The organism is Arthrobacter sp. TMN-49, assembly GCF_054511095.1.
In genome coordinates, this window is the sequence record NZ_JBTNDH010000022.1 from 1 (window position 1) to 57407 (window position 57407).

The window sequence follows — 57407 nt, forward strand, 5'->3', positions numbered from 1 at the left end:
CCTCCTCTTTTTCTTTGCTGTGGTTTTTTTGGTTTTTTGCCTGCCCCCCCCCCCCCCCCCCCCCCCCCCCCCCGGCCCCGCAGCCTTTTAATCCACGTCTTCGCTGTCTACGTCGTCCTGGTCCAGGTCGTTGCTCATGCCGCGAATGTTGCGGGCGGCTGAAAATGAGGCACCGTCAAGGAACGCTTTTGCTCGTTCCAGCTCACTAAAACCGGCCATCTCGGCCCAAAACGCCGAACTGTGGTTGGCGTGAATCAGGTGTGTCAGCTCGTGCAGGAGCACATAGTCCACCACCCATTCGGGCATGCCCTGCACGTGGTGAGAGATCCGGATGGTTTTCCGGGCCGGAGTTGCCGAACCCCACCTGCGATCTTGATTCGTCACCCACCGCACAGATTCGGGCACGGCCCGCGAGCCCAAATACGTCCCGGACAGGTACAAGCAGCGCTGCATCAGGGAGTCGTCGCTGGGTTGGACCCGGCGCCTGCCACCCTTGCTGCTGGCCTCAAGTTTCGCCACCATGTGCGGCACCCAATACTGTTCATCTTCAAGACTCAGCCGCGCCGGCACCGCTATGACGGCCTGGGGGCCTTCCCAAAATGCTGCCAAGCCGGTTTTTCGCCGGGCCGTCCGCCTGACGACGACGGCTTCGCCGTTGCTGCGTCGATGTGCCGAGTAGGAGTCGCCCAGCGGCCCGGGTGTTCCCTTGCCGATGGGCCGCCGTCGCGGATCCAATGCTGCTGCCATGCTTCGACGGTACAGCGATCTTGCCACTGTTCTAAAGTCGGCCTAGCCAGATTGTGGACAAGTCGCGGCTGTGGATAACTCTGCGCACGCTACGTGGCAAAGTGCCATGATCTTAAGATAGCGCTGTTGCCGCCAGCCAGCTCGAGGAAGACCCGTCAGGAGGCCATCATGACAACTATCAACCCGGGGCTTCGCATGGTGCGCCGCAGCAGTCACAGCATTCAGATCGGGCTGGGGCAAGGCGGGGTGATCCTGGACGGTTTAGCCGAAACCGATTTGGCTTTTGTTGCCGCCTTGGGGCAGGGCATAGCCGATGGTGAGGTGTTCTTGCGGGCCGCTGCGCTCGGTGTGGAGCAAGGGCGTGCCCGGGATATCTGTGCCAAGATTTCGGAGCTGCTGTTCAGTGACGCCGAACTGTCCACCCAAGGCTTTCGCGCCGAACGGCTCTTGCCCGAACGCTGCGCGCTCCTGAGTTTGTACAGGGGCCCCTGCCAGGACTACATGACCCGGCGCGAACACGCCGTGGTCCATGTTGTGGGTTTGGGGCGTACCGGCGCTGCCCTTGCGGCGGTACTGGTCAGCGCCGGGGTGGGGACGCTGCTGCTCGAGGACGACAGTGCCGTGATAGCCACTGATGTAAGCCCCGGCTCGTTCCTGCTGGCCGACATTGGTTTGGCCCGTTCGGTGGCTGTGCGCCGGCACCTGCTGCGGCTCGATCCCAGCAGCAACGCCCATATTGTGCACGACGGCGGGGCCGGCGGTCCCAGCCTAAGGTACCTTGATCTTGCCGTGGTGGTGGGTCATGACGTGGTGCACGCGCCAACGTCTGCCCGTTTCATGGGCGCCGAGCGGCCACACCTTTTTGTGTTGTTGCGTGAGCAGGACGGCGTGGTGGGCCCGCTGGTGGTGCCGGGCGAAACTGCGTGTGCCGAGTGTGTGGAGAGGCATCGGAGCATCCACGATCCGCAGTGGTTGGAGGTGTCTGGCCAACTTCTCGGTGGCCCCACAGACGCCACCGATCACCGGCACTGTGCGCGATTGTTGGAGAACGCGTCAATGGCCGTCACCTTGGCGGGGACTGCTGCGCAGCACGTCCTCGTGTTCCTTGATGCGGTGAACCAACCGGCCTCATGGTCATCGGTGCTGACATTCCATCCTGACAACGGACGGTGGACGCAGCAAGAATTCAGCACCCACCCCGAGTGCGGTTGCCAATGGCAGAATCAGTCGCTGGCCACAATCTCCAGCACCGCCTCACCATAGCGTTCCAGTTTGGCCGGGCCCACTCCGGGCAACGATGCCAGCGTGTGAAGATCTTGCGGCGCCGCCTCAGCGATAGCCATGAGCGTTGCATCGGTAAACACCACAAAAGCGGGGACGTCTGCGGCTGCGGATTCCTTCAAACGCCACTGGCGCAACTGCTCAAAAATTGCTTCGTCGTAGCCCGGCGGGCAGTCGGGGCAACGGCCAACTTTACGTTCGGCACCTGTGTTGAGGATTTTCCCGCATACCCGGCACACCGAGGGGCCGGCAACCTTGCGGGACTTTCGCACAGCAGGCTGGCGGGGGCCTGTCGGTGCACCACCCACCGAGCTGGGGCGCAACCCATCAAGGAACCTGGACGGCCGGCGGTTGGCCCGGCCACCGGGGGTTCGCGCAGTAGACCAGGAGAAGTTCAGAAACTCCCGGGCGCGGGTGATCCCCACATACAGCAGCCGGCGTTCCTCATCGACGGTTTCCGGGGTGTCCGCAAAGGAGATGGGCATGAGACCTTCACTCAAACCCACAAGGAACACAGCATCCCATTCAAGACCCTTGGCCGAGTGCAGGGATGCCAACGTGACGCCCTGAACGGTGGGCGCATGTTGTGCCGAGGCACGATCTTGCAGTTCGGCCACGAAGTCCATCAGGGTGAAAACGTGCTCGGGTGTGCTGCGTGAAAGGGCCAGTTCATCGGCCAGGGCCACCAGCGCCGACAGTGACTCCCAGCGTTCCCGCACAGCACCCCCGGTCTTCGGCGCCTCGGGCTGGTAGCCGAGGTTTTTGAGCACGTCGCGCACCAGCTGACCCAGCGGTTCATCCTCTGCGGCACGGGACGCTGCCCGCAATTGCAGCATGGCGTCGCGGACTTCCTTGCGAGCAAAGAAGCGCTCACCGCCACGCAATTGGTAGCCGACGCCTGCGCCGGTGAGTGCTTGTTCATAAGCTTCTGATTGGCCGTTGGTTCTAAACAGCACTGCGATTTCGCTGGCCGGGGTGCCGTGCTCTATCAAGATCTTGATTCGGGCGGCCACTGCAGCCGACTCTGCCTCGTCGTCGCTGCACTCCAGGAATTCAGGCGTTGGGCCGCCGGGGCGCTGCGCTATCAACTCCAACGGTGCCGACCACAGGGCGTCAGCACTTAATCCACCACTGCGGCGATTGCTCAGCAGCGAGTTGGCCAGCCCCACCACTTGCGGGGTGGAGCGGTAGTCGCGCACCAGTTTGACCACACTGGCGGCGGGGAAGCGCTTGGGAAAGTCCAACAAATGCCGCGGCGTTGCACCCGTGAAGGAGTAAATGGTCTGGCTGGCATCGCCCACCACGCACAGTTCCTCACGCCCGCCCAACCATAAGTCGAGCATGCGTTGCTGCAGCGGGGACACATCCTGGTACTCATCCACCACAAAATGCCTGTACTGGTCACGGACGGTGGCCGCCACCCGCGGGTCCTCCTGCAAGATGCCCACCGTTATGAGCAGCACATCCTCAAAGTCGATGAGGTTTCTATCCGCCTTGACGTCCTCGTAGCCCTGAAAAAGCCGTCCCACAGCCACTTTGTCCAAGCCGCCAGGCTCGCCGCGATCCTGTGCCTTCAAAAGGTACGTCTCGGGAGTGAGCATGGAGACTTTGGCCCACTCAATTTCGGCCGCCAGGTCACGGATGGCTGCCCTGTCGGCGGGCAGGCGCAAGCGCCGCGCGGCCTCACCGATGATGGTTGCCTTGTGTTCGAGCAGGCCCGGGAGTTGACCGCCGACGGCGTGCGGCCAGAAATACTGTAGCTGGCGTAACGCTGCTGCGTGGAAGGTGCGGGCCTGGACCGAGCCCACCCCCAAATCACGCAGCCGGGTACGCATCTCCGCGGCCGCCCGGGCGGTAAACGTCACAGCCAGGAGCCTGTTGGGGTTGTACACTCCCGTGTGCACACCATAGGCGATGCGGTGGGTGATGGCGCGGGTTTTGCCTGTACCGGCGCCTGCCAGCACGCACAAGGGTCCGCTCAGTGTTGTGGCCACCGTACGTTGTTCCTCATCCAGCCCGGCCAGGATGCGGTCTTCGGCTGTTCTCTCATCCATGACAGGTAGCCCGGTCTGGCGTGGATCAAAGCTCATGACTGCTCTCCGGCTTCCAGGATCGGCCCGCCGTACCAATGCTCAATCAGGGACCTGGCAATGGAGCGTTTGTGTGAAATTGCCGCCTCGCCGTTGAGCACGGCTGATTGAAGTTCGTCCCGGGTAAACCACCTGGCAGCCCTGACTTCAACGTTGTCGGGGGTTGGCACAACATCGTCGGTGTAGCCAATGAAACCCAGCATCAACGAGCGCGGGAAGGGCCAGGCCTGGGAGCCAAAGTACTGAAGAGAATGCAAGTGGACACCCACTTCCTCAGCAATTTCACGCACTGCAGCCTGTTCGGCGCTTTCCCCCGCCTCGGCGAAACCAGCGACCGTGGAATACCTGTGCGGCTCCCACGCATAGTTGTTGGCCAACAGGATTCGGCTGTCGGCACCAACGATGGCGACGATGACGGCGGGATCCGTTCGCGGAAAGTGTTCGGACTGATCAACCGTGCAGCGGCGCATCCAACCAGCGGAGGCAACCACTGTGGGGTTCCCGCAGCGAGGGCAGCAGGGGTGGGTGGTGTGCCAGTTGGCAACAGCTTGAGCCTGGATGAACACTTCCGCGTCGGCGGCACTGAGATACGCGGCGGCGTCACGGTAACCCATGTATGCCGCACCGGCAGGCACCCAGGCCGGGAGGACGGCGTCGTACGGGAGAATCTGGAGCACAAGGGACGTCTGGGCCGGCAGCTGGTGCCCATGACCGGCGTTGACGTTGCCGAGGAAAACTGTGATGGTCCCGGCCGGCAGAACCGTGGTGATGTGCGCGGGATCCAGGTAGCCCAGCGCCCGGTCTTCCACCAGCGCCTTGCCCCGGTGAAAGAGCACCACCCGGTGGGTAGGATCGGCCCGCACAGCATCCACGTATCCGGGCTCAAGTCGCTGCTCGCACTGCCTATCAAGAACTGTTTCGGCAGAGAGCTGGGATTTGATCATGCTTCTACCGTACGCAATCCACTGCAAGTTTTTACATTTAACCCCTGGTGTTTGTGGACAACATGAACAGCTTCACAACTAGTTCTCGCGACTCGCCGCCGCAACGGCGCGGCGTTGGCGCAATAGCGTTCTACGGTAGAGGTGTGAGAAGAATGACTGCAATCGAATTGGCCGCTATTGCCAGCGCTGCCGTGCCCGGACTCAATGTGACCGCTTTTGGTCCGGAACCAGATGACACTGCCGATTTCTGTTCAGCCTTGCTCGTTGATTCGGACAACCGGCGCTGGCGTGTGCGCTCACCGCGGCATGCCGAGGCAAGCACGCGCTTGGAGACAGAGCGCCAAGTATTGCGGGCTTTTCCCCCGGCCATCCGCGCCGAATTGCCGTTCCTGCTGCCCACTGTTGCCGGGACCGTGCGCCAGGGCGAGCTCATCACTTTTGTTTACTCCCACATTGCCGGCAGAGCCGCATCCGTGGAGGACTTGGCGCAGGGAAGTTCTGCGATGGCGTTGGAGATCGGCGCCGCCATTGCAGCCATCCATGACCTGCCGCAGCACCTTGTCACCACCTATGACCTGCCCAGCTACACGGCCAATGAGTTCCGCCAGCGCAAACTCAATGAGTTGGATCAGTCCGCCACCACCGGGAAGATCCCACCGGCCCTGCTCCGGCGTTGGGAACATGCCATGGAGGATGTTGCGCTCTGGCGTTTCAATGCCTGCGTTGTCCACGGGGACCTGCATGAAGACAACATACTGCTCGACGGCGATAAGGTCACGGCAGTCATTGGCTGGACTGATTTGCGCGTGGGCGACCCCGCCGACGACTTTGCCTGGCTGGTTGCCGTGAACGACCCCGGGTTCGTAGACACCGTGATGCAGGCATATGCAGCAGCCCGCAACGAGACGCCCGACCCGCACCTGCTGCGCCGTGCTGCTCTCAGTGCAGAATTTGCGTTGGCGCAGTGGCTTGTCAGGGGTTACGCGGCGGACAGTGCACGCATGGTGGAGGACGCCGAATCCATGCTGCGCACGCTCGAGGCCGATATTGCCGAACATGGCGGGCAGCCCATCAGCGTTGAAACGGCCACAGTGGCGGCCCCCCAAGCCACCGTGGCCACGGCGGCTCCCCTGCACGCCGCACCGGTCGAGGTGGCAAGCCCGGTCACCTCCGCTGTTCCCGTCGTTACCGTTGCCGCCACCCCCGCCGAAACGGCCGAGATCGCAGAGACGGCTGAGACTTCTGATGAGCCAGCCAGCGACGACGACGCGACCGCTGGCGAGACACCCACCAACGACGACACGAAGGCCTCCGTTGACCCGGGTCCCGGTGCCGCCACGGATCTGGACACCACCGCCTTGAAGGTCATCCCGCTCAAGAAGTAGCCGCCACCACCTAGCTCGAGTAGGCGTTGGTGACGATCGCTTCAAGTTCGTCCTGCCCGGCCAGATCCACCGGGCGAATGAGTTTGTCTTGGCCTACATAGTAAAACGCTGCGCGAACGTGCTCCAGCGGAACCTCCTTTAACCGTGCCCAGGCCAGCCTGTACACGGCCAATTGCACACCACGTACCGCCAGTTGAGCCTTCGAGGGCACCTTTCCGGTTTTCCAGTCGATCAGGTCCCAGCCGCCGTCGTCGTCACGGAAGATCGCGTCAATACGGCCGCGCACCACAACCCCGGCAACCCTCGTCTCAACGGGCACCTCCAGCTCAGCCGGGACGCGGGCGGCCCAGGCAGAGTTCTTGAACGTTTCTTGCATCTCTGCCAGCCCGTAGGCCTCATCAACGTAGGCGTCGGCACCGGGAACCTCGTCGAAGTCCAGTTGGCCGCTGGTGCCAAAGAAGTCTTCAATCCAGCCGTGGAAGGCGGTTCCCTTCCTTGCTGCCATGCCTGGTTTTGTGGGCACAGGTCGGCGCATGGCACGGGTAACTTTTTCCGGGTCTTCACCGAGCGCCACAAGTCGGGAGGCCGAAATATGTGGTGGCAGCTCCACCCGCAGCTGGTCGGATTCAAGCCGCTCCTGGGCCAGCAGCACAGCCAGTTCCCTGCCCCAGCGGGGATTCTCAGCGAAGAACTCCTCACCATCTGCGTCGGCGCCGCCCCCCTGCAGCCGCGCCGCCGTGACGGCTGCCGCTGAGCGTTCAGCGTTGATGCGCCGGCCAACCCGCTCCGCGACGCCGCTGCGGCCCACAATGACGGGCCCGTTGAGCGGATCGTAGGGCCATTGGGCGCTTTCAGCACCTGCACTCACGGGGTTTTGGGCATCCTCTTCGGGATCGTCAAACCACTGAAAAATCTCGGCGGTGTGCGCTGCACCCTCCGTCAATGGCAGCAGTTCGGCCAGGAACTTCGACGGCGCCAACGGTTTCTTCCCGCTCCCCCAAACGGTGCTTGAGCACATCAGAAAATCCCGGGCGCGGGTGAAGGCCACATAGGCCAGCCGCCGCTCCTCCTCTTCACCGTGCAACAAGACGTCATCGGCAAACAGCTTCTCGTTTTCCAGCAACGTCTTCAGATCCGGCACCTGAAGGTCCCATGCGGGCAAGTCCTCCTTGTCACCGCGCAGCGGCCAGGGCAGCGACTTGGCACCTGTGCTCCAGCGATCCGCCCGGGTACTGGGAAACGCACCTGCATTCATGCTTGGCACGAACACCACATCCCATTCAAGCCCCTTCGAGGCGTGCACTGTCAGCAGTGCCACGGCGTCCGGATTACTCTCGGTGGGTGTCATTTCCAAGCCGCCCTCCTCCGACTCGGCCGTTTCCAGCCAGCCCAGGAAGGCATCCAAGTCAACCCGTTGGGCCGCTTGCATGAACGCTGCCGCGGCATCGGCAAAGGCGTCCAGGTTTCGCCGGGCATGGTGGATGCTGGAACCGGGTTTGGCTGCCAGTTCAATGTCCAAAAGCATTGTCCGCTCCACCACGCCGAGCAAGTTACTCAGGTCCTCCCCCACGAAGGTTCGCAGCACCCGCAGCTCATCCCGCAGCGTCAGCAGGCGTGCCCTGGCAACGTCGCTGAGTGGACGCGCAGCCTCGGGCCAGTAGTCGGCGCTGAGGTAATCCAGGGCCTCAATCAAGGATGACGAATCCACCAGATCAGCTGCCACAACCGTTTCCTGGCCCGCGTCTGCGGGCGTAGGCGGTGTTGCTGTGGCTTCGGATGGGTCAGGGTTTTCGTTTGCCGGGGAATCTGCCCGCACAGCTGCATCAAAGTCCACCTGGTGCTTTGACGCCCATTGCCTGCGCCGGGCCAAATACCGTGCCCAGTCGGCAAAGGCCATCAAGTCTGCCGGCCCGATACGCCATCTGGCCCCCGTCAGCAACCGCATCAAGGCGTCGGAGCGGCCAGGATCGGCAATGACCCGCAAGGTGGCCACCAGATCCACAATTTCCGGCGTGCCCAGCAGCCCGCCCAAACCAACAATCTCGTAGGGAATGCCACGTGCCTCAAACACCGACTGCAACCGGGGAAATTGCGCACGACGGCGGCACAGCACTGCCACCGTCATGGCATCCTGGGCGCCCCCACGGTGACTAAAATCGCCTTTCCGGGCCAGGATCTGCTCAGCAATGGCCTCCGCCTGCAGCAACTCGGTTTCATAGCGCGCCAACACCACCTCCCCGGCCTGTGCGTGCGGCTTTTCCCGCAACGGCGAAACCACCACGTGGGGGCCGGCTGCGGCACGCTGCGCCGCGGTGAGCCCCGCCGCCACCTTGGCGTCGGCCTTCCGGGTTTGGGCCCGGGCCAGTTCAGCCGACATGACATTGGCGGCTGCCAAAACATGGGAGGAGTTGCGCCAGGCAATGGTGAGCTCGGCCGTCGGTGCGTAACCGCCGTCGAGCTTAAGGAAAATCTCCGGGAACCGGAACAGCTGCCCGGCGGAGGCGCCGCGAAATCCGTAAATGGACTGGTGCGGATCGCCCACGGCGGTGACCGGGTGGCCGCCACCAAAGAGCTGGGCAAAAAGCTGCAATTGTGCGTGCGAGGTGTCCTGGAATTCATCCAACAACACCACCTTGTAGCGTTGGCGTTCCATCTCCCCGGCGTGCGGAACGTCCTGGGCAATTCTGGCCGCCAGGGCCACCAGGTCGCCGTAGTCCAAGACGTTGCGGCGGCGTTTGGCTTCGGCGTAGCTTTGCACCAGAGCCGTCACCGAGGCGCGGGTGCGCAGCACATCCAGTTGCTTCTTGACGGCGGCCGTGGCCGGTTTGGCGGTCTCGGCAATATAGGGCAGGGACTCAAAGCTGCTGACATAGTGATCAATCACGTCCTTGACGTGGGCAGGATCTTGCAGGTGCTCGGCACATTCACCAGCCAAATCCATGACCGACTGAATCAAGGTCGATTTGGCGGCTGTGAAGTGCTCGTGGGCGCCATCATGGGCTTCCACCACCTCGCTGGCCAGCTGCCAGGCCTCGGCAGCGCCCATCACCACCGCGTCCCGTTCGATGCCAAGACGCAACCCGTAGTCGGTGACAATGCCGCTGGCGTACGAGTGGTAGGTGGATACCTTGGGTTCCAGGGCGTCCCGGGCGGCGGCCGCCGGCGCCAATTCCACCTCACCGGAGCGGGCCAAGGTGCCCAATTTAGCCAGCTGTCCACGGATCCTGGCCGCCAACTCCCCTGCCGCCTTGCGGGTGAAGGTGACACCGAGAATTTCTTCGGGCAGCACCAGCCCGTTGGCCACCAGCCACACCACACGGTCGGCCATGGTGGTGGTCTTGCCCGATCCGGCCCCGGCAATGACCAGCAGCGGTTCAAGGGGTGCACAAATAATGCCTGCCTGCTCGGCCGTGGGAGGGCGCTGCTCCAACAACTCGGCAAGTTCATAGGGGCTCAAAGGCTGTGAAAGGCTCATTCGGTGATTTGTTTCCCTTCCGGGCACAGCGGGCAAATAGTCGGCAGCGGACAGCCATTGCGTTCGGTCCAGTCGGCGCCGTGCCGGGCGGGAAACACAGCCTGGGCCATCAACATCGCAGCCTCCATGACGTTGCGGGTGGGGTCGTGCTCGCTGCCAGCCACCATGGGTGCCTGGTCCTGAGTTTTTACTGTCTTGGTGCCGTCCCCCAACGGCAACAACGCTGCCCCGCCAGAGGCTGCGTCAGCCAATCCGGCGGCCCGGGCTTGTTCGGCAAAGCCGCCGGCCGTCACAGCCACTTGGTAGGCGCCCAGTTGCGGGTGCGCCGCAACCTGGTCTTTGCTGGGTTTGCTGCGCCCTGTTTTGATGTCCACAACAATCAAGTTGCCGTTCGAATCGGCTTCCAGCCGATCCACCTGCCCACGCAAAACCACCGTCCGGGCCGGGCTTGGCGGCTCGGCGCCGGAGGCGTCCGTTGGCAGCACCCCCAGCTCAACACTGAAGTTTTGCTCAACCCCCAACAATGTGCGGCCATCCTGCCGGGCGCTGACAACATATTGGGCCAATTTGCCCATCATCTCCTGCGCCCGCCGGTAATCCACATCGCTTTCCCACGACTCGTCCAGCCCCAACGATGGCCACCGACTGTCCAACTCAGCCAGGTACTCGTGCCCGGCTCCGTTGGGAATGTCCTGGGCAATGGCATGGATCAAGGTGCCAAGGCTGCGGGCAAAGTCGGTGGTGGCTTCTCCGCCGGCGGCCTTGATGAACCAATTCAGCGGGGACTTCACCACCTCTTCAACCTTTGACGGCGAGACTGTCACCGGATCGCCGGGGGCAATGATGGGTGCCTGCGTGCTCAACGGCAGTAAACCCCACCACTGCTGCGGATCAGCACCGGCAATGTTCTTCTGTGCCAGGACTACCAGCATTCTGGCTGCTTCAGGATCCGCATGCATTTCCGATTCCTGCCGCAGCTCAGCCACCAGGGACCGCAAGGTCATGGGCCGCGGCACGTGTTCCACGGGGCGCACCGGGTACTGGGATTCACCGCCGGAATCTGTGACGGGGATGTACGGGGCAGCCAGGTCAATGAATTGTGAGGGCTGCAGGTCATGGCCGGCCGCCGCTGTGAGAATGAGTTTCTCACTGGCCCGTGACATGGCTGCGGCAAAGCTGCGCAGTTCGTCGTACCTGATGTCGCGCAGGCGGGCGGCCGGCTCAATTTGACGGGCAGCCTGGGCACCGCCTTCCAGCACATCCACCAACAACTGGCTGCCCAACAGCTCGCCACGCAAGCGGGTGTTGGGCCAGACGCCCTCCTGCAACCCGGCCACAATGACCACAGGCCATTCCCGGCCTGCCGCACTGGCAGGTGTCAGGATCTCCACCGCGTCGGTGCGCTGGGCGCGCGCCGCCAGGGTATCCATGGGCAGTTCTTGGCTCATCAAGTAGTCAAGAAACTGCCGTGGACTGGATCCGGGAAGCTGGTCCACATACCGTTCGGCCGTCTGAAAGAGGGCCATGACGGCGTCAAGGTCCCTGTCGGCGCGGATGCCCGTGGGCCCGCCACGCAGGGCCTGCGATTCCCAGGTCCCGGAGCTGTCGCAGGCATCCCACAGGGCCCAGAGCACCGTTTCTGCGTTGGCGCCCGGCTGGGCCACGGCCTCGTTCCCCGCGGCAAGCATGGCGGCAATTCTTGTGGCATTGGCCGCCTCCCACCCCAGACCGGCCAACTTGTCGGGATTGAGCAGCGCCTCCACCAACAGTTCGTCACTGGCGCGGCCCCCGCCGGCGTGCAATTCCTGCTGCCGCAGCGCCTGGCGCAAGCGCCGCAGCTGCAAGGCAGTGGAACGGCCCAGCCGGGAGGTTAACAGCGCAACTGCTGCCTCGGCGTCGAACGTCTCAGGCCCCAACGCAACGGCGAAAGCCTCAAGCAGTGGGCGCACCGCCGGCTCGTCCCGCACCGGATTCTCCGCCACCGGAACCTTCACGGCAATGCCCTGCCCACTCAGGTATCGTTGCAGGGCGGCGAGGGCTGACCCCGTGCGCACAATGACAGCAATTTCGTTCAGGCCGTGCCCGCCCAGGTGTTGCAGGTGCAGTATGCGTTCGGCCACCAGGCGCAGCTCATGGACCTCGGAGGCCACCACATGGGCGCTGACAGACGACTCCGGTTTCGCCGCAATTTCCTGCGGCCAGCTGAGCTCGCGCGCCTTGTGCCCGCCCCGAATCTGGAAGATGCGCTCAGCCACCCCCGACCAGGCGGCAGCGAGCTGTTTGCTCATCCGGTGCGAGGTGGACAGCACAAATTGCCGCAGGGGCAGCTCCTGCGTTGCCAGGGAGTCGCCCAGGGTGGCCACCAAATCGGGACGGGCGCCACGGAAACCCTGCACCACCGTGTCGGGGGACGCAGCCACCAGCACGTCCTTGCCGCGGCCCACCAGCTGCAGAAGCTCGTGCACTGCCTTGTTGGCTTCCTGGATGTCGTCAACCACGATCAGGCCAAGTCGGTGGCGTTCCTGGGCCAGAAATTCCGGGTCTATGCGCAGAAGAGTCGTTGCGGCGGTGATGATGCCGGCCGGGTCGAAGGAACCTGACTTGCCCCAGTCCACCACATCCCGGTACTCGCCATAGAGGGAGGCCGCGGCCACCCAATCCGGGCGCTGGCTTACAACACCCAACTCCGCCAAGTCCTCCGGGGCGAGGCCGTACTCAATGACCCTGTCAAAGAGTTGACGGATCTCTTGGCGGAACCCGCGGGTATCCAGCGCCTCGGCAAGTTCCTTGGGCCATTGCGGGTCCGCGCCCAGCCCCATCCGGTGACCGGCCAGCAGGTCCCTGATGATGAGGTCTTGTTCGGGCCCGCTCATGAGCCGTGGCGGGCCGTCCAGGTGCGGCATGCGCCCCTCCACCTTGGCCCGACGCAGCAGGTCGAAGGCATAGGAGGACCATGTCCTGGCCGGGGAAGTACTCAAACTTCGGCTCAGGCGGGCACTGAAACCGTTGCGTAGCTTCGCCGCTGCCAGGCGGGACGGAGCCAGCAGCAAGGCACCTGCTGGATCGACGCCGTCGTACTCGATCCGTTTCACAGCAGCCTCAATCAGCACGGTCGACTTGCCCGTGCCGGGGGCTCCCCAGATCAAAACTGGTCCGGACCCGGGTTTGAGGTCAACCACGCCCTGCTGATCGGGGCTCAGCGCCGGCGCACCGACCTCACTCTGGGCGGGGGCCACCAGGGTGAGTTTGGGCAGTGCCACCCGTGCCTGCTTTACTTGCGTGCTCATGCACTCAGTCCATCACGAGGCACTGACACTGGCGCGCTTTCAGCACCGGGCTCCTGATCGGCTGCGTGCAGTTGCACGGCGATGGCGTCGATAAGCACAAAATCCGCCTCACCCGGGTTCCACCGGGCGGCCTTCATGTCCACCCGCCAGCTGGGTGTGCGGCCCGGGGTTGATAGTTCGGTGGGGTCACCACGCAGCGCCGTCCCTTCGTTGAGGTAGCGCTCCAGCGCCCGCCCCTCATGGCCCTGCGGGGCGCTGCCACTGGCGCGAATCACCCGCCACCACGGCACAGCACTGCCTTCCCTGGCCATGGCGGCACCCACTTGCCGCGGGCCCCCGCTTTCCAGCAACGCCGCAATATCCCCGTAGGACACGACACTGCCCGCCGGGATCAACTCGGCCACGGCCAAAACTGCCTCAATATACTGCTCACGCATGCTTCCAGCCTAGTTCGCCGCACGTGCCCGACGCATTCGGATGTCCTCCCCAGCAGGTAGCGTTGGAGCATGACTAGCTGGAGCATGCACCCCCGGGCCGCGTTTGACTTGGAAACCACAGGCAAGGACCCCCGTACTGCAAGGATTGTGACTGCCTCCATTGTGGTGGTTGATGAGACTGGTGCCGTGGTTGACGTCCACGAATGGTTGGCAGACCCGGGCATGGACATCCCCGAAGAGGCGGCAGCCATTCACGGGATCAGCACCGAGCAGGCCCGCGAGAACGGGCGCCCGGCGGCTGTTGTTGCGGCCGAGGTGGGGGCTGTTCTGGCCACCCTCTTCGCCAACAACATCCCCGTCATCGCCTTCAACGCCAGCTACGACTTCACCGTCCTGGCCAATGAGGCCCGCCGGCACGGGCTCGAGCAGATCACCGCCGCACCCGTCATCGACCCGTTCATTTGCAACAAGCACTTGGACAAATTCCGCAAGGGCAGCCGGACGCTGGTGGCGCTCTGTGAGGAGTACGGGATTAAGCTCGACGCCGCCCACACCTCGGCTGCCGACGCTGAAGCGACGCTGCGACTGGCCGACTCCCTGGCTGCCAAATACAGCGCCCTGCGTGTTGACGTCATGGAACTACACAACGCCCAGATCACCTGGGCCCTGGCACAGGCGGCTGACTTTCAGGACTATCTGCGTCGGGTCAAAGATCCGGGCGCTGTCATTGAGGGTGACTGGCCGGTGCTTCCCTAGGCTGCGCACGGGGCCGGGCATTAATCACTAAACATGATCTAAATCACAACCCCAACCCCTACGCACCGGAGGCGCGACGGCGCGTCAGTCGTGCAGCGGCGCGCACTCAAGAATGCCCGCAGCATCCGCCGCAACGGCATTGATCGCACTATATTCTGCGCTTCAGCCGTCTGGGCATGCATAAATTCGTATCCGCCATATTTTGGGGCCGGATGACATAATTTAGTTTTGTGGCTCGAGTTCTGCTACGAAACTCCTGTGAGTTTCTTCCCCACTCCCCACACTACGCTTACCCGCCCGATGCGTCTTTCGGGCTGGGCACCTGCAATGAAAGTGAATGTTTGATGAAGAAATCAGCCCTCAAGTGGCTCACCACAGTCCCTGTTGCTGTTGCACTGGCATTTTCGCTGGCTGCCTGCGGCGGATCTGGCACTGACACCGGTTCGGCCAAACCCACCGATGCCCTGGCCGGCAGCGACAAGGTGTCGCTGGATAAGTACACAACAGCCGATGTTGTCCCCTTGGACAAGATCGACAAAGCTGCCCTGGGCTTGGCTACTCCGGGCACCATCTCTGTTGGCACGCTCTCCGATGCCCCGCCGAACATCTTCTTGAAGGATGGCAAGTTCACCGGTTACGACAACGAGCTGTTGCGCGCCATGGGCGAGAAGCTGGGCCTGAAGGTTGAATTCAAGTCCACCGATTTCTCCGCTCTGTTGGCTCAGGTGGAGAACAAGCAGTTCGACGTCGGCTCCTCCTCCATCTCCACCACCGACGCACGCCGCAAGAACGTTGGCTTTACCAACGGTTACGACTTCGGTTACATGGCTGTCGTTGCCAAGACAGATTCAGCCATCAAGGGCTTTGCCGATCTGAAGGAAGACACCCGCATTGCGGTTGTCACCGGCACCGTACAGGATGACTATGTCAGCAACACCTTGAAGATTGAGCCCGTACGCTTCGCCGACTACAACACGGCGTACGCCAATTTGAAGAACGGCCAGGTTGACGCCTGGGTTGCTCCTTCCCAGCAGGCCACCGGCCAGGTGAAGGACGGCGACGGCACTGTCATCGCCGAAGAAGTTGTCAACACCCAGAACTTCACCGCATACGCCGTGAACTCCCAGAACAAGGCCCTGACGGATGCCATGAACTCCGCATTGGATGCCGTTATCGCCGACGGCACCTGGTCCAAGCTGACCAAGGAATGGTACCCAACCCGTCCCATGCCCGCTGACTGGTCACCGGGCTCCAAGGCAGTAACGGTTCCCAAGGCCTAACCTATGGATGTTCTCGAGCAGCTCGCAAAAACGTTCCTTGACTGGGAGGCCATGGCGGAAGTCATTCCGTCCATGCTCACCGTTGGTTTGCCCAATACGTTGATTTTGGCCGTTTCTTCGGCTTTCTTCGGGTGTGTCCTGGGCATGGTCCTGGCAGTCATGGGTATTTCCCGGAATCCCATCCCCCGCTGGATCGCCAGGATCTATACGGATATCTTCCGTGGCCTGCCCGCCATTTTGACCATTCTGTTGATTGGCCTGGGGCTTGGCCCGGTGGTGCGCATCCTGACCGGAAGCACCAATCCCTATCCTCTGGGTATTCTGGCGCTCTCATTGATGGCTGCTGCCTACATTGGTGAAATTTTCCGTTCGGGCATTCAAAGCGTTGAAAAGGGCCAGCTTGAGGCGTCCCGCGCCCTGGGGTTTAGCTATAGCTCCGCCATGGTGCTGATTGTTATTCCCCAGGGCATCCGGCGCGTATTGCCGGCCCTGGTGAACCAGCTGATCTCCCTGATCAAGGACTCATCCTTGATCTACATGCTGGGCCTGCTGGCCAGCCAACGGGAGATCTTCCGCATAGGCAACGACCAGGCCGCCACCACCGGCAACCTCTCACCACTGGTTGCCGCCGGCTTGCTGTACCTGTGCCTGACCGTCCCACTGACCCACTTGGTGAACTTTATGGACAAGCGCATGCGTGAGGGCAAGACTCAAAAGGTTGAACCCGACGAGGCAGCAGCAGTTATTGGAAAGGGACTCTAAACCATGAGTGAATTTAGTTCAGGAACCCTGACCGCCAAGAACATCCACCTGTCGTTCGGCTCAAACCACGTCCTGCGTGGCATTGACCTGCACGTGCCCAAGGGCACCACGGCATCCGTGATTGGCCCTTCGGGTTCGGGCAAGTCAACGTTGCTGCGTGTCATGAACCGGCTGATCGAACCGGAGCAGGGCGACATCTTCCTTGACGGCCGCTCCGTCTTGAAGGACAACCCGGATGAGCTCCGCCGTCGTATCGGCATGGTCTTCCAGCAGTTCAACTTGTTCCCGCACAAGACAGTTGTTCAGAACGTTTCCCTGGCGCTGAGCAAGATCCGCAAGATGCCCAAGGACCAGGCTCACGCCAAGGCGATGGAGCAGCTGGACCTTGTTGGGCTCAAGCACAAGGCCGACGTCCGCCCCGGCAACCTCTCCGGTGGCCAGCAGCAACGCGTGGCCATTGCCCGGGCCCTGGCCATGGAGCCCGAGGTGATGTTCTTTGACGAGGCCACCAGTGCTCTTGACCCAGAACTGGTCAAGGGTGTGCTGGCGTTGATGACAGACCTGTCCAAGGGCGGCATGACAATGGTTGTGGTGACGCACGAGATGGGTTTCTCCCGCAATGTCTCCGACACTGTGACGTTCATGGACGGCGGTGTGGTGGTTGAAACTGGATCACCGGATGAACTGTTCACGGCCCCGAAGACGGACCGCCTGAAGGGTTTCCTCTCGGACGTCCTCTAGCTTTTTCCAACTGACCCGCAGAAAACGGCGAAAATGCTCCATTTTGGAGCGATTTTCGCCGTTTTCTGCGGGTCAGTTGTCTAAACGCGCACCGATTTTGGGTGTTTTGTCCAACAACTGCCACACAGATTCCCGGGGAGGGGTTAGCGAGTGGCGGCCGCGGCTGCCTTTGCCGCTGCCGGGAGGACTGCGAAGATGCGGTTCATGGCGGCGTCGTCGTGTGCGGCGGACAGGAACCACGCCTCAAAGACGCTCGGCGGCAGGTACACGCCGGCGTCCAGCATGGCGTGGAAGAACGGCGCGTAGCGGAACGCCTCCTGGGCCTGCGCGTCGGCGTAGTTGTGCACGCCCCCAGCGGAGGTGCCAAACGCCACCGAGAACAAGTTCCCGGCCCGCTGGATGGAGTGGTCCACGCCTTCGGCGGACAGGGCAGACGACAAGGCCTCAGACAATTCCAGGGAACGCGCATCAACCGTGGCGTAGACCGACGCGGTGGCGGCCGTCAGGGTGGCAACACCGGCGGCCATGGCCACGGGGTTGCCGGACAACGTGCCGGCCTGGTAGACCGGGCCCAAGGGAGCCAGGTAGTCCATGACGTCCGCGCGGCCGCCCAGTGCCGCCGTGGGAAGCCCGCCACCAATGACCTTGCCAAAGGTGAACAGGTCAGGGGTCCACCCTTCCGAAGCGCCGGTCAGGCCCCAGTACCCGGCAGCACCAACCCGGAATCCGGTCAGGACCTCGTCCAGGATCAGCAGGGCGCCGTTGGCCGCAGTGATGCGTGAGAGCCCTGCGTTGAACCCGACGCCCGGGGTCACCACGCCCATGTTGGCCGGCGCCGCCTCGGTGATGACGGCGGCAATCTTGTCCCCGTGAGCGGCAAATGCTGCTTCGACGGCGGCCAGGTCGTTGTACGGCAGCACCAACGTTTCGGCGGCGGTTGCGGCCGTGACGCCTGCCGAGCCGGGCAACGCGAGAGTGGCCAGGCCCGAACCTGCTGCGGCCAGCAGGGAGTCCAGGTGGCCGTGGTAGCAGCCGGCGAACTTGATGATCAGGTCACGGCCGGTGAAACCGCGGGCCAGACGCACGGCAGTCATGGTGGCCTCGGTGCCCGTGGAAACCATGCGCAAGCGTTCGACGCCGGACACGCGCCCCTGCACCAAAGCGGCCAGTTCGCTTTCGGCCGGGGTGGAGGCGCCGAAGCTCAGGCCGTGGTCGACGGCCGCGTGGACGGCCGCAAGCACGTCCGGGTGGGCGTGGCCCAGCAGGGCCGGACCCCAAGAACACACGAGGTCCACGTAGTCGCGGCCGTCTGCGTCGGTGAGGTAGGCACCCTTGGCGTTGACCATGAAGCGCGGTGTGCCACCCACCGAGCCAAAGGCGCGCACGGGCGAGTTCACCCCACCGGGCATCAGGGTCTTGGCGCGATCAAAGAGTTCTTGCGAGCTGGTCATGAGTTTTCCTTCGAGTCAATAAGTAGTGGCGAACAGGATGCTGGCGGGGCGTTAGTTCTTGCGCATCCAGCCGGCCAGCTCGGCCGCCCAGTACGTCAGGATCATGTTGGCGCCGGCCCGCTTGATGCTCAGCACTGATTCCTCAATGGCTGCGCGGCGATTGATCCAGCCGTTGGCGGCTGCGGCCTCAATCATGGCGTACTCGCCGGAGATTTGATAGGCGGCCACGGGGACTGGGGACATGGCTGCCACGTCGGCCAGAATGTCCAGGTAGCTCATGGCCGGCTTGACCATGACGATGTCGGCCCCCTCGGCCAAGTCCAGTTCAACCTCGTGCAGGGCCTCGCGGCGGTTGCCCGGGTCCATCTGGTAGCTGCGGCGGTCGCCGTCGAGCTGTGAATCCACGGCCTCCCGGAACGGACCGTAGAACGCCGAGGCGTATTTGGCGGCGTACGCCAGCACCGAAACATCTGCATAGCCTGCCGCGTCCAGCGATTCACGGATCACCGCCACCTGGCCATCCATCATCCCCGACGGCGCCACCACGTGCGCCCCCGCGGACGCCTGCGCCACAGCCATTTTGGCGTAAACGCCCAACGTGGCGTCATTGTCCACCTCACCGGCGGCGTTCAGGACCCCACAGTGCCCGTGGTCGGTAAACTCATCCAGGCACAGATCGCTCATCACCACCAGATCATCGCCCACCACGGCCCGCACATCCCGGATGGCCTTGTTCAGCACCCCGAACGGGTCCAGGCCGGCGGAGCCTGTCGCGTCGCGGGCGGCGGGAATACCGAAAAGCATGATGCCGCCGAGCCCCAACTCACGTGCCTCGCGGGCGGCCGCCACCAGGGAGGCCGTGGTGTGCTGGACGACGCCGGGCATGGAGCTGATGGGTTTGGGCTCGCTAAGGTCCTCGCGAATGAAGACGGGCAAAATCAAGTCCGCCGGCGCCAGCCGATATTCGCTCACCAGCGTGCGCATGGCTGGTGTGGTGCGCAGACGGCGCGGACGGTGCTGAGGGAAGCTCACTGTGGATTCTCCGTAAATTACGTGGTGTGAAAATTATTGTGGGCATCGCCCAATGCTGCAACGATTCCCGCGGGTGTGGGGTGCGTGGCCGTGGCCGCAACCCGCAGGCCCAGCCGCTGTGCCTGCGCCCGCGTTGGCTGTCCAATGGCTATCACCAAACAGTCATCCGGCAGCGGAGCCATGGTTGCGGCAACCCGTCGCGCTGCACTTCCGGAGGCCAGTACGACGGCGTGAATCAGTCCCGCCTGAGCCTCCCGTGCCGCTTGGGCCGGGGTGAGTAGCGGGTAGCTCGTGCCGGGACCACCAGGCGTTGCACCATTCAGCGCCGCCGTCAACCGCTTCCCCTCCCGGGCTGGGTAGTCCACCGTGCTGTAGGCCGTGACAACGTCCGCATCCCAGCCCTTGGCGTCCAGGCCGTCCACCAGGGTGGCTTCGGCCAGGTCCGACTGCGGCAGCAAAACCCTTCCACCGCCGTCGTGCAACAGCGGCCACAGCTCAACGAGCCCCGCCGCAGACTGAAGATCTACGGGGGCCAGCTGCGCCTGGATGCCCTCGGCGGCCAGCACGGCAGCGGAGGTGGGCCCAATGGTTGCCACCGACGTTGTCGCGGGAACAAGGTCAGCCAGCGACATACCAGCCACCTCACACCATTGTTTCAGCGCCCGCACAGTTGTTATGGAGCTGACCACCAGCCAGCTGTACTCCCCCGCCGCAAGCCGGGCCAGCGCGGCGCTCAGCACGGCTTGATCTGCCGTCTCAAAGTCGATGAGCGGCACCAAAACCGGCTCAGCCCCAGCAGCAGCCAGGGCATCGGCGAAGGCCCCGGCCCGGTCGGCGCTGCGCGTCACGGCAACGCGCAAACCTGTGAGCGGGCCCTGCGTCACTGCGCCGAGCCGGCCAGATCCGCCAAGTCCCCGGCACCGTCGGCGAGCAGTTCCTCGGCCAGTTCAATGCCAAGGAGGGTGGCGCCAACGCTGCTGAGACCGTCGGTGGCTTTCTTCACGCGCATGGTGCGTGTGCCGTCGAGGGAGGCGACAACAGCCTCCAGGTAGAGCATGGAGCCCTTGCGGTGGGCGAAGGCTCCCACGGGGGCGCTGCAGCCCGCCTCAAGGCGTGCCAGGAGCGCGCGTTCGGCCGTGATGGCCAGGCGCGTGTCCTGGTGGTCAACGGCAGCCAGGGACTGGCCCAGGGTGCCTGTGAGATCGGCGTCGGCGGTGCGGCATTCCAGGGCGAGTGCACCTTGGCCGGGGGCCGGGAGCATCACCTCGGAGGACAAAAATTCGGTGACGGTATCCAGGCGGCCAATGCGTGTCAGGCCGGCTGCGGCAAGGACGACTGCATCGAGGTCGCTGGTCTTGCCGGGAACCGTCTCGGCGGCCGGGTTACCGGGCAGGCCAGCAACCCGGGCCAGGCGGGTGTCCACATTGCCACGGATGTCCACGACCCTCAGGTCCGGGCGGGCAGCCAAGAGCTGGGCTGCTCGGCGGGGTGAACCGGTACCCACGCTGGCACCCTGAGGCAGCTGCGCCAGGGTGAGACCGCCCCGGGCGCACAGTGCGTCGCGGGCATCGGCCCGCTGCGGCACGGCGGCCAGGGTCAGGCCCGGCACGGCAGCTGTTGGCAGGTCCTTGAGCGAATGCACGGCAACGTCCACGCGTGAATCCAGAACTGCTGCCCGCAGCTCGGCGGCGAAGACGCCCGTGCCACCCATTTGCGACAACGGGCCCGTGAGGACGTCGCCGTCGGTCTTGATGGGGACGATCTCTGCCTCAAAGCCGCCAACGGCGCTGAGCTGATCGGTAATTTGTTGAGTCTGGCTCAGGGCCAGTTTGCTTCCGCGGGTTCCAATTTTCACAGTACTTATTATCCCTGCCATGGCGTTTAGCGGCTATTCCCGCCGCCGGAGGCCACCAGACCCACCGTGCTGCCCACCTCGGCAATGACAGGCTTCTCGCCACGGAAGTTCGCGCAGCAACCGGGGTTGCACACATCAAACCAGGGCCCCAGCTTCGTCATGGCCGGGCGTTCTTCGATGTGGTTTTCCACCGTGCGTTCGCAGATCAAGTCCACCAGGCCGCGGACAAACTTTTGGTGGCTTCCCGGAGTGGGGGCGCGGTCAAAAATCAAGCCCAGGTCGGCGCACGTTTCCGCTGCCTCGGTGTCGAGGTCCCACAGGACCTCCATGTGGTCGCTGACGAAGCCCAGCGGCACCACCACAACGCCCTGGGTGCCGGCGGCAGGCAGCTCGGCCAGGGCATCGTTGATGTCGGGTTCCAGCCACGGCACATGGGGCGCGCCGGACCGGGACTGGTACACCAGCGACCACTCCTGGGCGGGGTCAACCCGGGCCATGATGGCCTCCGCCGCGGCCAGGTGTTGGGCCACGTAGGCGGAGTTTTCAGCAAATTCGCGGGTTTCATTGACCGAGTTGCCTGCGGCCTCGGCATCCCGGGTGGGGATCGAGTGCGTGGCGAACATGACGTGCACTGAATCCTGGGCTTTTCCGGCGGCGGCGAGGGCTGCCTTCACGGTGGCCAAGGATGCGGCGGTTCCCTCGATGAAGGGCTCCACGAAACCGGGGTGGTCAAAGTATTGGCGCACCTTGTCCACGGCAAGCTTGCCGTCCAGGCCCGACTCCGTCAGGGCCATGCCGATGTCCTCGCGGTACTGGCGGCAGCTTGAATAACACGAGTAGGCGCTGGTGGTGACCATCAGGAGTCGGCGGTGACCGGCGTCGTACGCGTCCTGCAAAACTGCCGGAATGTACGGGTCCCAGTTCCGGTTGCCCCACAACACCGGCAAGTCGATGTTGCGGGCAGCCAGCTCGGCTTCCAGCGCAGCCTTCAGGGCCCGGTTCAGGGCGTTGATGGGGCTGATGCCGCCATTTGTGCGGTAGTGGTGGCTGACTTCTTCCAGCCGCTCGTCCGGGATGCCGCGCCCGCGCGTGACATTGCGCAGGAACGGGATGACGTCGTCCTGGCCCTCGGGACCACCAAAAGAGGCCAGTAGGACGGCGTCGTAGTGGGCCGGGGCTGCTACCGGAGCGGTCATCGCAGAACCTCGGCAACCTCGGCGCTGGCGATGCGGCGGCCCGTGTAGAACGGCACCTCTTCGCGGACGTGGAGGCGTGCGTCGGAGTAGCGCAGGTGGCGCATCATGTCCACCAGGTCGGTGAGCTCGTCGGCTTCCAGGGCCAGCAGCCATTCCCAGTCCCCGAGGGCGAAGGCGGATACGGTGTTGGCCAGAATCTGCGGGAATTCCCGGCCCAGCATGCCGTGCTCGCGCAACATGCGGCTGCGGTCCTCGGCGGGCAGGATGTACCAGTCGTAGGAGCGCACAAACGGGTAAACACAAACCCAGCCCTTGGGTTCGTTGGGCCCCATGTAGCTGGGCGCATGGCTCTTGGCGAACTCCGCCTCGCGGTGCACGCCCATGGCCGACCAGGCAATCTCGGTGTTGGCGAAAAGCTCCGTGCGGCGAATGGAACGCACAGCCTTTTGCAGGTCTTCGGGAACGGCGCCCACCAGCCAGACCATGATGTCGGCGTCGTTGCGCATGGCGGAGACGTCATAGGCGCCGCGCAGCGTGATGCTCTCCGCTGCTAGGGCGGCCACCAGTTCATCAAACTCGGCAACAGCGGCTTCCGCGCCGGCGAACGAACCTGTCCGCTTGAACACAGTCCACAGCGTGTACGGTGTCGCGTCAGGAGTTTTGGTGACAGATTCTGCGTTTGTGTGGCTCATGCGTTCAAGTCTGCACCCAACCACGCGGAAATCTAAAACCGAGGTTCTCTACATTACGTAGAACGTGGCGAAGATCACTGCTTGCTGGCCGCGTCAACGGCTGCCCGGATTTGCCGCCTGGTGCCGCTGACAACAGCCGCCAGGCCGTTGCCGCTCATCCAGGCGCCGGTCAAGACAAGGCCGGGAACGGCTTGTGCCAGGGCATGGACCTGCGCCATTTTTCCTTGATGCCCGACGGCGGCGAACGGCAAGGCGCCCCGCCAGCGGACAATATCGGCACCCAGCAGATCCGCCTCACCCACCGGCACGCCCAGCAGTGATGACGCGTCGGCCAGTGCCGTGGCGATGAGATCGGAGTCGTTCGGGGTGCGTGCTGTGAGCCTGACAGCGTCGGCGGCCTTGACCCCTGCCCGGCCATAGGAGAGCCGCACCACGTGCGTGCCCGGGCCCGTGGTCTCCGCCAACCAGTCCCATTTGGCTGTGGCGTGGGTCAGCGCCTTGGCCGCGATGCCATCCACACCGGGAGCCACCAGCACACCCGTGCCGCGCGGCGCCGAATCAAGCTCGGGGACATCCACCACAAGTGTCACCAGGCGAATATCCGGCCCCGGGGCGGGGGCGAAGGGCAGCAGCTCGGGGAGCTCCTGACCCAGAAGTTTCACGGCCATGGGGCCGTCGGTGGCCACCACCAGCACGTTGGCTGCGGCAAAACCGCGTTCCGTGCCACGCTCCCAGTCCACAATCCAGCGTTTGGGGGCGCCGCCGTCGTACCTTCTGGAGGACTCAGACGTGGCAGCCCCAGCAGCGGCAGGGTCTGTGTCGCCACGATAAATGGCCTTGACCTGGTGCCCCGCATGCATGGCGACGCCGCCCGCTCGCAGCGCCTCCACCAAGGCGCTCACCAGTGTGTGCATGCCGCCGGACAGACCTGCCACGGCGGATCCGGGCTTGCTGCCGGCCGCGCGCTGCGCCGCCACCGCGGCCGCCAACGAACCGTGCTCGCGGATCCCTGCCCGCAGGCCCGGTGCGACCATGTCCACGTCCAAAAGTTCCGCATCCGCCGAATGAACGCCGGCCACCACAGGCGCCACCAGCCGCTCCAGCACCCGCTTGCCCATGCGGGCCCGGACAAGATCGGCCACACTGGAAACGGGCTCGCTGGTGCCAACAGCAACAGGCATTTTGGCGTCCAGGGCTGCCCGTAGAACGCCGGAGGCGCCCAAGGCCGCACGCACCTCGGGGGCTGTTAGGTCCGCGGGAATACCCAAAATACCTGTCTTGGGCAGCGGCACCGGGCCGTCCGGCAGCCACACCCAGGCGCCCGCCGGATTGGGTGTCACAATCTTCTCCGCAAGCCCCAGTTCGGCAATCAAGTCAGCCACGGCCGTATTGCGGGTGGCGAACGATTCAGCACCACTGTCCAGCACCACACCGGCCACCTCATGGCTGCCCACGCAGCCACCCCAGGTCGCCGCCGCGTCAAAGATGCTCACCTGGAAGCCAGCTTTTTGAAGACCCCAGGCAGCCAGCAAACCCGAGATGCCACCGCCCACCACCACCGCGCTGTTAGGCGCAGGGTGCTGCTGCGGCCTGTAGGCTTTGGCGGCTAGTTTTCGGTTTTCCATGGTGTCCCCTCAATGGCTGGTGCTAAAACTGGCGCTAAATGGAGTGAATGAGCTCGACAAGTCGGGTCAGAATGGCCGGGTCAGTCTCCGGCGGCACCCCATGCCCCAAGTTCACCACATGTCCGGGCGCCGCCGCGCCAGCTGCTATCACCTGACGCACATGAGCCTCCAAAACCTCCCACGGAGCGTTCAGCAGGGCCGGATCAATGTTGCCCTGCAGCGGCACCACGCCACCAAGCCGGCGGTTGGCAACATCCAGCGGCAGCCTGTAGTCAACACCAATGACGTCCACACCCACCTCCAGCATGGCGCCAAGGAGTTCGCTGGTGCCCGTGCCGAAGTGGATCAGCGGAACGCCCAGATCGCGCACATGATCCAAGGCCCGGGCCGACGCCGGGGCCACGTGTTCTGTGTAGTCGGCAAGTCCCAGCGACCCCGCCCAGGAGTCGAAGAGTTGGCCGGCGCTGGCGCCGGCTTCGATTTGGGCGCGCAGGAATTTTCCGGACGCGTCCGCAGCCCAGTTCATGAGCGCCGCCCACACCTCGGGCTGTGCGTGCATCATGGTGCGCGGGCCCAGGTGGTCGCGGGACGGCTTGCCCTCCACCATGTAGGCGGCCACCGTGAACGGGGCCCCGGCGAAGCCGATGAGTGGGGTGCTGCCCAGTTCCGCAACGGCCAGGGCCACCGCTTCACGAATGGGGGCCAGGGCCTCCTCGGTGAGCTCGGGCAGATTGGCGACATCCTCGGCCGTGCGAATGGGCTTCTCCAGGACGGGCCCCACGCCGGGGACAATATCCACGCCCACCCCTGCCAGCTTGAGCGGGATCACAATGTCGGAGAAGAAGATGGCCGCGTCAACGTCGTGGCGGCGCACAGGCTGAAGCGTGATTTCAGCTGCCATGGCCGGCTTGAGGCACGAATCCAGCATGGTGGTGCCCACGCGCAGCTCACGGTACTCGGGCAAGGAACGGCCAGCCTGGCGCATGAACCAGACGGGCCGGCGGCTAGGCTTTCCACCACGGTAGGCGGTGATCAGCGGGGAATTGGCGGTGCGGCCATCCATCAACGGGTGGCTAGGGCTCAGTGTCATGGCACCACCCTACAGAGCCAATCTGGGCATCTTTTGTGCACAAACTGTCACCGTAGTAAAGCACACAGTCAGTGGCTCACGTAAGCATCGTCACAGTCTTTTGCTGACGGTTAAGGGCATCCTGTGTATAAACACTGCGTTTAAAGGTCTACGCTATTGCCATTGTGGTTCTTTTTTCTCTCGTTGCCTCGCACACCACCATTGACTTGGAAACCGTTGCCCGCCTTAGCGCCGGGGCCGCGGCGGTCAGTGCTGAGCTCACCCAACACGAAAACGCTGTTGCCGGCATGGTCACGCTGGCCACCTGCAATCGCTATGAACTCTATGTTCACGCCCAGAGCGCACAGGATCTGGAGTCTGCCCGCAGCTCAGTCATTGCTGCTGTGAGCAAACACTCGGGCCTGACCGAGACGCTGGTCTCACAGGCGCTCACCACCCAGGAAGGCGACGCCGTCCCCCGGCACCTGTTTGCCGTGAGCACGGGTTTGGAATCGGCGGTTGTGGGTGAGCGCGAGATTGCCGGCCAGGTGCGCCGGGCACTCAGCGAGGCCCAGACCCAAGGTGTCACAACACCGTCCCTGGTGCGGCTCTTTCAGGCAGCCACCAAAACGGCCAAGGACGTTGGCGCCCAAACAGCCCTGGGGCGCCGCGGCATGTCAATTGTCTCGGTGGCCTTGGACTTGGCCGCGGAACTGGCGGAAACGCCCACCGTAAACCGCTCCCTGACCGGTACGTCGGCCATCTTGTTTGGCACGGGCGCCTATGCTGGGGCGGCCATGGCTCAATTGACTCAGCGCGGTTGCTCAGACATTTCGGTGTACTCCGCTTCCGGGCGGGCCGAAACGTTTGTTGCCTCACGAGGCGGCACAGCACTCACCGAACAAACACTCCCGAAGGCCCTCGCCACGGCGTCGCTGCTGGTGGGTTGCAGCGGATCCGACCAGCAGGTCACGCGCCAGGACTTGGCACGCTTGCGCACGCCGGATTCCCAGCAGTTGACTGTCATCGACTTGGCCCTGACTCACGACTTTGCCCCCGACATTGCCACCCTGGACGGGGTGGACTTGTTGACCCTGGAAACCGTGCGGCAGGCAGCCCCCGCCGAACAGGAATCAACGTTGGCGCAGGCAGCGACCATGGTGTCAGCTGCCACGCAGAGCTTTGCCCAGGCCCAGAACTCCCGCTCCCTGGATCACGCCATTGTGGCCTTGCGGCGGCACACCATGGGCGTGCTGGAGGACGAGATCGCCAAGGTTCGCAAGCAGCACGGCTGTACGGCCGCCACCGAAGAGGTCGCGTTTGCCATGCGTCGCATGGTCAAGCAGCTCCTGCACCTGCCCACGGTTCGTGCCAAGGAACTGGCCGCTGCCGGGGATGCCGAAAGTTACCTGGCAGCACTTGATGCCCTCTATGGCCTCAAGATTGAGCCGGCCGCCCTGGGATTCACCCTTGCCGACGGTCTCGATGCCGAAGCCCCCGACGCCGCAACAGCCTAAACCGATCTGACCCGCAGAAAACGCCGAAAATCGCGCTAAAAGCGCGCATTTTCGGCGTTTTCTGCGGGTCAGATGTCGAAACAGCGCGGCGACGGTCACTCCAGCGCGTTCACACCTGTCAGCTTTGCTGAGAGCTCCCACAACCTAGCCGCACTACCCGGATCGATGGCATGGGCGTCCACCCCGGCAAAGCGGGCCAACGGTGATTCCGGGTCCGTGGGCCGGGCAATATCGCAGTCCTCGCAATACACTCCGCCCTTGCCGTCCAAAAGCGGGGAGGTGGCGGCCCACACCGTTGTTGCAGCGCCTTGTTCGGGCGTCTTGAAACCCTCCCGCACGACTCCTTCTCCGTTCATCCAGCCGGCGGCCACCATTTCCTCGTCGGTGAGGTGGCGTTGTAGCCCCGTCATGATCCCGCCCGGGTGCACGGCAAACGCCCGAACCCCATGATCCGCACCGCGCTTGTCAGTCTCCACGGCAAACAACGCATTGGCCGTTTTTGCTTGTCCGTACGCCTGCCACTTGTCGTAGCCAGCGGTGAAGTGCGGGTCATCAAAGTGGATTCCGGAAATCTTATGCCCGGTGGAGGTCAGCGACACCACCCGCGCACCGCCGTCGGCCAGCAGGGACCACAGCTCATTGGTCAGGGTGAAATGACCCAGATGGTTGGTAGCAAATTGCGCCTCCCAACCGGGTCCAACACGCGTTTCCGGGCAGGCCATGATGGCAGCATTGTTGATCAAGATATCCAGCCCAGCCCCGGATGCCAGATACTTCCGGGCGAATTTCTTGACGCTTTTCTGGTCCCCCAGATCCATGGCAATGACCTGCACACCGCCAAGATCAGCGGCGGCCAGCACCTCCCGTGCGTAACCCACTCGGCGTGCTGGCACAGTGACATCCACCCCTGCCCCTGCCAAGGCGCGTACAGTCTCCAACCCCAGACCCGAGTAGCCGCCCGTGACGATCGCCGTGCAGCCGGTTAGATCCATGTCCGCCAGCACCGCCCCGGCAGTACTGTCATGGCCGAAGCCCGAGCCGATGGGCTCCTGGGGTGTGTGCAGTTTTTCCACATGACTCATGTCGCGCCTCTTCTTCGAGTGCCGGCCCCCGTTCAATGACAAGGGCCTTATGTGTTGGAACTCCTTGTGCGCAATTTACTCCTGTGTACCGCGTTTGTCGCTAGCCAACCAGGCATCCATGCCGCCATCTAGATGAACGACGTCGGCATATCCGGCCGCGCGCAGGCTCGCCAATGCCTGGGCCGAGCGGCTGCCAGCCTTGCAATGCACTATCAGCGGCACCCCGCGCGGCACGTGCTCCAGGGCCGAACCATCCCGAATGCCCGCCAGCGGCATGAGTACGGAGCCGGGGATTCGCCCGATCTCAAATTCCACCGGTTCGCGCACATCTATCAAGACAAAGTCATCGCTTCCTGCCGTTCGCCGAGCCAGGCGGCCGGCGAGCTGGCTCGCCGAGATGAGATCGTCGCCGTTCTGCTCCGGGGCATGGATGCCGCAAAAGTAGTCATAGTCGATGAGGCCGGTGATGGATGCAGCTGCCGGGTCCTTGGCGATCCGGATTTCACGCCAACGTGCGGTGAGGGCATCGAAGATCAGGAGCCTGCCCAGCAACGTTTGTCCTATGCCGGTGATGAGTTTGACGGCCTCGGTGACCATCATGGCACCAATGGAGGCGCACAGCATCCCAAAGACGCCCCCTTCGGCACAGGAGGGCACAGTTCCGGGAGCCGGAGGTTCCGGGTAGAGGTCGCGGTAGTTGGGCCCGAACTTGTCCCAAAACACGCTGACCTGGCCGTCAAAGCGCAGAATTGACCCCCACACATAGGGCTTGCCCAGCAGGGCCGCAGCATCGTTCACAAGGTAGCGCGTGGCGAAGTTGTCGGCACCGTCCAGAATCACGTCATAGTCGGCAAAGATCTCCAGCGCATTGTCGGCATCAAGGCGGACCGGGTGGAGCACAACGCTCACGCCGGGGTTGATGGACTCGATGGAATCCTTGGCAGACTCCAGCTTGGTGCGCCCAATGTCCCCCACGCCGTGAATGACTTGGCGTTGGAGGTTGCTCAGCTCCACCGTGTCGTCGTCAACAATGCCCAAGGTGCCCACCCCCGCCGCAGCTAAATACAGCAGGGCCGGGGAACCCAGGCCACCGGCACCGATGACCAGAACACGGGCGTTTCGCAGCCGCCGCTGGCCCACCAAACCGATCTCCGGGATGAGGGCGTGGCGCGAATACCTCTGAAGTTCCTGTGCAGCCAGCGGCGGGCCCGGCTCCACCAGGGGGGCCAAGGCAACAGTTGGGGCGGAGGTGTTGCGTTGAATCAAGGAAACCATACCCCTTAATCTAGTCCTGCTTACTCCCTGGAGCGCACTACTGGCGAGTAGAATGAGTTCGACCGGGCCCCTGCGGATAACTAGGGGGTGACGGAGAGAAAGGCTGCCATCATGACTTTAGAATCCTCCGCCAAGGAAACACCCGCCGCGCGCACCACCCCTGCGCGCCTGCCCCGGGACGAACGCCGCGCACAGTTGTTGAGCTCTGCCTTGGAAGTATTCGTCAACCACGGCTATCACGGGGCGGCCATGGATGAAATCGCGGAGACAGCCAAGGTCAGCAAACCTGTGCTCTACCAACACTTCCCCAGCAAGCGGGAGCTGTATTTGGCGTTGCTGGACAGCCATCTGGAGTCGTTGACGAACATGCTGGTCGCCGCCCTGAACTCCACCACTGATAACAAGCTGCGCGTCCAAGCCACCATGAAGGCGTACTTCCACTTCATGGCTAATGACGACCAGGCCCACAGGCTTGTCTTTGAATCGGATCTTGTCAACGATCCCGAAGTGGCGGCCCGCCTGGAAAAATTCAATGCCAACTACGCCGACGCCATTGGCCAAGTCATCGCCGAGGACACCAGGCTTGCTCCGGTGGAGGCCACGCTGCTGGGCCGCGCCCTGGCCGGGATGGCCCAGGTGAGTGCCCGGTACTGGCTTGAAGCCAACGGCGACCTGGACATCGATGTGGCCAGCGATCTGGTCTACCGTTTAGCTTGGCGCGGAATTAGCCGCTTCCCGAAGGAAACCTAACCCCCTGCCCCTAGAGTGGTTTGTACATCTATTTAGCCTTTAGTTTGCACCAGGAGACATCTGTGGAAATCAAGATCGGCATCCAACACATCAGCCGCGAAATTGTCCTTGAATCAGAGCAAAGCGCGGACGACGTCGCTGCCCTGGTTTCCGAGGCCATGACCAAGGGCACCGAGCTGCGTCTTAAAGACGAAAAGGGCCGGCTGGTAATTGTTCCGGGCAACAGCCTGGGGTACGTTGAACTCGGTGGCGAGAAGGCTCGCAGCGTAGGATTTGGCGCTCTCTAAGCACCCCACAAGTCATCAGGTACAAACAGATAGAGACGGAACGTTCATGGTTGCTGTGGTCATTATTGCGTTAACTACCGGCGCTTTGGGTGCCATAGCATGGGCCGTGGATCGGCACCGCAACACTTTTGGCGCAGCACTTCCAGCCGGTGCCGCCATCGCCAGTTCCCTGCTTGTCTGGATCATCACCATGGCCCTTGGTTTGGGCAATGACGGCGCCACCGCCTGGATCCCGTGGATTCTCTCCATCGTTGTGGGCGGTGCCGCCGCCTGGGCCACGGCCGGTCTGGTGGGGCGCAGCCGTCACGCTGCGCGGCGCGCCAAGACCACAGCAATTTTGCAGATGCACTAGGCGCCGCGGATCAGCTCCGGTTTGGCCACTGCCGCTGCCGCCGTGGCCGCCAGCGAAATGCTCCGTGCCAAGGCGATGTCCCGCGCAGTCACCTGCCCCCCGGCGTCGTGCGAGCACGTGGAAATGAACAAGGTGTCATAGCGCCAGTCCACATCGGGGTGGTGATTGGCCTGCTGGGCCAGCTCCCCGATGGTGGCGAATAAGTCCAAGGCGATGGCCGACGTCGGACACTTCAGTACTGTGCGCAACTCACCTGTGAAGCGCCAGTGGGGCAGCGCGGAAAGCTCGCCGTCGATCTGGGTTCTGGTCAATACATCGTCGTGAGCAGCCATGGCACGATCCTTACAGTAGATGTCTACAGATCGGGGCGGCCGTCCATTGCCGAGGAAGCCAATGCGTGCGCCCGCTTGGGAATGCGGCCACCCTGTGCTGCCAGTCTGCCACCTATCACCGCGTGTTTGAAGGCCTGAGCCATCAGCACCGGATCCTGCGCGCGGGTCACGGCGGTTGCCAGCAGCACGGCGTCGCAACCGAGCTCCATGGCCAGGGCTGCGTCCGATGCTGTGCCGATTCCGGCGTCGAGCACCACGGGAATGCTGGCACGGGAAACTATCAGTTCAATGTTGTGCGGGTTCAAAATCCCCAGACCCGTCCCAATGGGCGCGCCCAGCGGCATCACGGCGGCGGCACCGAGCCGCTCCAGGCGCAGGGCCAGGACGGGATCGTCGTTGGTGTAGGCGAAGACCTTGAAACCACGGTTGACCAGTTGCTCGGTGGCGTCCACGAGTTCCAGCGCGTCGGGCAACAGCGTGTGCTCGTCGGCGATAACCTCAAGTTTGATCCAATCCGTTTCCAACGCCTCACGGGCCAGCTCGGCCGTCATGACAGCTTCCCGGGCCGTGAAACAGCCGGCAGTGTTGGGCAGGACGCGGATGTTGTGCTCGAGCAACAGGCCAAACAGGTTGGTGTTTGCCTCCCCCGCACCGCCCGCCGAGTACCTGCGCATGGCGACAGTTGTCAGCTCGGTGCCGGAGGCAAGGAGCGCAGCCCCCAGGCCCGACAGGCTCGGCGCGCCACCGGTTCCCATGATGAGCCGTGAATTCAAGGCCACACCGTCAATGATTAGCGCGTCGTTGCGGGTAAGGGTTTCAGTCATGACACTTCACTTTCGAACGGGGTGGAATGATGGGGCCGCGAACATGCTCTAGCCGCCTTGGACGGCTGTGACAATCTCCAGCTCATCATTGTTCGCCAGCGGGGTTGCCGACCATTGGCTGCGCGGCACAATGTCTGAGTTGCGGGCGACGGCGACGCCCAGCCGTCCGCCGTCGGCCGCCTGCCCCGAGGACAGCAGGACCCGTCCCGTCACGGCGGATACGAGCTCGGCAACAGTGGTGCCAGCAACGTAGGGGTGGGCGTTGCCGTTGAGTTGGATGGTGCTCATGCTGTCTCCTGATCGCTGCGAATAGTGGTCTTTTCACGGCTGGTGGCGGGTGAAAACCTGTCGGGGCGGAAGCGTGTCCACGCCAGATCCGTGATCCCACGCAGCAGCTGCCTCACGATGAGTGCCGCCATGGGTGTGAGCAGCACGCCGTGACGGAAGAACCCAGTGGCAATGATGAGCCCCTGGATGTCCCTCCCGTCGGGACCGGCCACACGTCCCAGCAGGGGTGCGTTGTCGGGGGTTCCCGGCCGGGCGCGGGCGGTTGTTTCGATCAGCTCCAGTTCGGCCACGGCGGGCACAAGAACTTGGGCGTCGCGCAAGAGTTGGTGCACGCCCCCGGCGCTGACCCCGGGCGAACCGTCTTCCCTGCTGCTGGCACCAATCACCACCGTGCCGTCCTCGCGCGGCACGATGTACACGGGCAAGCCGCGCACCAGCCCGCGAATGGTGGCTGTGGTCAGTGGTCTTAGATGCTGTGGAACCTTCAACCGAAGGATGTCGCCGTAGACTGCGCGGACGGGAAGCGCCAGCCCTTCCGGGAGCCCCTCAAGTTTCGGGGCGCCCAAGGCGTTGGCCACAATGACCTCCCGGGCTTGAACCTCCCTGCCGTCGGCCAGCGCCACCCCCGACACCGCTGAGAGTGTGTTGTTGGGGTCTTGGTGGATCAGGCGGACGGCTGCTTGAGCCACGAAGGTGTCGTCGTCACCGGTGCGGCCGTTCACGGCAGCAATATGCAGGAGCTGGCGGCGTAGGGCCTCAGCCAGCGCTCTGGGATCAACGCTGTGATCGGCCGCTACCGTGTAGGCGCAGGAAATGTGCGGGCCCACCATGGGCTCCCGGGCCCGGGCTTCACGGATGGTCAAGGCTGTGACGTTCAAACCGTGCCGCGTCTGGACGTCGCGCAGATCTGCCAGCGCCTTCCTGTCGGCGGGGTCGGCACCCACCACCAGCGTTGGGGCTGCGCTGAATCCGGTGTCACTGCCCGCTGGCAGAGTCGCCAGGAATTCCGGCCACCTGGCCGATGCGGCCAGTGTCAGCGCCAGCAGGTCATCCTCCTGGTAGTGCAGCTCACTCACCGGCGCCAGCATTCCGGCGGCGGCAAACGTGGCTCCGCTGGCGGGTGCCGGGTCAATAATAGTGACAGTATGGCCAGCGCGCTGGGCTTCGGCGGCAATGCCGAGGCCCACAATTCCGCCACCAATGATGGCAACATCTGTGGTGATATGTCGCGGCACGGTGTGCACCACTTTGGGCTCCTTCCCTACGCCGGTATGAGCCGGATCAGGTTCCACGCCCACAGGGGCGTCTTTCGGTCGGCGCAGTCGGCGCCCTCTCAGCCAGCGTTCCTGGCTCCCGCGGTACTGCATTAGTCTATGAGATATGAGCAGCTCTTGTGTCACCCTTGACACCACACCCGCATTTTCCGCACCCCGCATTGCCACGTCCCGGCTGTATTTGTGTACTGATGCGCGGATAGAACAAGGCGATTTTGCCGAGTTCTTGCGTGCTTCCTACGCAGGAGGCGTGGACATTATTCAGCTCCGCGACAAGTCCCTCGAGGCGGCTCAGGAGTTGGAGTTGTTAAGTGTGTTAAGTTCCGTGGCCGAGGAATGTGGCAAGTTGTGGGCAGTCAATGACAGGGCAGATCTGGCCATGGTGAGCGGAGCCCCGGTGTTCCATGTGGGCCAAAAGGACTTGCCACTGCCAGCCGCGCGGTCCCTGATCGGAGCCTCCGTTTCGATGGGTCTGTCCAGCCACGACCCCGCGCAGATTAGCGCCGCCGCTGCCAATGCCGACACCGACTACTTCTGCGTGGGTCCCCTCTGGGCCACCCCCACAAAGCCTGGCCGGGCCGCCGTGGGACTGTCCATGGTGGAACACGCAGCATCACTGGGCACGGCCAAACCGTGGTTCGCCATTGGCGGGGTGGATCTTTCCAACGTCGAGCAGGTGGTTGCGGCAGGCGCCACCCGCATTGTGGTGGTGCGGGCCATTACTGAGGCCACAGATCCGACGGCGGCCGCGCAAGAACTGCTGTCCCGGCTCCCCGAGCTGAGGTAGATTCCGCCGCGAGGAATTGCGGTTGCGCGTCCGGGGCTTGGCGCAGCCTGAACGCCGCCGCCCAAGCAACAGCTCAGTGGTGGCAGGATCGGCCCTAGCGCGGCGCTTCCAGAATCAGGGCCACCTTGGGCAACAGGGCCGCCAAGATGGCCCGCTCCCCGGACGTCAATCCTGACAGCAGCTCCTGATCTCGCAGCAGAAAATGCGGGAATGTCCTATCGACCAGGGCGTGGCCGGAAGCCATCAATTGCAGGAGCACCACACGCCCATCCCGCTCCGTAGGGTGCAAGGGTGTCCAGAGTCGGCATCCGCCCGCGGATCAGTGATGCTGAGGTGATGACGCTGGCGTGGATGCAGGCGATGCTGGGCTTCACCTCGGAAGCGCGGTGGTTGCGCCACGCGAAAGAACACTACCCGGGACAGGTTCTTCAAGGCCCTTGGGTAGATTGTCGAGTCCATCAACGACACCCTCAAAGGCCAACACGACCTTGAGCAGCACGGTGGACGTAACACCCGGCAGTCGTTGCCGAAAGCGCCATCCAACACCTCCTCGCCGCGGCGGCCGCCCCCTGCACGGAAATGCCATAGTTTGACGGAAATGCCATAGTACAAACTATGGCATTTCCGTCAAACTATGGCATTTTTCCCCGAAGCCCGAAATGTGAGGAGTTGACCCCGTCCACCAAGGGGTGTGTCAGGTCTGCCGCACAGGCTATCCAACGTCTGATGGCGATGACGGCCGCGATCTGGCACAACGATCAAATCGGCCGCTCCAGCCACCGCTCACTGACCGCCTACGACCACTAACACCTTGGAAATACTCATCCAGGCGTTCCCGCCACAGCTCCCCGGCCATCAGCACAGCGTGCCTAGACCTTGAGCTGAGCTAGGCCGTTCGGAGTTCCATGGCCTGCGCCAACAGTTCGAAGCTGCGAATCCAGGCCGTCTTGTCGGTGATTTGGGACGCCACGATCAGTTCGTCGGCGTCGGCGTGCACGGCGAACTCGTCCAAGTAGGCGCGCGCCACGGACGGCGTGCCCACCGCCGCGTAGCGGAACATGTTCACCACTTGCTGTCCTGCCGGGGACTCGAGCAGCAGGTCCGCCTCGGGGTCTGTGAAGGTGCGCCCGCCACCGACCAGCGCACCCACGGTACGCCGTCGGGCCTTCAACAACAGCGCATCCGCTGCTTCCTGTGTGTCTGCGACGATGGCGTTGACGCCGGCAATCACGTGGGGTTCAGCCAGGGCCGCCGAGGGCTTGAACTCGCGACGGTAGATCCGTACGGCGTCCTCAAGGGCCTGCGGGGCGAAGTGCGAGGCGAAAGAATACGGTAGCCCCAGGGCGGCGGCCAATCGTGCCCCAAAGAGTGATGAGCCCAAAATGTACAGCGGTACGGCAGTGTCCTTGCCCGGGTACGCGTTCACCCCAGAAATGCGGCTTTGGCCCTCAAAATAGGCTTGCAATTCCTGCACATCGGACGGGAACGTGTCAGCCGCTGCCGGGTCCCGGCGCAGCGCACGCATGGTGTTTTGGTCGCTGCCCGGTGCGCGTCCCAGCCCAAGGTCAATGCGTCCCGGGTGCAGCGTCTCGAGCGTGCCAAACTGCTCGGCAATCTGGAGAGGCGAATGGTTGGGCAGCATGATGCCCCCGGCGCCGAGCCGAATGGTTGAGGTGTGGGCGGCGACGTGCGCAATCAGGACGCTCGTGGCGGAGGAGGCGATCGAGGGCATGTTGTGGTGCTCGGCATACCAAATCCGCGTGTACCCCCACTTTTCGGCGTGTTGCGCCAAATCCACGGAGGCGCGCAGGCTGGCGGCGATGCCGTCCTGGCCAACATAGGCCAGATCAAGGATGGATAAGGGAAGCGTCATGGGTGTTGCCTTTCGAAGTGGTCTCTAACGCCAACCCCCAACCACGCCCGGATATTTCCTGCCGTGGCCGCTCTCACGTACACCACTTTTTGAGGTGTACGACGCCGCAGCTCACCCGGGAGCGTCTGGGCACCGACACTCGTCCCGGCTTCTTGTTCACACTCCGGCTGGGACGTTGAGCCGCTCAAGGGCGGCCAGCGCAGCGGCACGGCCTGCGCGGTTGGCGCCCAGCGTTGAGGCGGAGGCGCCGTAACCCACCATCAGCAGCCGCGGTTCGCGGGACACTTTCACCCCGTCCAGGACAATTCCGCCGCCCGGTTCACGCAGCTTCAACGGCACCAGGTGGTCCATGGCTGCGCGGAATCCTGTTGCCCACAAGATGGCGTCGGCGGCAAAGGTTGTGCCGTCCGCAAAGACTGCCCCGTCGGGGGTCAGCCGTTGCAGTGGTCCGCGTGAAACAAGAGTCCCTGCGGCAATGCCGTTTCGGTATTGCTCGGTCAGGGGCAGTCCCGTCACACCCACAACACTCAACGGTGGCAGCCCGGCAGCGGTGCGGGCGTTGACGCGGGCTTCCACGTCCCTGCCCCAATCTGGGTTGAACTCGCGGGTGGTGAATTCGGGCGGTCGGCGCGTGGACCAGGCCGTTTGGATGCCCGCATCAGCGAGTTGCAACAGGAATTGCACCGCCGAGGTCCCCCCGCCCACCACCAATACTCTCTGCCCGGCAAACTCGGCCACTGAGGTGAAATCGTGGGTGTGGAGCTGGCGCCCGGTGAACGAATCCACCCCCGGGTAGTGCGGCCAGTGGGGCTTGTCCCAGGTGCCCGTGGCGTTGATAACCAGCCTGGTCATGAACACTCCCACATCAGTCTCCACAGTCAGGGGCGCCGTGCCTTCCTCGGTGGGGACGCCGTCGTCGTTCATGGTCAGCGAACGCACGGCATGGACCTTCACGGGCCTGCGAAGAGGCAGCGAGAACGTCTTTTCGTAATTGCTGTAGTAGCGTCCCACCACGGTCGAGGCCGGCTCGTTCGGATCGGCAGGGGGAAGCTTCATGCCGGGGAGGTCGTGGACGGCGTGGGCCGCGCCGAGCGTCAGCGACGGCCAACGATGCAGCCACGCCCCTCCGGGTGCGAGGTTCGCGTCCAGGACCACAAAATCGGTCTCTGGCCGGAGCCCGTGCCGCGCCAAATAGTATGCCGCCGAGAGTCCTGCCTGGCCTGCACCTATAACCACCACGTCCAGCATTTTTGCCTCCTTACTGGTGGAACCTGTCCCGAGGCGCAGCTATTTCCTTTTGTGCTGCAAGCCACGTGCGCCCGCGCCGCGAGAGTACCTTGTCGGCGTAGTAAACAGCCACGGCGCCCACGGCGTAGGCCACCAGGTCCGGCGCCGAGAAGGTGGTGCCAAAGACCAGGCGCGCCGGCGGGAAGCTCTGTGCCAGTTGCGCGGGAACACCCGTCAACTGGGCAATCTCGATGCCGGCGCTGATGGCGAAGGCACTCAACGCCAACCAGTGGCGTTGAGCCTGAGGAAGGATGAGCGCCAGCAACAGATACACGAGCACCGTGAACAGGGCGTCGGTGATCAGGGAGGCAATGTCCCCTGGAACCAAGAAATGTAGCGCCAGCCCAAGAACGGCTACGTCGGTTGCGGCGATGAACAGCGCAAGGCGCCGGGACTTGGGGGTTTTCAGGGAGATCATGGGCACGAGTCTAACGGCGGTGCCGGTGTGGACCTGTTAGGCCCGCACCACCGGCAGTTCCTTCCACTCGGTGGTGTAGCGCGGGGATGAGTGCTCGCGTTTCATCGACCACTGCGGGGCCTGAGCCAAGCCGCCCACTCCAATGCCAATGGCCGTACTGCCGAACTTGTTGCGCACCTCCCCCAGCACATCGCCCACATCGGCGTGCTCCGCTGCGGGGCCAAAAACATCGAGCATGCCTGTCCCGGCGGCCGGTTCGAGTCCGTTGAACATGACACCTGCCCGCAGGTACGACGCCCCGGGGACTGTACTTTGGCCAATGGCTGCCACGGCCGCGCGGATCAGCACGATCGGGTCCTGGGTGGGCGTCATGAACCGGATGGTGACGGCCGGGAAGCTGCCCTCGCCGCCGGCAAAACGACTGGTTCCGGCCGTGACCGTCATGGTTGAGGCGCGCAGCCCTTCCTGGTTCAGGCGGGCAGCACCGCGTTGGGCATAGACGGCCATGACCTCCTCCATGCCCGCAACAGTGGTGACGGGGGTGGAGAAGCTGCGGGAAAACATGATTTGCTGCTTGTCCACACGTTCCTCGGTGTGGGGAATGCATTCGGTGCCGTTCAGTTCCATGACGGTGCGCTGCAAGACCACGGAAAACTTCTTGCGGATCAGTGCCGGGTCAGCTGTCTTGAGGTCGGCGATGCTCTCAATCCCCATCATTTTCAGGCGACTGGCCGTCTTACCGCCAACACCCCACAGCCCCGAGGCCGGCACCCGGGCCTGGATGCCGGCAACGTGTCCTTCCGGCATTGTGTCCAGGGCGCAAACACCGGCCAGTGCCTGGTTTTGCTTGGCGATCCTGTTGGCAAACTTCGCCAACGTTTTGGTGGCGGCCACACCAACACAGACTGGAACACCCACGTGGCGCATGACTGCCGCCCGGATCTCATTGCCCGTGGCGTGTAGCTGGCCCGAATCGCCGACCAGGCCAATGAACGATTCATCGATGGAGTACACCTCCTGCCAGGTGCCAAAGCGGCCCACAATTTCCATGACCCGGGCACTCAAATCCCCATACAGTTCATAGTTGCTCGAGCGCGCCACGAGGCCCCACGCCTTGGCCTGGGCTTGCAGCTGGAACCACGGGACGCCGGTGGCAATCCCCAACGCCTTGGCTTCCGCAGAACGCGCCACCACGCAGCCGTCATTGTTGGAAAGGACGACGACGGGGCGGCCTTCCAGCCTCGGGTCGAAGACCCGTTCACAGGAGACATAAAAGTTGTTGACGTCCACCAGGGCGATGCGGTTGTTAGTCACGGAGCACCTAGACATGGTGCAGGCACCGGGTGACGACACCCCAGACAGTCAGCTCCCCCACCAATGCTGTGGGCGCACCAGCTGCCGGGGACTGCGCGTCGGCGGGCTGCGCCACCAGGGAGGTCACGCCGTCGTGCATGGAGAGCCGGCGGATCAACAGCTCGCCGTCCACCACCGCAACCACCACCGAACCGTCACGCGGGGTGAGCGACCTGTCCACAATGATTTCGTCACCGTCGGCAATGCCGGCACCCACCATGGAGTCGCCGGAAACGCGCATGATGAAGGTGCAGGTTCTATCCCTGATCAAGTGTCTGTTGAGATCGATCCCGCCGTGGAAGTAGTCACGGGCAGGTGAGGCGAACCCCGTCGGATCGGTGTTGGGTGCTTTGGAGGAACCTAGATCCATACCAAACACGCCATCACCGCCTAGTACAAAGATTCGAGTTTTAAGCGTACCACCGTATCAGGCTGCGTGGCTGGTTGCGCAGCACAGGCAACTGCCGGGCCAGGTCCTAATCGTCTTGTTCCATGGTTCATGGAACCGCTGATGCAACCTCTTCGTCATTCCTTTACGGATCGTCTGAGGCATATTCATGCACTAACGGTATCGATTGGCCGGTTGAGCTTGTGATTGACGCAAACCGCATGAAATGCCGGACTCCCGAAGCCGCACCACCGTGGGCAGGCAACGGGCGGGCAGTGCCAGCTATTGCAGGGTGCTCGCCTCGCTTGCCTGCTGGCGATGGCCAGTCCAGAGGCCTCCAACTGCAGTCCGGACGGCCAGTCATAAGATTTCTGGTCCCCGTGTTGGTCAAGGTTCGGGACAGACGCTGTCCGGTGGCGCGCAAGGCGCCTCGTCTTCACGCCATCCCGATTGCTCGGGGGTACTATCTGTTGGCCTACGCGGGTGACGGAGGCGGCGTCGCGCGGCGCTTTCAGATGATGTGGTTCTCGCTGATCGGCCATTGAACGAGAGTTGTGGTCATGGAAGTGGTGGCGGTGAGTAGCTCCAGTGCGGCGGCATTGGCCGTATCTGGTTCGGCCATGTGCGTGATCATCCGTTGCCCGTTCACCCCCGGAAGATGGAGTACCTCGAAACTCAGCTCGAAGTCACCCACCTCGGGGTGACTGAAGCGTTTAACGCCGCTAATGCACCGTTGCACGGGGTGCTTGGCCCACAGGGCAGCGAAGTCGGGACTCTTGAGGGTGAGTTCCCCGATGAGTTGCGTCAGCTCGCCGTCGTCCTGGTGTTGGGCGGCGGTGAACCGCAACGATGCCACGGCCAAGGACGCCTCCTCACGCCAATTCCGGTACAGATCTTTCGTGTGGGGGTCTAGGAACAGCATGCGGGTCAAATTAGGGCGGTCGACGGCCCGGGTGGGTGCAGAAAAGTTGGTGTGCCCGGCCAGCAGCGCATGCCCGAGGCGGTTCCACGCCAAAACCTCATTCCTACGCCCCATGATCACGGCCGGAACATTGCTCATGGCATTCAGCAGCCGGATGGTCCCCGGCGTAGCCTGGTCGGGTTTGCTGGGGGCGCGGCGCCTACTCTTCGCGGGCCGAGCTAGTGCGTGCAGATGGGCTCGTTCATCATCGTTGAGGCTAAGGGCCTGGGCAATTGAATCGATCACCGATTCAGACGCGTTCGTTGATTGACCCTGCTCCAATCGCGTGTAGTAGGTGGCTGAAACACCTGCCAGCTGGGCCAGTTCCTCACGCCGCAGACCCGGAACCCGGCGGGCACCGTAGGAGACGACGCCGGCGTTTTCAGGGGTGAGTTGTGACCGCCGGGCGCGAAGAAACTCGCCGAGTGTCTCTGGAGCGTTGGTTTCTTCCATATCCCCATTGTCCTTTGTCCGGGGCGGGGCTGCCTGTCCCTGACAGTGCTAGGCGGCGTGGGGGTGCGATGAAGCGGGTCTGGTTCATGCCCGCACATGGCCACAGTGTTGTTACGTGCCGGGTTCCCGGACACATTCATTGTTGCTCTCTTACTGAAGGGATGGGCATGTCCACCGCTGCTCAGACTGCTGACCACAACCTCCACCCAGATCCATCACCAGCTCAGACCGGCCTGACGGGACGGCAGCGCCTTGTACTTCTGGTCCTACTCACGGCCAGCTTCACCCTGGCCGTGGACTTCTCGATCCTGAACGTCGCCCTGCCCACCATCGGCGCCGACGTCGGATTTAGCATCAGCCATCTGCAATGGATCGCGACGTCCTTTGCCCTGTGCGCGGCCGGATTCACCCTCTTTTTCGGACGCATCGCAGACCTTTTTGGTCGCCGGCGGCTCTTCCTGCTGGGCATGGCACTGCTCGGTGTCTCCTCCCTCGCCGGCGGCCTAGCCCAGGAACCGGTACTTTTGATCATGGCCCGGATCGCCCAGGGACTGGCGACAGCCATGGTCGTCCCGGCGGCACTGTCACTGCTGACAACTTCCTTCCCCGAGGGCCCGGCGCGGAACAGGGCGCTTGGACTGAACGGGGCGTTGATGGCCGCCGGGTTCACCACAGGCGCGATCCTTGGCGGGGCTCTGACCGACCTGTTGAGCTGGCGGTGGGCGTTCTACATCAACGTCATTGTCGCCATCGTGGTCCTGGTGATCGCCCCGTTCGTTCTTGCCGAGAGCCGGCCCACTGACCGCCCCAAGCTGGACTTCGCAGGTGCTGTGAGCGTAACCCTGGGACTCCTGGCACTCGTCTACGGCCTGACGACCGCCGGAGAGACCGGGTGGGGGAACCCGCTGGCGTTCGGCTCGATCCTGGCCAGCACCGTCCTCCTCTTCGTCTTTTGGAACGTTGAAAAGCGTGTGGCACATCCCTTGGTCCCGGTTGCCATCCTGAAACGCAGCTCCGTGGCATGGGGCAATATTGCCGGACTCCTCGCATTCGCCACCGAAACGTCCTTGGTGTTTCTGTTGACCTTGTACCTGCAGAAAGTACTCGGCTACTCGCCTCTCGCCGCCGGCCTCTCCTTCGCCGTCCTCGGGATCGGAACCGTGCTTGGGGGCATCATCGGACCCAAGGTCATCGGCATACTCGGCTCGAAGCGCACGATCATCGCCGGCTTGATTGTCCAGGCGGCGGCGACGGCCCCACTCGTGCTCCTCGGTCAGGACTCCCGCTGGATCGTCCTGTTGCTGGTTGCCACGTTCATCGGTGGCATAGCCAACCTCGTCGCCATTGTCGGGTATGTGGTCACCTCAACCTCGGGACTGCCAGACGGGGAACAGGGCCTAGCGACGGGTTTGGTGACCATGAGCCAACAAGTCGGCATCACCCTCGGCATCCCCATCATGTCCGTCATTGTCAGTGCGCGCATGAACGCCTTGGGCGATACCGGTGCTACCGGTGTGCTCGGTGGTGTGACGACAGCCATCGGCATCAACGCGTTGCTCTGCGTGCTGGCCGCAGCGACCATCGCCATCTTCCTTCGAACACCATCAGCTGACAAGGTGACCCTATGAGCGAGCCCACGGTCCCCGTTGCGGACCACCGGCTTTCGCGCGACATGCAGTGGAGTGCGCCGTCCGTCGGCGTTGTTCGGTTCGGCACTAGCCCCCGGTTTAGAGGGTGGAAAAGCCAAAACTAACGATGGGCGGCAGCCCGGTTCTAAGATTTTCTAGGATGAATCGCTCATGGGGAACGAGTGCCTCGGGAAGTCCGTCAAGGTCGAACCACGCTAAGCCGGCTGACTTGTCATGCTCCATGGTCTTCGGGTTGCCGTCCCAGACCTCGCACGTAAAGAAGAAATCTACGCGTCCAGCCACTTCAGTCGAAGCGTGGTGGAAGCGGTGCATGGTGGTGAAGGCAACCAGATCTGTCGCGGCAATGACGACGCCGAGTTCCTCTCGGGCTTCTCGGCATGCTGCGTCGCACACCGATTCGTCGGCCTCAACGTGGCCAGCTGCGGCTGTGGACCAATGACCATCCATGTACCCGGTTCCCTGGCGCAGTTGCAGCAAAACCTTGTCACCCCTGCGGAGGATGACGTAACTAACCGGGGTCAGCGCGCGTCTTTCGATCATCTCCAAGACTCACTTATCCAATGCCCTTGATCGTTTTGATCGGTCGTCGGCACTATTTCGCTACGTACGGAACGGGGCGAGATCACCTTGCCAGCGTACTTGCCGCCGGGTCATGGATTCGGGAACAGCCGGTCAGGCTCAGCGGTGAACCCGCCCTTGAAGGCAACGTGCCCAGCAGCCTAAGCCGTGAGCCCGAGCTTGCTCATGCGTTTGGAATGGTTGCGCGTCAAAGTGCTCAAAATGGTTTGCACCTCAGCCGCTGCGTCTTCCTGGGTGGCGTCGGGGCGCAAGCCCACCAAGAAGCTGTGTTTGGCGCCAATCCGTTGCACCTGGGTCAGGGCCTCCCCCACCATCCGCCGCCCCCACAGGGCCAGGCGTGAGGAAAGCCGGGGGTCTTCGGCCAGCATGTTTTTCAGCAGGGACGTCAACGTTTCAATCTGCTCATCGCTGGTGCGCACCTGGGCAATCACAGCCCTGGTGGCGTCATCGAGGTGCTCGGCAATGGCACCGTAGAACTCCTCCGTGATGGTCTCCACCACATACGCCTTCATGAGTGATTCGTGCCAGTCAGCTGGCCGGGTGCGTTCGTGGAAGGAATCCACCATGAGCACAAACGGCGCCATGGCCAGTTCCGGATCCATCCCCATGGCGTTGAGCCGGGCACACACGGCCTCATAGTGGCCAAATTCGGCCACGGACATTTTGCCCAGCACTGCCCTGTCGCGCAGCGACGGCGAATGCCGCGCGTCGATCGCCAAACGCTCAAACGCCGACAGCTCACCGTACGCAATACTGCCCAGCAGATCCACAACAAAAGTGTCGTAGCGGGCTCTCAGTTCGCCTGCGGAAACGGAATCATCGGCGTCGGAAACTGGAATACTCATACGCTCTAGGGTAGTGCGTGCCGCGCCACACTTGTTCCTGGCAGCGAATCGTTTACGCTGAAACCGTGCCGTACACTCACATTGGCGTCAGCCGCAGCGCCGCGCAACAGTCCCTTGCCCAGGCTTTGGCTGCCTTGAGCACCGAGTTCAAGCTGCCGGACGGATTTTCCCCGGAGGTGCTGGCCGAGGTTGAAGCAGTCATCGCCGGCCATGAACTGCCCGCCCCTGATTTGACTACCCTGCCCTTCATCACCATCGATCCGCCCACCTCCTTGGACCTGGACCAGGCCATGTTCCTTGAGCGTAGCGGCGACGGTTATGTGGTGCACTACGCCATTGCCGACGTCCCGTCCTTTGTTCCGGCTGGCGGTCCGCTGGATTCCGAGACGCGCCGCCGCGGCCAGACCTTCTACACGCCCGGCCAGCGCATTCCCCTGCACCCAATGTCCCTGAGTGAGGGTGCCGCCAGTCTTTTTGCCAACGATCCCCGGTCCGCCTACGTCTGGGAGATTCACCTCTCCGCCGACGGCACCCAGACCTCGGCCCTGGTCCGCCGGGCTACTGTCCGTAGTGTTGCCAAGCTTGGCTATGAGGAGGCGCAAAAGATGTACGACGCCGGGAACGCACCAGCCGCTTATGCGGACTCCTTGGCGCTGTTGGCTGAGATTGGGACCAAGCGCATCGATTTGGAACGGGCCCGCGGCGGTGCCAGCCTCAATGTGCCGGCCCAAGAGGTGGAGTTCGTGGACGGCCACTACGTTTTGGCGTTCCGCCCCAATCTGCCCATTGAGGACTGGAATGCGCAAATATCCCTGCTGACGGGGATGGCAGCTGCCCAAGTGATGATTGAGGGGAAGGTGGGCATTCTGCGCACCATGCCCGCCCCCGACGCCGACGCCATTGCCGCTTACCGCCTGCAGACCGTGGCCCTGGGCCATCCATGGGGCACCGATACGGCCTACGGGGCGTACTTGCGCACCTTGAACACCGCCGACCCTAAGCATTTGGCGTTGATGCACGCCGCCAGCACGCTATTCAGGGGAGCCAGCTACACACCCTTTAACGGGAGCGTTCCGGCGGAGGTCATGCAGGCCGCAGTTGCAGCCCCCTACGCCCACACCACCGCCCCGTTGCGCCGCCTGGTGGACAGGTTCGTGTTGGCCATCTGCGCTGCCTTGTGCGCCAAGGAACAGGTCCCGGACTGGGCCGCCGACGCCTTGGGGCAATTGCCGGAGATCATGGCGGCATCCAATCAGCTAGCCAACAAAGTGGACAAGGCAGCCATCGACACTATTGAGGCCGCCCTGCTCAGCCACCGTGTGGGAGGCGAGTTTGACGCCGTCGTCCTGGCAGGGCCCAAGAAGAACGGGCACAACTCCAAGGCAGCCGCTGCCCGCAGCTTCATCCAGATTTCCATGCCGGCCGTGACGGGGTACTGCGACGGCGATCTGGAAGCCGGCACCGTGGTGCGTGTGAAGCTGACTGCGGTGGATATTGCCAAACGGAGTGTGAAGTTTGTGCAATCCGCGCAAATTTAGGGTGTGCGGCTAGACTATGAGGGTAGACATGGATGCCCGGTCGTTGATTGATAGTTTTTGATTCAACAAACCCGCCCCTACGCGCGTCTTTTCAGTTCCTCCCGTACCCGTCATTTCTGACGGCAGGAGGGCACGTTTTTGTTAGCCCGCGATCGGCTTCCCTAAGGTTGTGCCGCTGTCCTGCGGTTCCGTGAGGCCTCCCGCGCCCGCGTTGAGCCCTGTAGGCGGCACCTTGTATAGACGAATTGAACGGTAAGCATTTGAGCATTGAAGCAGACTCCCTCTTACAGGCAGAAGACAGCAGCGAGATCGTTGAAATTGACGGTTCCCTTGTCACCCATGAGCCCCCGCACAAGGAAGAGAAGGAAACGTTCGCCAGCTTTGGTGTTCACCATGAGATTGTTTCCTCGTTGACTGAGGCCGGCATCATCCACCCCTTCCCCATCCAGGCCATGACGCTGCCCATCGCGATGACGGGCCACGACATCATCGGCCAGGCCAAGACGGGAACGGGTAAAACCCTGGGCTTCGGCATACCGGCGCTGAACCGCATTGTCAGCCCCAAGGATGAGGCGTTTGCCAAACTGCCAGCGCCCGGCGCCCCGCAGGCCATGGTTATTGTGCCCACCCGTGAACTTGCTGTTCAGGTCGCCGGTGACCTCACTGTTGCCTCCAAGCACCGCGGCATCCGCATCGCCACCATTTACGGCGGCCGCGCCTACGAACCCCAGGTTGAGGCGCTGCAAAAGGGTGTTGAACTCATTGTTGGCACACCCGGCCGTTTGATCGACCTGCTCAAGCAGCGCCACCTGAACCTTAAACACGTTCGCATCGTGATCCTCGATGAGGCCGATGAAATGCTCGATCTGGGCTTCCTGCCCGACGTTGAGACGTTGATTGCCGGCACTCCCCCGGTTCGCCAAACTTTGCTGTTCTCGGCCACCATGCCTGGCCCCGTTGTTGCCATGGCCCGGCGCTACATGACTCAGCCCACGCACATCCGTGCCGCTGACCCCGACGATGAGGGCCTGACCAAGCGCGACATCCGCCAGCTCATCTACCGTGCCCACAACATGGACAAGATTGAGGTTTTGGCCCGGATCTTGCAGGCCAAGGACCGCGGCCGCAGCATCATCTTCACCAAGACCAAGCGCACGGCTGCCAAGGTTGCCGAGGAACTGGTTGACCGCGGATTCGCCGCTGCAGCGATCCACGGCGACCTGGGCCAGGGTGCCCGCGAGCAGGCCCTGCGCGCCTTCCGCAATAACAAGGTTGATGTTCTGGTCGCCACCGACGTTGCCGCCCGTGGCATCGACGTTGACGACGTCACACACGTGGTCAACTACCAGTGCGTTGAAGACGAGAAGATTTACCTGCACCGTGTTGGCCGCACGGGCCGCGCCGGCAACAAGGGCACCGCTGTGACCTTCGTTGACTGGGATGACATGCCCCGGTGGGCGCTCATCAACAAGGCCCTGGGCCTGAGCGTTCCCGAGCCGGTAGAGACATACTCCTCCTCACCTCACCTATACAGCGATCTTGACATTCCCGTCGGCACCAAGGGCCGCCTGCCGCGCAACAAGCGCACGCATGCCGGCATCGATGCCGAGGTTCTGGAGGATCTTGGCGAGACAGGCAAGCGCAATTCCCCCAAGACTGATGCCAACCGTGGTGGAAACCGCGGCGGCAACCAGACAGGAACCCGCCATGGCGAGAAGCGCCGTGATGACTCCAACAGCACTGGTGCCAACAACGCAGGTGAGAGGCGCGACGCAGGCCGCGGCCGCCGTCGTCCCTCCTCCTCGGCTACGTCTGATTCGCCAGCGGCCGAGGGTGCAGCAGTTGTTGACGGCGAGGCCAGCGCCCCGCGTCAGCGCAACACCCGCAGCCGCACACGCCGCCGCAACGGTGAAGTAGTGGCCAAGCCGGAGTCCGGGGAGTAACACCTCCCGGGCTCTCGAGCCAGGCCAAGCCAACTGACCCGCAGAAAACGCCGAAAATACACGTTTTTCACGTGATTTTCGGCGTTTTCTGCGGGTCAGTTTTGTTTGGGTCAGCTATGCGGCAGGAACGGCTGCGATCCGGTCCCCGCCGCCAGGATGCGCTCCAGCGCTGCCGGCTCCGTCAGGTTCTCGCCCAGCAGATTGGGTTTGCCTGTGCCGTGATAGTCGGAGGACCCTGTCGTGAAGAGACTTGTTTGCTGCGCCAGTTTTCGCAGCCACGCCCGACCCTCGGGAGGATTGTCCCGGTGCTCCACCTCCAAACCCAGAAGTCCGGCGTCGATCATGTCATGGAAGATTTTTGGCGCCACCACCCGGCCGCGGGCGCTGGCCACGGGGTGCGCAAACACGGGCACTCCACCAGCAGCACGGACAAGTTCCACAGCCGTGACAGGGTCGGGGGCGTAGTGGGTGACAAAGTACCGCGAATGGGAAGTGAGAATGCTGGCAAAAGCCTCGTTCCTGTCCGCCACAATGCCGGCGGCGACTAGGGCGTCGGCAATGTGCGGACGGCCAATGGTTGCCCCGGGGGCCACATGGGCGCTCACGTCATCCCAATTCAGCGGGTAGTCCTCGGCCAGCCGTTCCACCATGCGCTCGGCACGGGTCAGGCGGGCATCCTTGGCCTTGGTGATCTCCTCCAGCAGGCCCGGGTGGTTCGGGTCGTGCAGATAGCTGAGCAGATGCACGCTCACGCCTTGGCTTGTCTTACACGAAACTTCCATCCCGGGGATCAATCCGATGCCCTGGTGCCGGGCGGCTGCCAGCGCCGGAGCCCAACCGTCGGTGGAATCGTGGTCGGTCAGCGCGATGATGTCAAGGCGGGCCTGTGCAGCGGCCGCCATGAGATCCGCCGGGGTCTGGGTGCCGTCGGAAATATTTGAATGCGCGTGTAAATCGATCCTCACAGTCCAAGCCTACGTCCGTTCGGTACCAGCGGTATGCCGCCTCCGCCCTGCGGCGGGTTCCCGTCCGGTTATGTCACGAGCGGATATTGGGCACAATTCTTTGTCCCCCGCGCAGCCGGTGAGAGACTTAGGGGGTGAACCAGACTGAGCAATCCTCCGTGCACCCCGACCCTTCCAGCGATCAGCCACTTGAGGAGCGTGTGACTAACCGTTCTCACCGCCCCGATTCTGAAGCCTTCCGCGCCTTCATGGCCTCCGACTGGGCGCCCATCTCAACGGCGGCACCCGCCCGTGCCGCCGTGGCAGATCATGCCGCGCGCCGGCGTCGTGCCATCTCCGAGCAGTTCAAGACGGAGCGCCTGGTGATTCCCGCAGGCCCCCTGAAGGTCCGCTCCAACGACTGCGACTACCGTTTCCGCCCGCACTCCACCTTCGCGCACCTCACAGGCCTTGGCGTTGACCACGAGCCCGACGCCGTTTTGGTGCTGGACCCTGTTGCCGAAGGTGCCGGGGACGACGGCGGCCATCACCGCGCCACGTTGTACTTCCGTCCCATGGCTGGCCGGGACACGAAGGCGTTTTACGCTGACGCCCGCAGCGGCGAATTCTGGATTGGCACCCGCCCCTCCTTGGCCCAATTCCAGGCACAGTTGGGCCTGGCCACAGCAGATATTTCCGAGCTTGAAGTAGCCATCACCAAGAACGTGGGTGAGCCCTCCGTTGGCGGCACGTCCATCCGTTTGGTGCGCAAGGTCGATGAAAACATTGACGCACTGGTGGACACCGCCCGCTACAACACCGCCAAGGACCCGGACAACATGGACTTCGGGGCCTTGGACGCCCTCGACGGCAAGCTCGCCGAGGCCCTCTCAGAGCTTCGCCTGATCAAGGACGCCTGGGAGATTGAGCAGATGAAGGTGGCCGTGGCTGCCACCATTGCCGGCTTCGAGGACATTGTGAAGGCCCTACCGCGCGCGGTTGCCCACGAACGTGGCGAGCGCGTTGTTGAAGGTGCGTTCTTTGCCCGCGCCCGTGAAGACGGCAACGAGCTCGGCTATGACACCATCGCTGCCGGCGGAAACAACGCCACTGTGCTGCACTGGAACCGGAACACCGGCGCCGTCAACGAGGGCCAGATGCTCCTGGTGGACGCCGGCGTCGAGGCAGAATCCCTGTACACAGCTGATATCACCCGCACGCTGCCCGTCAATGGGCAGTACTCAGAGATGCAGCGCAAGATCTACCAGGCCGTGCTGGATGCAGCCGATGCAGCCTTTGCCGTGGCCATTCCTGGACGCAAGTTCCGCGATGTTCACAACGCTGCCATGGACGTTCTGGCGGATCGCCTCTCCTCCTGGGGCTTGCTGCCGGTTGCCGCCGAGGTTGCGCTCTCCCCCGAGGGCCAACAGCACCGCCGGTGGATGCCGCACGGCACCAGCCACCACCTCGGCTTGGACGTGCATGACTGCGCCCAGGCTCGCGCCGAACTCTACTTGGATGGTGTCATCACCGAGGGCATGGTCTTCACCATTGAGCCCGGCCTCTACTTCAAGGACGAGGACCTGGCCATCCCGGCCGAGTACCGCGGCAACGGCGTGCGCATCGAGGACGACATCCTGATCACGGCCGACGGCCCCGTCAACTTGAGTGCCAGCCTCCCGCGCACCCCCGACGACGTCGAAGCGTGGATGGCCCGCCTTTCCGGCTAGCCCACCCCTTCTGCAACTGGCCCGCAGAAAACGACGAAAATACACGTTTTGGACGCGTTTTTCGCCGTTTTCTGCGGGTTACTTGTTTAAGCGGACGACGGCGGGACCTGGGTTGGCTTTCACTCAGCACCTTGCGTTGTTGGCTGGCCACCGAATCGGCAAGCCAAAAGACGTCCCTTGGGTGCCTCAATTCCTTTTGGTCGAACGTACTGCGAGAGGCGCAGCCTGCTAGGCGCGTGAATGATCCCGCTGTGTCCGGGAGTCACGGCATGGCCCGTAGCCTGTCACGGACGGCATCGTCATATCGCCGACCGATCACCACGGTGGCCGCCAGCCAGGCTGGCCAGTCCACCACTCCGAACCTGCCGAATCCCGGAGCCGTCAACAGACAAGCGGCATAGACAGCCATCAATAGATAGGCCCAGCCGGATGCCTTGCCGCTGCTGAGCCCCGACACCCATACACCGGTTTTGATTTGTAGGCACCAACAAAGATGGCGATGCCCACACCGTAAATGGCGAGCCCCGCCGCCATGACAGGAATGCTGGCCAACGCAATGACCAAGACTAGGCCGGACGTCAAGAGACCCATCACCAGGTGGTACCACCACGGTGTGACGAGCCTGTCGGCCGCAGCTGACCTTGCCCCCTCGATGGCGACAAGGGCTTCAGGGGCTTCCCGCGTTGATTCGTTTTCCTTAGCGGAAAGTCTACGTGGGCGCTTGTTTCTTCGTCATATTGGCGAACAAGCGGCGACCGGCCCAAGCACGGGGCCGTTGTGGTCATCCGATGGTGGCGCACCAGGGGCGAATGTCCACAGCGGCCCCCGCGCCATGAATGGTGTCGATTGACCCCATTGTCGCGGCCGTTTCCGGGAAACGCGCTGCCACCAAGACCGAATCCGGGTGTAAGCCCCGGCCAAGATACACCGGGACTAGTTAAGCAACTGACCCGCAGAAAACGCCGAAAATACGCGTTTCTAACGCGTTTTTCGGCGTTTTCTGCGGGTCAGCTTTCGGGCGACTCCGTCGCGCCAGTGAAACCTGCAAATTCTATTTGCGTATTAGTTGCAAAAGGGGGCTACTCTGCCGGGCCGTCCTGTGGCTTCGCGGGGGAAGGCTCAGAAGCCGGCGCGGGCTGCGGGGTGTTCACCCGAATGCCGTACTGCGGGCGGCCGTCGGGCAGATCCGGGAACTCGCCGCGGCGTGGCCCGCCCAAAGGTGCCTGACCGGGGCGTTCGGGGCTGTCCTCGCCCTGAGCGGCGTCGCTGGCATCAGCCGGAGCACCATAGGGGTCGTGCCAACCATCCGGGCGTGCGGGTGACGCTCCGGCGGAGCTGGGCGGCTGCACCGGCGGGCGGTATCCCTGCCCCTGGCCCTGGAAGCCTTGGCCCTGAACAGGGCGCGGGGCGCTGGAGTTCATGGGCAGCTGGGCCAACAAGCGGCGCGCCTCCATGGCGACGTCCGGTGTGACAATGACGTCGTAGCTGGAGGCCAGCACCTGATTGGTGGAGGTAAAGTCGCGCTTGCCTCGCTGGGCCGCGTAACCGATGATCGCAAACAACATCCAGAAGGCGGCACCCATCAGCACTGCTGTAAAGACGTTGATGTAGGGCGCGCCGGCGTTGCTGCTGGAGTCGAAGAAGGAAAGCATGACGCCAATGAACAAGCCAAACCAGGCTCCCGTCATGGCACCTGTGAGGGCCACTCGCGGGTAGCTGAGCTTGCCCGTGACACGCTCCACCATCTTCAGCTCGTTGCCCACAATGGAAACATGCCGGACAGGGAATTTCTCATCTGCCAGGTAGTCAACCGCCTTCTGCGCATCCAGGTATGAAGTGTAGGAACCGATTGTTTCTCCCGTAGGGACAATACGAGCCTCGTCCATGGGTGTAGTACGTCCAAAGAGGTTTGCCATACTCACCATTGTTCACCATATTCCTGCACGTTGGCTGGAGTATCGCTGGCAGTGAAATGAATAATTCATGGCAACCCCACGTTGCAACGCCCAAAACGGCGGTGCCGGCATTGGCTGCCCCGGCAAAGTTTGGGTCAATACTAGGCAGGGGAAGTAACCTGTATCTGTGAGCACTCAACCTACGCGCATCTTTGTCGCCCGACTCCTGGGCCTGGACGTCTTCGACCCCCTCGGGGACAGACTCGGAAAATTGCGCGATGTGGTGGTGCTGGGCGGGAGTCAACAAACAGCCCCGCACGCGGTGGGCATTGTGGTGGAAGTACCGGGCAAGAAGCGCGTCTTTGTGCCCATGACCCGCCTGACCTCCATGGATCAGTCACAGATCATTTGTACGGGTCTGGTCAATCTGCGCCGTTTTGAACAGCGCGGCGCCGAGCAACTCGTTGTCGGCGGCATTTTTGACCGCAAGGTGACCCTTGCCGACGGCTCCGGTTTCGCCGTCATTGAAGATATCGCCATGGACAAGCAACGCAACGGCGACTGGCTGGTGACGAAGCTTTTTGTGCGCAGGGGTTCCTCCACCTCACGGCTGCGTGGGCTTCGCCGCGGCCACACCATGCTGATCGACTGGTCAGAGGCACACACAGATGACGCCGCTGAACCGCAAAGTGCCACGTTCTTTGTTGCCACCCACGAGGACCTCAAACCGGCCGACTTTGCCGACGCCCTCCAAGAGATGAGCGACAAACGCCGGGTGGAAGTCGCCAGCGAGCTGCAGGATGAGCGTTTGGCGGACATCATGTCCGAGCTTCCCGAAGATGACCAGGTAACCCTGCTCTCCGCGTTGGACAATGAACGCGCAGCTGATGTGCTCGAGGAAATGGATCCCGACGACGCCGCCGACCTCCTGGCAGACCTCCCCCAGGCCAAAGCCGAAGAGTTGTTGCTGCTCATGGAACCGGACGAGGCCAAGGACGTTCGCCGCCTGCTCCAATACGCCGAAGGCACAGCAGGCGCGCTCATGACCACCGTTCCTGTGATTCTTCCGCCCGAAGCCACGGTGGCTGAGGCGCTGGCCCACGTCCGCAGTGAAGACCTGTCCCCCGCCTTAGCCTCAGCAATCTTTATCTGCCGGCCCCCCTTGGAAACCCCCACAGGCCGTTTCCTGGGAGTCGTTCACATCCAACAGTTGCTCCGCAGCGCTCCCCCGGAACAACTGGGCACCATCGTGGATAAGAATTTGGAGCCGGCCTCCGATCAGGATGACATCAGCGTGGTCAGCCACATCATGGCCTCCTACAATTTGAACTCACTCCCCGTTGTCAGCAAGGAAGGCCGCTTGGTGGGCGCTGTGACAGTGGATGACCTACTTGACCATCTCTTGCCAGAGGACTGGCGCAACCACGACGACGGCGCACCCGCCCGGAAACTAGGAGGACGCATTGGCTGAACGGCATCACGCCAAGGGTGGCGGCCTCGACACCCCTATGGAACTGAAATCCCGGCTCCTACCCAATCTGACCGGCGATCCGGACTTCTTCGGCCGCTTCGCTGAACGCTTCGCCCGCTACATGGGCACGGCCAACTTCCTGCTGTACATGACAGTCTTTGTCATTGTCTGGATTGCCATCAATGTAATTGGCCTGTTCGGCCTGCAGTGGGACCCGTACCCTTTCATCCTGCTCAACTTGTTCTTCTCCACCCAGGCGTCCTACGCGGCACCCCTGATCCTCTTGGCCCAGAACCGTCAGGATGACAGGGACAGGGTCCAGATTGAACAGGACCGATCCCGCAACGAACGCAACCTTGCCGACACCGAATACCTGACCCGGGAGGTTGCAGCACTGCGCATTTCCCTGCGCGAAGTCGCCACCCGCGACTTTGTCCGCTCCGAGTTGCGCAGCCTCCTGGAGGACCTCATTTCTCTTCAGGATGACGACGACGCCAAGGAGCCCCGGACCGGTCAGCGCAATCCGGCCACCAACGCTATCAAAACAGTCACGCCCAAGCGCACCACCAACTCCTAAGGCCACCCCAGCATGAAGACCCCGTCCCACCCCGACCTGTTAGCCGCGCTCGCCTCGGTCATTGACCCAGAGCTGCGCCGGCCCATCACGGAGCTGGGTATGGTCGAGTCGGTGGAGGCGTTCGACGGCGGCCAGGTTCGCGCCGTCGTCCGGCTCACGGTGGCAGGCTGCCCGCTGCGCGAAACCATCATCCGGGACGCCACGGAGGCTTTGGCGCGCCTCGACGGCGTCAGCGCAGTCTCCGTGGAGCTGACAGTCATGACGGCCGAGCAGCGTGCGGAGCTCAAGGAAAAGCTCAAGGGCAGCAATCCCGAACGTGGCATACCCTTCAACGCCGAAACGTCGCTGACCCGCATTTATGCCGTGGCCAGCGGTAAGGGCGGGGTGGGCAAGTCCTCGATCACAGTGAATGTGGCGTGTGCCCTCGCGGCCAAGGGGCTGCGAGTAGGCATTGTGGACGCCGATATTTACGGTTTCTCCGTGCCCGGTTTGATGGGGATCACCCAGTCCCCCACCCGGGTGGATGAGATGATCCTGCCGCCTGTGGCCCATGGCGTGAAAGTCATTTCCATCGGCATGTTTGTGGCCGGCAACCAGCCCGTCGCCTGGCGCGGGCCCATGTTGCACAGGGCGTTGGAGCAGTTTCTGGGCGATGTTTACTTTGGTGATCTGGACGTGCTGCTGCTGGACCTTCCCCCGGGCACCGGTGATGTGGCAATCTCAGTGGCCCAGCTGCTGCCCAAGGCCGAGATCCTGGTGGTGACAACGCCGCAGGCGGCTGCGGCGGATGTGGCCGAGCGGGCTGGCGCCATCGCCGTGCAGACGGGCCAGAAAGTGGCCGGGGTTATTGAGAACATGTCGTTTTTGACGTTGCCCGACGGCAGCACCATGGAGCTGTTTGGTTCCGGCGGCGGGCAGATCCTCGCCAAGCGTCTGAGCCAGAGCGTGAACGCCAGCGTTGAGTTGCTGGGCCAGATCCCGCTGGACGTGGCGCTGCGTGAGGGCGGCGACGTGGGCATGCCCATCGTCTTGACCGATCCTGATTCTCCGGCGGCGCAGGCCTTGTTGGGCATTGCTCAGCAGCTGTTCGTGCGACCCCGCGGCCTATCCGGGTTGAACCTGGGCGTCACACCCCGCTAAACGCAAACGCCCCCTCACCAGGTGAGCGGGCGTGGATGGGCCCTCGCGCCCGAGGGTTCCTTGGCCGGGGGCCTCCAGCCGCGAGGGTCACGCCGTGAGCTTGCGAGTGGTGGGAGTGGCTGGGGAGGACGAGATTGGGCAGCGTGTGTGGGGAAGGTGTGGGGAGCGTCAGCTGGTGGGCGACTTCGCGGCGGTGGTACCCGCAAAGCCTATGCGCGTACTAGCTATCCGCAACAAGCGACCTCCCGGATCTATGTCGCAGTTGGTGGACGAAAACACGTCAAAAACGGCCATTTTGATCCAACAACTGCCAACAGATCCAAAGAGGTACCTTGCGATTTGGGCCCACGTGCCCGAGGGCCCCAAGCCGAGGCACGAGGCTTGGGAGGAGTTGGGGACTAGGTGGCTTCGACGTCGAACGGGGCAAGCTGACCAACAGCGAGGCGTTCGATCGGCGGCTCATCGGCGGCGGCGGTGACATTGCTGCCTTCGCCCTTGCCCATCATGGAGGCCAGTGCCGCCGACGGCGCAGTTTTCAGCGATTTGAGCTGCTCAAGGTCCTCGTCGTCTATCAGGGCCTCGCGAATAATGCGGCGCGGATCGTATTGACGGGGATCGAGCTTCTTCCAATCGATGTCGTCAAGGTCTACCCCTGCCTCTTCCTTGATGGTTTCGCGCGCGCCGGAAGCCATCTTGCGCACCTCGCGGATGAGGTTCTTCAGCTTCTCCACATATCCGGGAAGCCGGGTGGGGCCAATCACCAACACTGCCACAAGGACAATCAGAATCAGCTCAGGGGTATTGATACCAAACACGTTAGGAAGATTACCCTCTCAACACTCAAAGCAACGATTCTTAGCGGTAACGCTTGAGAGTCTGAGCTTCTTGGCTTGCGGATGGACAGCCGGTGTCTGGCTGAAATGATTCTAGCGCGCCCCAGCTATGCGCGGCAGGGACAACATTGGCTTACGCGCAGGGCGCACATCGTTGCTACGGCCCGGTGCGCGGTCAGCCAGCGATTCGCGCAGCATGGCCCGACCGCGATGGATGCGGGAGCGGACAGTGCCCAACTTGATATTCAGGGCGTGCGCCACTTCGTCATAGGAGAGCCCCTCCATGTCACAAAGGACGACGGCGGCACGGAAGTCAGGCGGCAGGGCCTCCAGCGCGGCGGCAATATCCCTGTCCAGATTGTTGAACTCAAAGGTCCGTTCCGGGCCCGGGTCCGTGCCGGCAAGGCGTGCTGCGGCGTCCTCGGACAAGGTGTCAAAACGGATGCGTTGCTTGCGGCGGGCCGTATCAAGGAAGAGGTTGGTGGTGATCCTGTGCAACCAGCCATCGAGGGTGCCGGGCTTGAAGTTGTGCAGGGATTTGAAGACGCGCACAAAGACTTCCTGGGTGAGGTCCTCGGCGTCGTGCTTGTTACCTGTCAGCCGGTACGCGAGCCGGAAGACTTTAGCGGAATGATTGGTGACCACCTCATCCCACGA

51 protein-coding genes and 1 pseudogene (1 of these 52 running past the window's edge) are annotated in these 57407 nt (G+C 63.2%); 19 read left to right on the plus strand and 33 right to left on the minus strand.

The annotated features are described in order from the left end of the window. Positions 1 to 87: 87 nt before the first annotated feature. The gene (locus tag ACX80E_RS11325; RefSeq protein WP_459302049.1) at positions 88 to 747 is read right to left on the minus strand and encodes a M48 metallopeptidase family protein; all 660 of its coding nucleotides are present in this window, start codon (positions 745 to 747) and stop codon (positions 88 to 90) included. A 168-nt stretch (positions 748 to 915) separates the two neighbouring features. Between ACX80E_RS11325 and ACX80E_RS11330 the strand changes: the two genes are divergently transcribed. Continuing rightward, entirely contained in the window at positions 916 to 2010 is a 1095-nt protein-coding gene (locus tag ACX80E_RS11330; protein WP_459302050.1) for a TOMM precursor leader peptide-binding protein, read from the plus strand. Here the strand turns inward: ACX80E_RS11330 and ACX80E_RS11335 are convergent. Together ACX80E_RS11335 and nudC are read right to left on the minus strand one after the other, a co-directional pair. Next, a complete protein-coding gene (locus ACX80E_RS11335; protein WP_459302051.1) occupies positions 1971 to 4118 on the minus strand; it encodes an ATP-dependent DNA helicase UvrD2 in 2148 nt (715 codons plus the stop codon). The genes ACX80E_RS11330 and ACX80E_RS11335 overlap by 40 nt on opposite strands. After that, positions 4115 to 5062 (minus strand): NAD(+) diphosphatase, encoded by a 948-nt coding sequence (gene nudC / locus ACX80E_RS11340; protein WP_459302052.1) that lies wholly within the window; start codon positions 5060 to 5062, stop codon positions 4115 to 4117. Before nudC ends, ACX80E_RS11335 begins: the two co-directional genes overlap by 4 nt. Positions 5063 to 5214: 152 nt before the next feature. Here nudC and ACX80E_RS11345 point away from each other — a divergent pair, with 152 nt between their 5' ends. After that, complete coding sequence (locus ACX80E_RS11345; protein WP_459302053.1) at positions 5215 to 6447, plus strand: macrolide 2'-phosphotransferase; 1233 nt, start codon at positions 5215 to 5217, stop codon at positions 6445 to 6447. 10 nt (positions 6448 to 6457) lie between these two features. On the opposite strand, the gene ACX80E_RS11350 is transcribed toward ACX80E_RS11345, so the two are convergent. The 3 genes from ACX80E_RS11350 to ACX80E_RS11360 are packed head-to-tail and all read right to left on the minus strand — an operon-like array spanning position 6458 to position 13646. After that, complete coding sequence (locus ACX80E_RS11350; protein ID WP_459302055.1) at positions 6458 to 9922, minus strand: ATP-dependent helicase; 3465 nt, start codon at positions 9920 to 9922, stop codon at positions 6458 to 6460. Further along, positions 9919 to 13209 (minus strand): ATP-dependent helicase, encoded by a 3291-nt coding sequence (locus ACX80E_RS11355; RefSeq protein ID WP_459302056.1) that lies wholly within the window; start codon positions 13207 to 13209, stop codon positions 9919 to 9921. The genes ACX80E_RS11350 and ACX80E_RS11355 overlap by 4 nt, the downstream gene beginning before the upstream one ends. Further along, on the minus strand, positions 13206 to 13646 hold the full coding sequence (locus tag ACX80E_RS11360) for an MGMT family protein (RefSeq protein ID WP_459302057.1): 441 nt from the start codon (positions 13644 to 13646) through the stop codon (positions 13206 to 13208). The genes ACX80E_RS11355 and ACX80E_RS11360 overlap by 4 nt, the downstream gene beginning before the upstream one ends. A gap of 69 nt (positions 13647 to 13715) precedes the next feature. Between ACX80E_RS11360 and ACX80E_RS11365 the strand changes: the two genes are divergently transcribed. From ACX80E_RS11365 to ACX80E_RS11380, 4 genes are all read left to right on the plus strand, one after another. After that, on the plus strand, positions 13716 to 14402 hold the full coding sequence (locus tag ACX80E_RS11365; RefSeq protein ID WP_459302058.1) for an exonuclease domain-containing protein: 687 nt from the start codon (positions 13716 to 13718) through the stop codon (positions 14400 to 14402). A 344-nt stretch (positions 14403 to 14746) separates the two neighbouring features. Beyond that, positions 14747 to 15682: an ABC transporter substrate-binding protein gene (locus tag ACX80E_RS11370; protein ID WP_459302059.1), complete on the plus strand. Its 936-nt coding sequence runs from the start codon at positions 14747 to 14749 to the stop codon at positions 15680 to 15682. A gap of 3 nt (positions 15683 to 15685) precedes the next feature. Beyond that, positions 15686 to 16444, plus strand: a complete 759-nt coding sequence (locus ACX80E_RS11375; RefSeq protein WP_459302060.1) for an amino acid ABC transporter permease — start codon at positions 15686 to 15688, stop codon at positions 16442 to 16444. A 3-nt stretch (positions 16445 to 16447) separates the two neighbouring features. Further along, positions 16448 to 17185 carry an amino acid ABC transporter ATP-binding protein gene (locus ACX80E_RS11380; protein ID WP_459302061.1) on the plus strand — a complete coding sequence of 246 codons (738 nt, stop codon included), beginning with the start codon at positions 16448 to 16450 and terminating at the stop codon, positions 17183 to 17185. A gap of 143 nt (positions 17186 to 17328) precedes the next feature. Here ACX80E_RS11380 and hemL read toward each other — a convergent pair whose 3' ends face one another. From hemL to hemE, 8 genes are all read right to left on the minus strand, one after another. Beyond that, positions 17329 to 18636 carry a glutamate-1-semialdehyde 2,1-aminomutase gene (hemL, locus tag ACX80E_RS11385; RefSeq protein ID WP_459302062.1) on the minus strand — a complete coding sequence of 436 codons (1308 nt, stop codon included), beginning with the start codon at positions 18634 to 18636 and terminating at the stop codon, positions 17329 to 17331. 51 nt (positions 18637 to 18687) lie between these two features. Next, positions 18688 to 19668: a porphobilinogen synthase gene (gene hemB / locus ACX80E_RS11390; protein ID WP_459302063.1), complete on the minus strand. Its 981-nt coding sequence runs from the start codon at positions 19666 to 19668 to the stop codon at positions 18688 to 18690. Between the two features lie 17 nt (positions 19669 to 19685). Then, positions 19686 to 20552: a uroporphyrinogen-III synthase gene (locus tag ACX80E_RS11395; RefSeq protein ID WP_459302064.1), complete on the minus strand. Its 867-nt coding sequence runs from the start codon at positions 20550 to 20552 to the stop codon at positions 19686 to 19688. After that, entirely contained in the window at positions 20549 to 21544 is a 996-nt protein-coding gene (hemC, locus tag ACX80E_RS11400) for a hydroxymethylbilane synthase (protein WP_459302066.1), read from the minus strand. Before hemC ends, ACX80E_RS11395 begins: the two co-directional genes overlap by 4 nt. Before the next feature lie 5 nt (positions 21545 to 21549). Further along, positions 21550 to 22719, minus strand: coding sequence for a ferrochelatase (locus ACX80E_RS11405; RefSeq protein ID WP_459302067.1), 1170 nt, complete (start codon positions 22717 to 22719; stop codon positions 21550 to 21552). Next, positions 22716 to 23411, minus strand: coding sequence for a hydrogen peroxide-dependent heme synthase (gene hemQ / locus ACX80E_RS11410; RefSeq protein WP_459302068.1), 696 nt, complete (start codon positions 23409 to 23411; stop codon positions 22716 to 22718). Before hemQ ends, ACX80E_RS11405 begins: the two co-directional genes overlap by 4 nt. A gap of 74 nt (positions 23412 to 23485) precedes the next feature. Further along, positions 23486 to 25036 carry a protoporphyrinogen/coproporphyrinogen oxidase gene (locus ACX80E_RS11415; RefSeq protein WP_459302069.1) on the minus strand — a complete coding sequence of 517 codons (1551 nt, stop codon included), beginning with the start codon at positions 25034 to 25036 and terminating at the stop codon, positions 23486 to 23488. 34 nt (positions 25037 to 25070) lie between these two features. Next, complete coding sequence (hemE, locus tag ACX80E_RS11420) at positions 25071 to 26126, minus strand: uroporphyrinogen decarboxylase (protein WP_459302070.1); 1056 nt, start codon at positions 26124 to 26126, stop codon at positions 25071 to 25073. Between the two features lie 164 nt (positions 26127 to 26290). Here hemE and ACX80E_RS11425 point away from each other — a divergent pair, with 164 nt between their 5' ends. Continuing rightward, positions 26291 to 27622 (plus strand): glutamyl-tRNA reductase, encoded by a 1332-nt coding sequence (locus tag ACX80E_RS11425; protein WP_459302071.1) that lies wholly within the window; start codon positions 26291 to 26293, stop codon positions 27620 to 27622. Between the two features lie 95 nt (positions 27623 to 27717). On the opposite strand, the gene ACX80E_RS11430 is transcribed toward ACX80E_RS11425, so the two are convergent. Both ACX80E_RS11430 and moeB read right to left on the minus strand, forming a co-directional pair. Then, a complete protein-coding gene (locus tag ACX80E_RS11430; protein ID WP_459302072.1) occupies positions 27718 to 28704 on the minus strand; it encodes an SDR family NAD(P)-dependent oxidoreductase in 987 nt (328 codons plus the stop codon). Positions 28705 to 28779: 75 nt separating this feature from the next. Beyond that, the gene (gene moeB, locus ACX80E_RS11435) at positions 28780 to 29979 is read right to left on the minus strand and encodes a molybdopterin-synthase adenylyltransferase MoeB (RefSeq protein ID WP_459302073.1); all 1200 of its coding nucleotides are present in this window, start codon (positions 29977 to 29979) and stop codon (positions 28780 to 28782) included. Positions 29980 to 30090: 111 nt separating this feature from the next. On the opposite strand from moeB, the gene ACX80E_RS11440 reads away from it, so the two are divergent. The 3 genes from ACX80E_RS11440 to ACX80E_RS11450 all read left to right on the plus strand — a co-directional run bounded on the left by ACX80E_RS11440 (position 30091) and on the right by ACX80E_RS11450 (position 31368). Continuing rightward, entirely contained in the window at positions 30091 to 30729 is a 639-nt protein-coding gene (locus ACX80E_RS11440; RefSeq protein WP_459302074.1) for a TetR/AcrR family transcriptional regulator, read from the plus strand. Positions 30730 to 30791: 62 nt separating this feature from the next. After that, the gene (locus ACX80E_RS11445) at positions 30792 to 31016 is read left to right on the plus strand and encodes a DUF3107 domain-containing protein (protein WP_459302075.1); all 225 of its coding nucleotides are present in this window, start codon (positions 30792 to 30794) and stop codon (positions 31014 to 31016) included. Positions 31017 to 31062: 46 nt separating this feature from the next. Further along, positions 31063 to 31368, plus strand: a complete 306-nt coding sequence (locus tag ACX80E_RS11450) for a hypothetical protein (protein WP_459302076.1) — start codon at positions 31063 to 31065, stop codon at positions 31366 to 31368. On the opposite strand, the gene ACX80E_RS11455 is transcribed toward ACX80E_RS11450, so the two are convergent. The 4 genes from ACX80E_RS11455 to thiO are packed head-to-tail and all read right to left on the minus strand — an operon-like array spanning position 31365 to position 34059. Continuing rightward, positions 31365 to 31700, minus strand: coding sequence for a 4a-hydroxytetrahydrobiopterin dehydratase (locus ACX80E_RS11455; protein ID WP_459302077.1), 336 nt, complete (start codon positions 31698 to 31700; stop codon positions 31365 to 31367). The genes ACX80E_RS11450 and ACX80E_RS11455 overlap by 4 nt on opposite strands. 23 nt (positions 31701 to 31723) lie before the next feature. Further along, a complete protein-coding gene (locus ACX80E_RS11460; RefSeq protein WP_459302078.1) occupies positions 31724 to 32524 on the minus strand; it encodes a thiazole synthase in 801 nt (266 codons plus the stop codon). Positions 32525 to 32572: 48 nt separating this feature from the next. Then, on the minus strand, positions 32573 to 32812 hold the full coding sequence (gene thiS / locus ACX80E_RS11465; protein WP_459302080.1) for a sulfur carrier protein ThiS: 240 nt from the start codon (positions 32810 to 32812) through the stop codon (positions 32573 to 32575). Then, positions 32809 to 34059 (minus strand): glycine oxidase ThiO, encoded by a 1251-nt coding sequence (gene thiO / locus ACX80E_RS11470; protein WP_459302081.1) that lies wholly within the window; start codon positions 34057 to 34059, stop codon positions 32809 to 32811. The genes thiS and thiO overlap by 4 nt, the downstream gene beginning before the upstream one ends. Before the next feature lie 133 nt (positions 34060 to 34192). Between thiO and thiE the strand changes: the two genes are divergently transcribed. Beyond that, on the plus strand, positions 34193 to 34873 hold the full coding sequence (thiE, locus tag ACX80E_RS11475; protein ID WP_459302082.1) for a thiamine phosphate synthase: 681 nt from the start codon (positions 34193 to 34195) through the stop codon (positions 34871 to 34873). A 94-nt stretch (positions 34874 to 34967) separates the two neighbouring features. Here thiE and ACX80E_RS11480 read toward each other — a convergent pair whose 3' ends face one another. After that, positions 34968 to 35135 carry a hypothetical protein gene (locus ACX80E_RS11480; RefSeq protein WP_459302083.1) on the minus strand — a complete coding sequence of 56 codons (168 nt, stop codon included), beginning with the start codon at positions 35133 to 35135 and terminating at the stop codon, positions 34968 to 34970. 35 nt (positions 35136 to 35170) lie between these two features. Here ACX80E_RS11480 and ACX80E_RS11485 point away from each other — a divergent pair. Then, positions 35171 to 35287, plus strand: a pseudogene (locus ACX80E_RS11485) (IS982 family transposase); the annotation flags it as partial. A gap of 472 nt (positions 35288 to 35759) precedes the next feature. Here ACX80E_RS11485 and ACX80E_RS11490 read toward each other — a convergent pair. The 6 genes from ACX80E_RS11490 to ACX80E_RS11515 all read right to left on the minus strand — a co-directional run bounded on the left by ACX80E_RS11490 (position 35760) and on the right by ACX80E_RS11515 (position 41606). Further along, positions 35760 to 36746, minus strand: a complete 987-nt coding sequence (locus ACX80E_RS11490; RefSeq protein WP_459302084.1) for an LLM class flavin-dependent oxidoreductase — start codon at positions 36744 to 36746, stop codon at positions 35760 to 35762. A gap of 156 nt (positions 36747 to 36902) precedes the next feature. Next, on the minus strand, positions 36903 to 37994 hold the full coding sequence (locus ACX80E_RS11495) for an FAD-dependent oxidoreductase (protein WP_459302086.1): 1092 nt from the start codon (positions 37992 to 37994) through the stop codon (positions 36903 to 36905). A 10-nt stretch (positions 37995 to 38004) separates the two neighbouring features. Next, a complete protein-coding gene (locus ACX80E_RS11500) occupies positions 38005 to 38451 on the minus strand; it encodes a DUF2809 domain-containing protein (RefSeq protein WP_459302087.1) in 447 nt (148 codons plus the stop codon). A gap of 36 nt (positions 38452 to 38487) precedes the next feature. Continuing rightward, a complete protein-coding gene (locus ACX80E_RS11505; RefSeq protein WP_459302088.1) occupies positions 38488 to 39765 on the minus strand; it encodes a Y-family DNA polymerase in 1278 nt (425 codons plus the stop codon). Between the two features lie 7 nt (positions 39766 to 39772). Next, entirely contained in the window at positions 39773 to 40174 is a 402-nt protein-coding gene (locus ACX80E_RS11510; protein ID WP_459302090.1) for a LexA family protein, read from the minus strand. 529 nt (positions 40175 to 40703) lie between these two features. After that, positions 40704 to 41606 (minus strand): helix-turn-helix transcriptional regulator, encoded by a 903-nt coding sequence (locus ACX80E_RS11515; RefSeq protein WP_459302091.1) that lies wholly within the window; start codon positions 41604 to 41606, stop codon positions 40704 to 40706. Between the two features lie 167 nt (positions 41607 to 41773). On the opposite strand from ACX80E_RS11515, the gene ACX80E_RS11520 reads away from it, so the two are divergent. Further along, positions 41774 to 43234: an MFS transporter gene (locus tag ACX80E_RS11520; protein ID WP_459302092.1), complete on the plus strand. Its 1461-nt coding sequence runs from the start codon at positions 41774 to 41776 to the stop codon at positions 43232 to 43234. A 99-nt stretch (positions 43235 to 43333) separates the two neighbouring features. Here ACX80E_RS11520 and ACX80E_RS11525 read toward each other — a convergent pair whose 3' ends face one another. Both ACX80E_RS11525 and ACX80E_RS11530 read right to left on the minus strand, forming a co-directional pair. After that, positions 43334 to 43795, minus strand: a complete 462-nt coding sequence (locus ACX80E_RS11525) for an NUDIX hydrolase (protein WP_459302093.1) — start codon at positions 43793 to 43795, stop codon at positions 43334 to 43336. A gap of 179 nt (positions 43796 to 43974) precedes the next feature. Next, positions 43975 to 44679, minus strand: a complete 705-nt coding sequence (locus ACX80E_RS11530) for a ferritin-like fold-containing protein (protein ID WP_459302095.1) — start codon at positions 44677 to 44679, stop codon at positions 43975 to 43977. A 65-nt stretch (positions 44680 to 44744) separates the two neighbouring features. Between ACX80E_RS11530 and ACX80E_RS11535 the strand changes: the two genes are divergently transcribed. Further along, entirely contained in the window at positions 44745 to 46217 is a 1473-nt protein-coding gene (locus ACX80E_RS11535) for an RNB domain-containing ribonuclease (protein WP_459302096.1), read from the plus strand. Positions 46218 to 46477: 260 nt separating this feature from the next. Further along, positions 46478 to 48160 (plus strand): DEAD/DEAH box helicase, encoded by a 1683-nt coding sequence (locus tag ACX80E_RS11540; RefSeq protein ID WP_459302097.1) that lies wholly within the window; start codon positions 46478 to 46480, stop codon positions 48158 to 48160. Positions 48161 to 48270: 110 nt separating this feature from the next. Here the strand turns inward: ACX80E_RS11540 and ACX80E_RS11545 are convergent, their stop codons facing one another. Further along, the gene (locus ACX80E_RS11545; protein ID WP_459302098.1) at positions 48271 to 49125 is read right to left on the minus strand and encodes a PHP domain-containing protein; all 855 of its coding nucleotides are present in this window, start codon (positions 49123 to 49125) and stop codon (positions 48271 to 48273) included. A 158-nt stretch (positions 49126 to 49283) separates the two neighbouring features. Here ACX80E_RS11545 and ACX80E_RS11550 point away from each other — a divergent pair, with 158 nt between their 5' ends. Continuing rightward, positions 49284 to 50834 carry an aminopeptidase P family protein gene (locus tag ACX80E_RS11550; protein WP_459302113.1) on the plus strand — a complete coding sequence of 517 codons (1551 nt, stop codon included), beginning with the start codon at positions 49284 to 49286 and terminating at the stop codon, positions 50832 to 50834. A gap of 1079 nt (positions 50835 to 51913) precedes the next feature. Here ACX80E_RS11550 and ACX80E_RS11555 read toward each other — a convergent pair. After that, a complete protein-coding gene (locus ACX80E_RS11555; RefSeq protein WP_459302099.1) occupies positions 51914 to 52720 on the minus strand; it encodes a general stress protein in 807 nt (268 codons plus the stop codon). A gap of 196 nt (positions 52721 to 52916) precedes the next feature. Here ACX80E_RS11555 and ACX80E_RS11560 point away from each other — a divergent pair, with 196 nt between their 5' ends. From ACX80E_RS11560 to ACX80E_RS11570, 3 genes are read left to right on the plus strand one after another with little or no spacing between them, the layout of a single operon-like run. Continuing rightward, entirely contained in the window at positions 52917 to 54200 is a 1284-nt protein-coding gene (locus ACX80E_RS11560) for a magnesium transporter MgtE N-terminal domain-containing protein (RefSeq protein WP_459302100.1), read from the plus strand. After that, positions 54193 to 54777: a DUF1003 domain-containing protein gene (locus ACX80E_RS11565; RefSeq protein ID WP_459302101.1), complete on the plus strand. Its 585-nt coding sequence runs from the start codon at positions 54193 to 54195 to the stop codon at positions 54775 to 54777. Before ACX80E_RS11560 ends, ACX80E_RS11565 begins: the two co-directional genes overlap by 8 nt. 12 nt (positions 54778 to 54789) lie before the next feature. After that, positions 54790 to 55917 (plus strand): Mrp/NBP35 family ATP-binding protein, encoded by a 1128-nt coding sequence (locus ACX80E_RS11570; protein WP_459302102.1) that lies wholly within the window; start codon positions 54790 to 54792, stop codon positions 55915 to 55917. Between the two features lie 398 nt (positions 55918 to 56315). On the opposite strand, the gene ACX80E_RS11575 is transcribed toward ACX80E_RS11570, so the two are convergent. Both ACX80E_RS11575 and sigE read right to left on the minus strand, forming a co-directional pair. Next, the gene (locus tag ACX80E_RS11575; RefSeq protein WP_459302103.1) at positions 56316 to 56732 is read right to left on the minus strand and encodes a Sec-independent protein translocase family protein; all 417 of its coding nucleotides are present in this window, start codon (positions 56730 to 56732) and stop codon (positions 56316 to 56318) included. Positions 56733 to 56843: 111 nt separating this feature from the next. Then, positions 56844 to 57407 carry the 3' portion of an RNA polymerase sigma factor SigE gene (gene sigE / locus ACX80E_RS11580; RefSeq protein WP_459302104.1) on the minus strand. Its footprint extends 84 nt past the window's final position, so only the last 564 of its 648 coding nucleotides appear in the window; its start codon lies beyond the right edge, outside the window — the gene reads right to left on this strand; its stop codon occupies positions 56844 to 56846.

Coding starts and splice junctions, on each gene's coding strand:
- ACX80E_RS11330 (WP_459302050.1), top strand. CDS start 916: ATGACAACTATCAACCCGGGGCTTCGCATGGTGCGCCGCAGCAGTCAC.
- ACX80E_RS11430 (WP_459302072.1), bottom strand. CDS start 28,704: ATGAGTCATGTGGAAAAACTGCACACACCCCAGGAGCCCATCGGCTCG.
- hemE (WP_459302070.1), bottom strand. CDS start 26,126: ATGACACTGAGCCCTAGCCACCCGTTGATGGATGGCCGCACCGCCAAT.
- ACX80E_RS11380 (WP_459302061.1), top strand. CDS start 16,448: ATGAGTGAATTTAGTTCAGGAACCCTGACCGCCAAGAACATCCACCTG.
- ACX80E_RS11460 (WP_459302078.1), bottom strand. CDS start 32,524: ATGACTGAAACCCTTACCCGCAACGACGCGCTAATCATTGACGGTGTG.
- ACX80E_RS11495 (WP_459302086.1), bottom strand. CDS start 37,994: ATGCTGGACGTGGTGGTTATAGGTGCAGGCCAGGCAGGACTCTCGGCG.
- ACX80E_RS11450 (WP_459302076.1), top strand. CDS start 31,063: ATGGTTGCTGTGGTCATTATTGCGTTAACTACCGGCGCTTTGGGTGCC.
- ACX80E_RS11335 (WP_459302051.1), bottom strand. CDS start 4,118: ATGAGCTTTGATCCACGCCAGACCGGGCTACCTGTCATGGATGAGAGA.
- ACX80E_RS11570 (WP_459302102.1), top strand. CDS start 54,790: ATGAAGACCCCGTCCCACCCCGACCTGTTAGCCGCGCTCGCCTCGGTC.
- ACX80E_RS11555 (WP_459302099.1), bottom strand. CDS start 52,720: ATGGACGAGGCTCGTATTGTCCCTACGGGAGAAACAATCGGTTCCTAC.
- hemC (WP_459302066.1), bottom strand. CDS start 21,544: ATGGCAGGGATAATAAGTACTGTGAAAATTGGAACCCGCGGAAGCAAA.
- ACX80E_RS11415 (WP_459302069.1), bottom strand. CDS start 25,036: ATGGAAAACCGAAAACTAGCCGCCAAAGCCTACAGGCCGCAGCAGCAC.
- thiE (WP_459302082.1), top strand. CDS start 34,193: ATGAGCAGCTCTTGTGTCACCCTTGACACCACACCCGCATTTTCCGCA.
- ACX80E_RS11405 (WP_459302067.1), bottom strand. CDS start 22,719: ATGACCGCTCCGGTAGCAGCCCCGGCCCACTACGACGCCGTCCTACTG.
- ACX80E_RS11355 (WP_459302056.1), bottom strand. CDS start 13,209: ATGAGCACGCAAGTAAAGCAGGCACGGGTGGCACTGCCCAAACTCACC.
- ACX80E_RS11370 (WP_459302059.1), top strand. CDS start 14,747: ATGAAGAAATCAGCCCTCAAGTGGCTCACCACAGTCCCTGTTGCTGTT.
- ACX80E_RS11325 (WP_459302049.1), bottom strand. CDS start 747: ATGGCAGCAGCATTGGATCCGCGACGGCGGCCCATCGGCAAGGGAACA.
- ACX80E_RS11365 (WP_459302058.1), top strand. CDS start 13,716: ATGACTAGCTGGAGCATGCACCCCCGGGCCGCGTTTGACTTGGAAACC.
- hemL (WP_459302062.1), bottom strand. CDS start 18,636: ATGACCAGCTCGCAAGAACTCTTTGATCGCGCCAAGACCCTGATGCCC.
- ACX80E_RS11440 (WP_459302074.1), top strand. CDS start 30,091: ATGACTTTAGAATCCTCCGCCAAGGAAACACCCGCCGCGCGCACCACC.
- ACX80E_RS11345 (WP_459302053.1), top strand. CDS start 5,215: ATGACTGCAATCGAATTGGCCGCTATTGCCAGCGCTGCCGTGCCCGGA.
- ACX80E_RS11515 (WP_459302091.1), bottom strand. CDS start 41,606: ATGGAAGAAACCAACGCTCCAGAGACACTCGGCGAGTTTCTTCGCGCC.
- ACX80E_RS11455 (WP_459302077.1), bottom strand. CDS start 31,700: ATGGCTGCTCACGACGATGTATTGACCAGAACCCAGATCGACGGCGAG.
- moeB (WP_459302073.1), bottom strand. CDS start 29,979: ATGGTTTCCTTGATTCAACGCAACACCTCCGCCCCAACTGTTGCCTTG.
- thiS (WP_459302080.1), bottom strand. CDS start 32,812: ATGAGCACCATCCAACTCAACGGCAACGCCCACCCCTACGTTGCTGGC.
- ACX80E_RS11525 (WP_459302093.1), bottom strand. CDS start 43,795: ATGATCGAAAGACGCGCGCTGACCCCGGTTAGTTACGTCATCCTCCGC.
- ACX80E_RS11375 (WP_459302060.1), top strand. CDS start 15,686: ATGGATGTTCTCGAGCAGCTCGCAAAAACGTTCCTTGACTGGGAGGCC.
- ACX80E_RS11490 (WP_459302084.1), bottom strand. CDS start 36,746: ATGACGCTTCCCTTATCCATCCTTGATCTGGCCTATGTTGGCCAGGAC.
- ACX80E_RS11500 (WP_459302087.1), bottom strand. CDS start 38,451: ATGATCTCCCTGAAAACCCCCAAGTCCCGGCGCCTTGCGCTGTTCATC.
- ACX80E_RS11520 (WP_459302092.1), top strand. CDS start 41,774: ATGTCCACCGCTGCTCAGACTGCTGACCACAACCTCCACCCAGATCCA.
- ACX80E_RS11350 (WP_459302055.1), bottom strand. CDS start 9,922: ATGAGCCTTTCACAGCCTTTGAGCCCCTATGAACTTGCCGAGTTGTTG.
- nudC (WP_459302052.1), bottom strand. CDS start 5,062: ATGATCAAATCCCAGCTCTCTGCCGAAACAGTTCTTGATAGGCAGTGC.
- hemQ (WP_459302068.1), bottom strand. CDS start 23,411: ATGAGCCACACAAACGCAGAATCTGTCACCAAAACTCCTGACGCGACA.
- ACX80E_RS11510 (WP_459302090.1), bottom strand. CDS start 40,174: ATGGATCTAGGTTCCTCCAAAGCACCCAACACCGATCCGACGGGGTTC.
- ACX80E_RS11530 (WP_459302095.1), bottom strand. CDS start 44,679: ATGAGTATTCCAGTTTCCGACGCCGATGATTCCGTTTCCGCAGGCGAA.
- ACX80E_RS11360 (WP_459302057.1), bottom strand. CDS start 13,646: ATGCGTGAGCAGTATATTGAGGCAGTTTTGGCCGTGGCCGAGTTGATC.